Consider the following 56,579-nt stretch of genomic DNA (forward strand, 5'->3'; position numbering starts at 1 on the left):
GTCCGGCACCGCCGAAAACAAACCCTGCACTTCCAGCATCGATCACCTCCTGTCTATAAGGAGGCGTCAACGCATGGCCTTCAACGCGGATCGACGCGCCGAAAAGTCATATGCGATAGCCCTGCCCGCAGAGGGGGGAGGGACGGCGCTGGGCTCAGTCCCCGCGCGGCCGGATCACAGTGGCCCTGCCCCCGTCCACCAACAACTCGGCCGGCACCGGATGGCTCAGGAACCCCGTCGGGCTGGCGGTGAGCCCGTAGGCGCCCGATTGCAGCACGGCGACGAGATCGCCCTCGGCCAGCGCCGGCAGCGGGGCGGCGCGGGCCAGCACGTCGAGCGGCGTGCAGAGCGGGCCGGACACGGTGCAGGGCGACGCCCCCTCCCCTTGCCGGACCGCCACCACGGGAAAGTCCCGCTTGACGATCTGGCCGAGATTGCCGCTCGCGGCGAGGTGGTGGTGCATGCCGCCGTCGGTGATGACGAAGCGCTGCCCACGCGAGGGCTTCACCGCCAGCACGCGGGCGACGTAGACCCCCGCCGGCCCGGCGAGGTAGCGGCCGGGCTCAAGCACCACGCGGGCGCCCGCCAGCATCGGATTTTTTTTGACGGTTTCAATCAAAGGTGGCAGCCCGGCGCGGAGCGCATCGAGATCGAGCGTCGCGTCGCCGGAAAAATACGGGATGCCGAGCCCGCCGCCGAGATCGATCGTTTCCAGCGGCCGCCCGGTTCTTTTGGCTATTTGCGCCGCGAGATCGAGGCCGTAGGCCCATTGCCCGAGCAGCGTGTCGGCCTTGAGCCCCTGCGTGCCCGCGAACAGGTGGAGCCCGACGAGGTAGAGGCGTGGTTGGCCCTCCACCGCGGCGACAGCTTCGAAAAGCTCTTCCTCGTCGAAGCCGAACGGCGAGGGTTTTCCCCCCATCCGCATCGCCCCGCCCTGCGCCGTCGCGCCGGGATTGATCCGCAGCGCCACCCGCACGGTCGTGCCGTGCCGCTCGGCCGCGGCGGCCACGCGCAACAGCTCCTCGCGGTTTTCGAGATGGATTTCGCCGATGCCGCCGCCGACCACCCGGTCGAGATCGGCCGCCGACTTGCCCGGTCCCGCGAACAGGATTTTTTGGGGGGGAACGCCGGCCTTGAGGGCGGCGTCGAACTCCGCGCCCGAGGCGATCTCGGCGCCGGCTCCTTCCGCGTGGAAGACGCGGATCACCGCCGGGTTGGGGTTGGCTTTCACCGAGTAATCGACCTCGGCGAAGCCCGCGACCGCCGCGCGGAGCGCCCGGTAGGCCCGGCGCAGCAAGTCCGCGTCGTAGACGAAGAGCGGCGTGCCATGCCGCTCAGCGAGGTCGTTCAGCGGCAGGCCGCCGACGTGGAGCACGCCGCTCGCATCGCGGGAAAAGTTTTGGGCGATCAGGGTGGTGGCGAGGTCGGGCGCGGCTTGGGTCATCAGACGCAGCCTTCTCCTCGGAGCGTGAGGCGGCCGTGTTCACGCATCAACCCGTGGGCAGAACAGTGCGCCTCTCCTCCCCCTTGCGGGGAGGAGGTAGGAGGTGGGGGTGGTGCAGAATGAGGCGTTCCGGTGCCTCCTGCACGACCCCCACTCCTACCCCTCCCCGCAAGGGGGAGGGGAACGCGTTGGCGATGTCGCGCCAGAGGGAATGTCTCACCCATCGGCCCGGATCTCCGCCGCCGCGCGTTCGGCGGTGAGGCGCTTGTAATCGACCTTGCCGTTGGGCGTGGTCGGCAGGGCGCTCACCGCCTCGATCGAGCGCGGCACGAGGTGGGGTGCGAGCGCTTGGCGCAGGCGCTGCATCACCTCCGCGGTGGCGGGCGCCTCGTCGGTCGGCACGGTGACGGCGTGGATGCGCTGGCCGAGGCTCGGGTCGGGCAGGCCGATCACGGCGGCCGCGCGGAAGGCGCCGGTCTCCATCAGGGCCGCCTCGACTTCCGTTGGGCTGACGCGGAACCCCTGCGTCTTGATCATCGCGTCCTCGCGGCCGATGAAGCGGAAGAAGCCGTCCGCATCCTCCACGGCGAGGTCGCCGGAGCGGCAGACGAGGGCGGGTGCCTGTCCCGCCTGGGGGAACGGATCGGGCACCAGCACGCGGGCGGTGTCCTCGGGGCGCTTCCAGTAGCCCATCGAGACGGTGGGGCCGCGGTGATGCAGGATGCCGGGCTCGCCCGGCCGGGCCCGCCGCCCATCGGGCGTCACCAGGAAAATCTCGGTCTCGGGGATGGCGCAGCCGATCGAGTCGGGGCGCCGGTCGATCTCGTCCGGCGGTAGGTAGGTCGAGCGGAAGGCTTCCGTCAGGCCGTACATCAGCACCACGGCCGTGTGCGGCAGGCGCTGGCGCAGCCGCGCGATGGTCGGCACCGCGAGGCTGCCGCCGGAATTGGTCACGTAGCGGAGCGTCGAGAGGTCGGCCTTGGCGAGGTGCGGGGCGGCCCGCGTCAGCAGCGTCCACAGGGTCGGGACTCCGGCCAGCCCGGTGATGCGGTGGGTCTCGAGCGCGCGCACCACGTCGTCGCCGAGCCGCGGCGTCAGCAGCACGATCCGGGCGCCCTGCTCGACCGTGGTGAGGAGCTGATTGAGGCCGTAATCGAACGAGAACGGCAGCACCGAGAGAATGCGGTCGTCGGACTGAATCCCGAGATAGGTCCGCACGATGCGGGTGCCGGCGATCAGGTTGGCGTGGGAGAGCATCACCCCCTTGGGCAGGCCGGTCGAGCCCGAGGTGTAGAGGATCGCGGCCAATCCTTCGGGCGCCGGCGCGCCGGGGGTGAGCGGCTTTTCGCCGGGCTCGGCCGTCTCCTCGGTGAGGATGCAAAACCCAAAAAAATCGTCCAGCGCGCCTTCCAGGCTGTCGGCATGGCCCCGGTCGGTCAGGAGCGCGCGGGCGCCGCTGTCGGCGACGATGTGGCGGACCTGGCGCGGGCGAAGGCTCGGATGGATCGGCACGAACACGCCGCCGGCCGCGCTGATCGCGAAGAGGGCGACGCATTCGCGGATCGATTTCGGCAGCAGGATCGCGACCCGGTCGCCGGGCTTCAGGCCGAGCGCGGTCAGGCGTGCGCTCAAGGCGGCGACGCGGGCCCGGAAGGCGCCGTAGGTCAGCGTCTCGGCGCCGTCCACGACGGCGACCGCCGCGTCGGCGCCCGCGCGCGCGAGCAGGTGATGCAGCAGGCTCGGGGCCATGGATTCGGTCAGGCGGGGCGCCGGTCGTCGATGAAGTGGGCCAGCGTGTCGACGCTCTCGAAATTCGAGAGGTCGAAGCTGTCCTCGTCGATTTCGACGCCGAAGCGGTCGCCGAGATGCATCATCAGATCGAGGATGCCGATCGAGTCCAGCGCGTCGCTGGTCACGAGCGAGGTCGAGCCCGTGACCGAGCCGGGGGGCAGGCCCGGGTTGCGGGCCGCGATGAAGGCGAAGATCGCCTCCTTCACGTCAGCCATCGACTGGACCACGGCCGTCGCCTTCCCCCAAAGAACCTCGCGGCGGATGAGGCTCGCGGCTTACGCCCAAACGGGGGGGCAAGTCCATCGCGCGCGGCGCTCGCTTGACTCGGGGGCCGCCGACCGGTGCCGTGCTCCGCATGACGTCGAGCGACATGAACACCGCCCCGAGGCCGCGCCGCGTCCTCGTGCTGGGCGCCACCGGTACGATCGGGCGGGCCACCGTGCGGGCGCTGGCGGCGCGCGGGCACGCCGTGACCTGCCTCGTGCGGCCGGGTTCCGATCCGGGGCTGCCCGCGGGGGCCGCCGTGCGGTTCGCCGACGTGACCGATCCGGTGGCGCTCGCCCGCGACGGCGTTCGCGGCGAGGCGTTCGACGCTTTGGTCTCGTGCCTCGCCTCGCGCACAGGCGCGCCCCGCGACGCCTGGGCGATCGACCACGATGCCCACATGAACGCGCTGGCGGCGTGCCGGGAGGCGGGCGTCGGCCACGTCGTACTGCTCTCGGCGATCTGCGTGCAGAAGCCGCTCCTCGCCTTCCAGCACGCCAAGCTCGCCTTCGAGGTGGCGCTGATCGCGTCCGGGCTCGACTACAGCATCGTCCGGCCGACCGCCTTCTTCAAATCGCTGTCGGGGCAGGTCGAGCGGGTGCGGCGGGGAAAACCGTTCCTCGTGTTCGGGGACGGACGGCTGACCGCCTGCAAGCCGATCTCGGACGACGATCTCGCCGCCTATCTCGCGGATTGCCTCGACGATCCGGAGCGCCGCAACCGCGTGCTGCCGATCGGGGGCCCAAGCCCCGCGATCACGCCGCTTGCGCAAGGGGAAGCGCTGTTCGCCCTGCTCGGGCGCGAGCCGCGCTTCCGGCACGTGCCGGTGGGGTTCCTGGATGCGATCATCGCCGTCCTGAGCGGGCTCGGGCGCGTCGTGCCGAGGCTCGCGGCAAAAGCCGAACTCGCGCGGATCGGGCGCTACTACGCCACCGAATCGATGCTCGTCCTCGATCCGGCGACCGGGCGGTACGATGCCGACGCGACGCCCTCGACGGGCTCGCAGACATTGTTCGAGTATTACGCGCGGCTGGTGCGCGGCGAGGCCGTGGCCGAGCGGGGGGAGCACGCGGTGTTTTGATGCTGGTCGCGATGGGGCCGCGTTTGATCAGCCCATCCCACCCAATCCCCTCATCCTGAGGTGCCGCGAAGCGGCCTCGAAGGAGGGCTCCAGGGATCGCGCGGCTGGCTGGAGCCCTCCTTCGAGGCTCCGCCTTCGGCTGCGCACCTCAGGATGAGGGGGATGGGTTGGAGGGGCGGGGCGAGCGGGCCCTCAGACCCCCGCCTCATCCTCCGGGATCACGTCCACCTCGACCGTCAGCTTCTGCGCGCCGGCCGAGGAGACGATGCCGTCGATGGGGGCGACGTCACCGTAGTCGCGGCCGCGGGCCACGACGATGTGGTCGTTCTGGACGACGCAGTCGTTGGTGGGGTCGAGGCCGATCCAGCCGTAGTCCTGCCCGCACCACAGGGCGACCCAGGCGTGGCTGGCATCGGCCCCGCGCAGGCGGGGGCGGCCGGGCGGGGGGCGGGTGCGGAGGTAGCCGCTGACATAGGCCGCGGGCAGGCCGAGGCCGCGCAACCCCGCGATCATCACGTGGGCGAAGTCCTGGCAGACGCCGGCCCGGAGCGCGAAGGCCTCGGCCAGCGGCGTCGAGACGGTGGTGGCCTTGGCGTCGAACTTGAAGTCGTTGCGCATCCGCCGCATCAGCTCGACGGCAGCCCCGTAGGCGCTGCGGCCGGGGGAGAAGCTGCCGCGGGCGTAGTCGGTGACCGCGGGGACGAGGGGCACCCGCTGGCTGCGGAACTGGAAATGGGCCGGGCCGTCGGGGCCGAGGCTCGGGAGCGCCAGCGCCGCCTCGCGCACGGCCTCCCAGGCGGGGCCGGATTCCGGCGGCGGGGGGGCGGCGCGCTCGACTTCGACCCGCGAGAACGCCTCGACGGAAAACGTGGTGTGGGGCGCGTCGAGGACGAGGCTGACCGTGTCGAGGCCGAAGAAGTCGCGCCGCTCCAGGCGGCTCTTCGGGGCCGGCGTGATCGCGACCGTGCTCTCGATCACCCGCTGCCCGTCGCCGTCGCGCGGGCGCAGGCGCAGGGTGCAGCGAGCGGAGCGGACGGTGCGGGCGTAGCGGTAGGTGGTGAGGTGGCGCAGGCCGTAGATCACGCGAGACCCGTCAGCTTCTCGGGCCGCAGCGCCTCGGCGCCGCTGGGGAAGTAGCGGCCGGCGATGCCGTCGGCGAGGCGTTCCAGCTCCTCGGCCAGCACTTCCAGGCCCTCGCCGTCGATGTCGGCGGCGGGCGCGGTCTGGAAGGTGCCGGCGAGCGTCAGCGCGTGGCGGCGGTGCGGCTCGGGCAGGCCGTCGGCGGCGAGCGCGGGCAGCGCGTCGAGATGGGCGACGATTCTACCCATCTGGTAGGCGACCGAGCGCGGGTTGTAGGGGTCGAGCACGCCCATGTCGCAGACGGCGTCCCGGCTGACGCCCGCGAGATACCGGGCGCCGTAGGCGATCTGCGAATCGACCAGCGCCAGCATCACGCCCAGATCCTCGGCGCTGGCGTCCGCGCCGCAGAAGGCGGCGGCGAAGCCGCAGGTGTTGATCGCCCGCTCGATCCGCCGGCCCATATCGACGAAGCGCCAGCCCGCGCCGTGGTTCATGTTCTCGTGGGCGAGACCGTTGAGCGCCGAGAGATGGCCGAGCGCGCGCTCGGCCCTGCCGCGCAGCTGCGCCTCGGTCGGGGTGAAGACCTCGCTGAAGACGAGGGTGTCGCGCAGGTCCGCCAGCGAGCGCCACGCCTCCGCGGGGAGGCGTTCGCGGAGCGAAGCTGCGATGCGGCGGGCCTCCAGCGCGTGGTTGAGGGCCGAGCCGTAATGGTCGCGCCCGCTCAAGGCCTCCTGGGCCAGCACGGCGGTCGGCAGGTCGGCGGCCTCGACGCAGTGCCATTCCTTCAGGAGCGCGCGGATGCGGCGGGCGGTCGGCGCGTCCTCGGCGGCGCAGGGGTCGGCGGTGATCGCTTCGCCGAAGCCGCCGAGATGGGCCTGGACGAGGCGGATCACGGCCTCGGCCCGCTCCAGATAGCGCCCGAGCCAGAACAGGTTGTCGGCGGCGCGCGACGGCAGGTGGCCGGCGATGCGGCGGATGCGCGGCGGCGTGGTCAGCACGAGGCTCGGCGTATCGACGGGCGTGTCGGACAGCACCCACACGTCGGCGGAGCGGATGCCGGCGCGCATCTCGCTCGGGTCGGCGTCCTCGCGCTCGGCGACGCGGCAGAATGCGCTCGGCAGCACGCGCCAGCCCTCCGGGGTCCAGGCGGCGAAGACCCGCATGACGAAGGGCCGGGCCACCAGCGCCCCGTCCTGCCAGGACGGCATGGTCGAGAGCGCGGCGGATTCCTGCGCCACCCAGTCGAAGGCGCGCTCGCGGAGCGCGGCCAGCGCCCGCTCGCGGGCGGCGCCGAAGGCGATGGGGGCGAGCAGCGCGTCGCGCTCGGGGCCGCGCACGGCGGTTGCCGCGGGTCGCAACGTCAGGGCGTCGAGATGGTCGAGGGTATGGGCGAGGCCGTCGGGGTCGCCGCACCACCATGTCCGGGGGCCGGTGAGCCGCAGATCCTCGCCGGTGAGGGCTTGCGCGATCCGCGGCAGGTAGGGACTGAGCGCGGCCGATTCGACCACGCCGGAGCCCGGCATGTTGCCCATCACCACGCCGCCCCGGCGCAGCACGTCGAGGAGGCCCGGCACGCCGAGGCGCGAATCGGTGCGCAGTTCGAGCGGATCGAGATAGTCGGCATCGATCCGGCGCCACAGGGCGTCGGCGCGCTTGAGCCCCGCGATGGTGCGGACATGGACGAGGCCGTTGCTGACGACGAGGTCGTCGCCCTCGACCAAGAGGAATCCGAGATAGCGGGCGAGCGCGGCCTGCTCGACATAGGTGCTGCTGTAGGGGCCCGAGGTCAGCAGGCAGATGCGCGGGTCGCTGCGCTCGCAAGCCGCGGCGAGGCCGGAGCGGAACGCCTGGAAGAAGCCCGGCAGGCGCTCGACATGCAGGTCGGCGAACAGGTCCGGGAAGGCGCGGGCCAGCACCATCCGGTTCTCCAGCGCGTAGCCGAGGCCGGACGGCGCCTGGGTCCGGTCGGCGAGCACCTGCCAGCGCCCGTCGGGGCCCCGGCCGACATCGGCGGCGTAGATCGGCAGCCAGCGCCCGCCGGGCGGGGTCAGGCCGTGGGCCGGGCGGAGGTATTCGGGGCTGCCCGCGACGACGCCCGCGGGCAGCAGGCCGTCGGCCACGAGCCGGCCCGGCCCGTAGATGTCGGCGACGATGCGCTCCATCAGCCCGGCGCGCTGGACGATGCCCGCCGACAGCTCGGCCCAATCCGCGGCGCCGATGACGAGGGGCAGGGAGCCCAGCGGCCAGGGATGCTCCTGCTTGTCGCCGTAGACCCGGTACGAAATCCCCGCATCGCGGATATGCCGCTCGGCGGAGAGGAAGCGGGCGGCGATCTCGCGGTCGTCGAAGCGGCCGAGCCGGTCGAGGAAGCGCGGATAGGCGCCGCGCAGCGCGCCGTCCGGCCCCACCAACTCGTCGGCGCGGCCCAGGTGCAGCCTGTAGCCTTCCGTCCAGCGGCGGATGCGCGAAGCCGCCTCTTCGGTCGCCGAGACCTCTCGGGCCGCCGCGGCCGGATCGGGGCGCGCGGCCCCGTCCACAGCAAGGGCGGCCGCAGGACTCATCTGGGAGCAGGCGTGCGCAGGTCGAGGGTGAGCGGGAACTCGGTGGTGCGCTCCTCGGGCGGCATCGTCACGGTGCCGGGGGTGTGGCCCATGGCCTCGAAGCGGGCGAGACGGCGCCCCTCCGCCTCGTAGGCGTTGACCGGGAAGCTCTCGTAGTTGCGCCCGCCCGGATGGCTCACGTGGTAGCGGCAGCCGCCGAGCGACCGGCCGCTCCACGAATCGAGAATGTCGAAGGTCAGCGGCCCGTGCGGCGGGATCGTCGGGTGCAGCGAGGAGGCCGGCTGCCACGCCTTGAACCGCAGGCCCGCCACCGCCTCGCCCACGGCGCCGGTCGGCGTCATCGGCAGGCGCCGGCCGTTGCAGGCGATCACGTGGCGGCCGGGGACGAAGCCCTCGACCTTCACCTGAAGCCGCTCGACGGATGCATCCACGAAACGCACGGTGCCCCCGGCGGTCCCCTCTTCGCCCAGCACGTGCCAGGGCTCCAACGCCTGCCGCAGTTCGAGGCTCACGCCGCCCTGCTCGACCCGGCCGAAGACGGGGAAGCGGAACTCGCGCTGCGCCGCGAAGGCCTGGGCATCGAACTCGTACCCGCCGACGCGGAGGTCTTCCAGCAGGTCGAGGAAGTCGGCCCAGAGGAAATGCGGTAGCATGAAGCGATCGTGGAGCGCCGTGCCCCAGCGGACACAGCCGCCGGTCCGCGGCTCGCGCCAGAGCCACGCCACGATGGCGCGCAAGAGCACCTGCTGGGCGAGGCTCATGCGGGCGTCCGGCGGCATCTCGAACGAGCGGAATTCGAGCAGGCCGAGCCGCCCCGTGGGGCCGTCGGGCGAGAACAGCTTGTCGATGCAGATCTCGGCGCGGTGGGTGTTGCCGGTGATGTCGGCCAGGATGTTGCGGAACAGGCGGTCCACCAGCCAGTGCGGGATGTTGGCCTCGCCTGGCCCCGGCACCTGCGCCATGGCGATCTCCAGCTCGTAGAGACCGTCGTGGCGCGCCTCGTCCATGCGCGGCGCCTGGCTCGTTGGGCCGACATAGAGGCCGGCGAACAGGTAGGACAGCGACGGGTGGCGCTGCCATGTCAGCACGAGGCTCTTCAGGAGGTCGGGCCGGCGCAGGAACGGCGAATCGGCCGGGCTCGCGCCGCCGAGCACGACGTGGTTGCCGCCGCCCGTGCCGGTGTGGCGCCCGTCGATCATGAACTTTTCGGCGCCCAGCCGCGTCTGGCGCGCCTCCCCGTAGAGGCCGCGGGTGATGTCCACCGCCTCGCGCCAGGAGGCGGCGGGATGGACGTTGACTTCGATCACGCCGGGATCGGGCGTGACCTTGATGACGGACAGGCGCGGATCATAGGGCGGCTCGTAGCCCTCGATGTGGAGGGGTCGGCCGACCGCCTCGGCGGCCTTCTCCAGATGGCCGACGAGGTCGAGATAATCGTCGGCCCGCTCCAGCGGCGGCATGAACACGCACAGCACGCCCTCGCGCGGCTCGACCGCCAGCGCGGTGCGCACGGCCACGCCCGAGACGCCGCCGCCATTGGCGCGGTCGGCGCCCTTGGGCAGGGGCGCGCCGGGATCGGTCGGCAGGCTGCCACGCTCTTCGAGCGGGTCCTGCGGGTGATAGTAGGGGTAGGAATCGGACGGGACGTGCGGCAGCGAGCCGAGCGGCAGGCGGAAGCCCATCGGCGAGTCGCCGGGGCTGAGATAGGCGCCGCCGCGGCGGAACTCCCAGGCCTCCGAGATCCAGGCCCTGCCCTCGCCGGCGGCGAGGTTGGCGAGCGGCAGGACGTAGCCGACGGGCTGATCCAGGCCGCGTTCGAACACGCGCTTGAAGCGGGCATCGGCCTCGACGCTGCCGGTCTGCGGGGCGGAGGTGGTGACGTTGACCGGAAGCTCGCTCTCGCGGCTCTTCCAGTAGACCGCGTCCTCGTAGGCCGGGAAGACGAAGCGGGCGAGGCCGAGCCGCTCGGCGAGCGCCCCGAGCAGCGCCTTGGCGTCGGCCACGGTCGCGTCCTTCGGGCCGGTCTCGGCGGCGATCCGGTCGGCGTTCCGCCAGATCGGCTGGCCGTCCTTGCGCCAGTAGAGCGCGAAGGCCCAGCGCGGCAGGCTCTCGCCAGGATACCACTTGCCCTGGCCGTAATGCAGCATGCCGCCCGCGGCGAATCGGTCGCGCAGGCGGCGGATGAGCTGGTCGGCGAGCCCCCGCTTCGTCGGGCCGACCGCCGCGACGTTCCACTCGGGCGATTCGAAATCGTCGATCGACACGAAGGTCGGCTCGCCGCCCATGGTCAGGCGCACGTCCTGCGCCTTGAGGTCGGCGTCGATGCGCTCGCCGAGCGCGTCCATGTCGGCCCAGACATCCTCCGAGAACGGCTTGGTGATGCGCGGGGCCTCTGCCACGCGGGTGATCTTCATCTCGTAGGAGAATTCGACCTCCGCCGGCTCGGCGAGGCCGGAGATCGGGGCGGCGCCGTGGTAGTGGGGCGTGGCGGCGAGCGGTATGTGGCCCTCGCCGGTGAGCAGGCCGGAGGTGGCGTCGAACCCGATCCAGCCCGCGCCGGGCAGGTAGACCTCGGCCCAGGCGTGGAGATCGGTGAAGTCGTTCGACGTGCCCTTGGGGCCATCGACCGCGACCGTGTCCGGCACGAGCTGGATCAGGTAGCCCGAGACGAAGCGCGCCGCGAAGCCGAGGCGGCGCAGCACCTGCACCAAGAGCCACGCCGAATCGCGGCAGGAGCCGCTCTTCAAGGTCAGCGTCTCGGTCGGCGTCTGCACGCCGGGCTCCATCCGTACGCCGTAGGCGACCTCGCGGGCGACCAGCTCGTTGAGCGCCACGAGGAAGGTGACCGTGTGGGTCTCCTCCGGCACGCGCTTCAGGAAGGCGTCGATCTCGGGCCCGCCCGCGTCGTCGAGGACGAGGTAGGGCGCGAGCGCGAGCTTCAGGTCGTCGTGATACGCGAAGGGGCGGCGCTCGGCGTACGATTCCACGAAGAAGTCGAACGGATTGATCACCGCGAGGTCGGCGGTGAGATCGACCTCGACCCGGAACTCCTCGGTCTTCTCCGGGAAGACGAGGCGGGCGAGCCAGTTGCCGCTCGGGTCCTGCTGCCAGTTGATGAAGTGGTTCTCCGGCACGACCTTCAGCGCGTAGGCCGGCACCCGGCTGCGGGTGTGGGGCGCGGGGCGCAGGCGGATCGTCTGCGGCCCGAGCGCGATCGGCCGGTCGTAGCGGTAATGCGTGACGTGGTGCAGGGCGGCTTGGATCGACACGGAATCTCCGGACGTCTCGTCTGGTCTCGAACGGCCTCGCGCGGCCTTGAGGGGCTTTCCCGCGCTTATACGACCGCGGCGGGGCGAGGCACGCCGGAAAAAGCAAGAAGCGTGCTTTGGGGATGAGCATGCTTTGGGCATGCGGCGTGCTTTGGGCATGCGGCGTGCTTTGGGCATGCGGCGTGCTTTGGGGATGAGAGCGCGGTTTGGTGGAACCGTACTAGTAGCCGCCGCTTAGGTCCCTTGGGGACCGGCGCGGCCGGACGATCCTCCCCGCTGCGCGAGCCGCATCCATGAAAATCTTCCAGTGCCAGGCCTGCGACCAGCCGGTCACTTTCGAGAGCACGGTCTGCCAGAGCTGCGAGCGGCGGCTCGGCTATGTCTGCGACCGGCACGCGGTCTCGGCGGTGGAACCCTGCGGCGAGGACGCGCGCGGCCCGTTGTTCCGCGCCTACGCGCATCCGGGGCGCAAGTACCGCTTCTGCGCCAACGCCGCGCACGACGCCTGCAACTGGCTGGTGCCCGAGGACCTCGACGAGCCCTACTGCGTCACCTGTCGCCACAACCGCGTGGTGCCCGACCTCGCGGTGCCGGCCAACGTCGCGCGCTGGCGCCAGATCGAGGCGGCCAAGCGGCGGCTGTTCTACTCGCTGCTGCGGCTCGAACTGCCGCTGGTGACGCGGGCGCAGTATTCCGACGGGCTCGCCTTCGACTTCCTGGTCGATCCGGCCGAGACGCAGTCGCCCGGACCCCCCGTCATGACCGGCCATCTCGACGGGCTGATCACGCTCTCCATCGCCGAGGCCGACGACGTCGAGCGCGAACGGCGGCGCAAGCTGTTCGGCGAGTATTACCGCACGCTGCTCGGGCATTTCCGCCACGAGATCGGCCATTACTTCTGGAACCTGCTGGTGCGCTTCGACGCGAGCCTGCCGCTGTTCCGGGCCCTGTTCGGCGACGAGAGCGTCGATTACGGCCTCAGCCTGCAGCGCTACCACGCCCATGGCCCGGCGCCGCACTGGGAGGAATCGTTCGTCTCGGCCTATGCCACCGCTCATCCGTGGGAGGATTTCGCCGAGACCTTCGCCCACTACCTGCACATCGTCGACACGTTGGAGACGGCGAACGCCTTCGAGATCCGGGTGAAGCCCAAGCACCGGGCGGGCGCCGACACGACGGGTGCGGTCACGGTCGATTTCGACCCCTACGAGACGCCGGACTTCCAGCGGATCGTGGAGGCGTGGATTCCGCTGACCTACGCGGTCAACTCGCTCAACCGCTCCATGGGCCAGCCGCCGCTCTACCCGTTCACGCTGACGCCCGCGGTGATCGCCAAGCTCGCCTTCGTCCACGAGCGCATCTACGCCGCCCGCCTGCCCGGCGGGATGGAGGTGGAGAGCGCCGAGATGCTCAAGGCGGTGATCGCGGGGCTCCGTCAGCGCGTGGCCGCGCCGACGGTTTAGACACCCAGGCCGTCATTCCGGGGCGCGAAGCGAACCCGGAATCCACGACTGGCCGCGACGGTTCGACTTCGACCGGGCTTCCCGCATCACGGGTGGATTCCGGGTTCTCGCCTTCGGCGAGCCCCGGAATGACGGGGTGAGGGTCTCACTCCGCCGGCTGGGCGGCCTTCGGCGCGGCGGGCTTCGGGGCGGGCTTGCCGGCCGGCGCCGGGCCGGCGGTGCCGGTGGCGGTGGGGCCGTTGGCGGCGGCGGCCGTCGCGGGCTTCGGCGCCCACTCGGCGTCGGCGCGCGGGCCGGTCGGGCTGTTGGTCGGGCCGGCGAGCTGGCCGGGGGCGAGGTCGTTGACGCGCTTCCACGTCTGCGACTGGCACAGGAAGGCGATGAGACAGCCCTTGACGGTCAGCTCCTCCGGCTCCTCCGACCACACCGTCACGTCGTAGAACTTGCCGTCCTCGGCGTTGTAGATCTTGCCCTCGTAGCGGGCATCCTCGTTGAGCTTAAGCCCGAGGATGAGCTGGTGGCCGAGCGAGGCGCGGGCGCGCTTCTTCGGGTCGGGATTGCGGAAGTCGATCCGCGGCTTGCCCTCGTCGTTGTTGGGCACCTTCAGCCACACCGCGTAGCCGCACAGGTTCTTCTCCTGCGGGCCGCACTTCTCGACGCGGATGCGCGCCTTGCCGTCCTGGGTCAGCCACGTGCCCGACGGGTCCCGGTGCGGGGCCGCCAGGGCCGGGGCCGCGACCAGGGTCGCGAGGGCGGCGAACGCGCCGGCGCGGAGCAGCGCGCGAGCGGAGGCGAAGGCGGCGATCGGTTCAAAGGTCATGCAATCATCCCCGTTCCGGGACGGCGGGCCGCGCCGCGCGTCACCGACATGGCTCCGGCCTCAGGGCCGGACGGCGGCAGGCCGATTTTCACGGCCCGTTGCCTTCTGGCCGCAGCCATCGAACGGGAAGGTGACCGGATCATGACCGCTTCACGGCCTTCCCGGAGCAAATCTTTCGGGGCACTCGCCCCGATTCCTAGGTTGGCCTCAGTCACCGGCGCCCGCCTCCGCGGGCTTAGGCTTTCGCTCCGCTCGACGCCTCGGCTGAAAGCCGAGGCCCGCCAAGTGGGATGTTCTGGGCGGCGCTCTTCGCGCCGTGAAGCCGCTGACGCGGCTTCGAGCGACGGCATACGCTCCGCACCACGCGAAAGGGGCCGGCGCGCTGGCGCCGACCCCTTTCCGACGATTCCGTCGGGGAGAAGAAATTACTCCGCCGGGGTGACGTCGGCGGTGAAGTGGCCGCACCAGTCCTTGGAGGCGACCACCGGCCACAGGCCGTGGCCCTGCGGCTCCGGCTGGCTCACCGGCGGGTTGAAGCGGCACAGGCCCTCGTCGCCCGAGGCCTGGCCGGCATTGGTCTTGTGCTCGTCGAAGAAGCGGCAGCTCTGGCAGGCGGCGTTGTTGCTCGACATGGCTCTCTCCGATGTTCGCGGCGCCCGGCTCGGAACCGATCCGCCTTCGAGTTTTTAATTAGAGCGGTTCCAGAGAAGCGTCAAGCAGTTTAGAACGATTCCGGTTTGTGAGCCGGGGAAGCAGCGGGCGCCGCTCGGCTTTCCTTGTTTCGGGGGCTCGGCCGCCGTCCGCGCCAACCCCGTCATCGCGAGGCGAAACTGACCCGATCCAGGGCGCGTCGTTTTCAGGGAAGGCGAGCCTGTGCCGACGAAACGGCACGGGGGAGGCTCATCCGGACCATGCGGAGCGCTGGATTGCTTCGGCTTCGCCTAGCAATGACGGCGGAGGGTTCGCGGCCACCGCTGAGAGGCGGAGACGCTGAGAGGCCGAGACGGGGAGAGGTGGTGGGCACGGTGCCCCGGTTCTCCCCCGGTGCGGGGCTCGCGGGCGAGTGCGCAGGAACCGGTTTCGGCCGCGCCGTCCCGCGACAACCCCTTAAGATCCGGTTAACGTCGGCCCCGCTCTTGCACGAAAATCCCGTGCGGGGGCCGGAAGAGGCGACGATGGATCGTTCCGGGACGCGAGACGGTGCCGAATCGGACAACGGCCGCACGGAGGCCGGCCGCGCGCTCGTCGCCGGGGTGCCGGCCGGCCCGGCGCCGCGGGTCCGCGGCGGGCGCCCGCTCGCGGAATTCCTGACCCAGCTCATCGTCAGCGCCGATCCCGGCCTGCGTCCGGCGCGCCTGGAACGCACGAAGGCCGCGGTCGCGCTCTACGCGCGGGCCGCGGCCTTCGAACGGGGCTGACGCCCCGCTTCGTCTACCGAATGGATCGGCGCCGAAGCGCCGGGTCGATCAGGCTTCCGCCGACTTCACCTTCATGACCTGACGGCCGCGGTACATGCCGGTCTTCAGGTCGATGTGGTGCGGACGGCGCAGCTCGCCCGAGTCCTTGTCCTCGACATAGGTCGGGGCCTTGAGGGCGTCGGCGGAGCGGCGCATGCCGCGGCGGGAGGGGGAAGTCTTTCGCTTCGGAACGGCCATGGGAGCACCTCAGGCTAATAGGGCGCCCGAGGGATCCTCATCCGAGGATCGCCGACGGCACCACGTGCGTGACGGAGATTCGAGGCGGGCTGTATAGCGACACCGATGCCGACTGGCTAGTCGTTCCGGATGCCTGTCCTACGCAAGCCGCATCAAGGTGTTGCGGCGATGGCGGTGGCTTCCATCACCGGGGCGGCGGGGGCTTTGCGGGCGACGGTGACGGGGCGCGCGACGGAGGCCAGCACGGTCTCGGACGGGCGGCGCGGTGGCAGCGGCACCTCGACGGCGTCGGTCAGCTGGACGGCGGGGGCGGCGGCCTGCGCCGGGGCGGGGGCGGCGGTGTAGGCGACGGGCGCGGCGGCGGCCTGGACGGCGGCGACCTGTACCGGGGTCGGCGCCGGCTCGGCGGCGCCGGAGAGGGCGGCGGGACGGCGCGGCGGCAGCGGCACCTCGACGGCGTCGGCCGGGGCGGTGGTGGGGGCGGCGTAGGCCAGCGCCTGCGTTCCGGTCGTCGGCGCGCTGCCGCGGAGCGCGAACAGGCCATCGAAGCCGTTGGCGGACTTGGCGGAAGAGGCGGCGACCGTCGTGGTCTGGGCCGCCTCTTGCGGCACGTCCGATTCGATGCCGAGGCGCTTGGCGACGTAGTAATAGCCGCGGTTGTAGTAGCGATAGGCCTGTTCGAGATCGCCCTGGGCGGCGCGGTAGGCGCCCGCGAGGTAGGCGATGCCGTATTTGAGGTTGGTGTTCGGGTCGTAGAGCCCGGCGGCGTCGCCGCTGTAGCCGAGGCCGCGGGCGGTGGCGTGCTTGATCTGCATCAGCCCCAGGGCCGAGCCGCCCTTGGCGCGGGCGTTGTAGTTGCTCTCGCGCTTGACCACCCGATGCACGAAGGCCGCCGGCACCTTGTAGGCGCGGGCGTGCTCGGCGATCAGCGCATCGATGTTGTCGCGGCCCGACACCGAATCGGTCGCCGCCTGGGCGAGGACCGGCGCCGGGACGGCGGCGGCAAGCAGGGCGGCGAGGATGAGGCGCATGGGAGACCCGTGGTTTTTTCTACGGCTCAGTTTGTGCCCCCACGGGTCGGGTCGAAATGAGGCGGGAACGTGGATTTGCGGGGTTCAGGGCCCCCGCCCCGGCCCCTATCCCCGCCCCTGTCGCCGGAATGGCACAGCTTCGGTCGTGCTCATGCGGTGCCGCGCAACCTGTGCGGATTCACACCGCGGCCAGAACGAATCGCTCGATGGCCTCGGCGAAGCCGTCCGAATCGTTGTCGGCGGTGACGTGGGTCGCCGCCGCCCGCACCGCCGGATCGGCGTTGCCCATGGCGATGGAGAGACCGCTCGCGCGGAACATCGCCACGTCGTTGCCGGCGTCGCCCAAGGTTGCGATTCGCTCGGGCGGGAGGCCGAGGCGGCGCCCGAGGTCGCGCACGAAGCCGCCCTTGTCGGTGCCCGGCGGGGTCACGTCGAGGTAATAGGCCTGCGAGCGATGCACCGCCGCCTGGGCCCCGAGGTCGGCGGCGAGGGCGGCCTCGATCCCGGCGAGGCGGGCGTGGTCGCGGCTGACGCCGACGATCTTGGCGGCCTCGTCCAGCAAGGGCGCGAGGTCGGCGACCACCGTCGGCTCGGCCTGGAGCGTGCGCCGCTCCAGATCGGTGTAGGGCGCGGACGGATCGCGCAGGTGCCACGCGCCGCGGGCGAACACCCAGGCATCGATCCCCTCCGCCTCGAACCGGGCCACCGCCTCGCGCGCCGCCGCTTCCGGGATCAGGGCCTCGGACAGGATCGCGAGGTCCGGCCCGCAGACCGTGCTGCCGTTGAAGGCACCGAGCGGCAGGCGCAGGTTCAGGGCGGAGACGAATTGTTTCAGCCCGACCGTCGGGCGGCTGGAGGCCAGGGTGAAGCCGATCCCCGCCGCATCGAGCCGGCGCACCGCCGCGACGGCTTTGGGGGTCAGGCTCTTGTCGGTGGTCACCAGGGTGCCGTCGACGTCCGAGACGACGAGGGCGATGCCCGAAGGGTTGTCCATGCCGGTTCCTATCCGCAGAGATCGCCGGGGGAGCGCCCGAGCCGGGCGGCGACCGCCGCCACGATGGCGTCGGGTCCGTCCTCGATGCCGACGACGATCGCCTCGTCGGGCCCCGGCGGCTCCAGGGCGGCGAACTGGCTGTCGAGCAGGGCGGACGGCATGAAGTGGCCGCGGCGCGCCGCGATCCGGCGGCCGATCAGCTCGCGGCTGCCTTCCAGGAAGACGATGCGCACGTCCGGCCGCCCGCCGGTCAGCGTCCGGCGGTAGCCGCGCTTGAGCGCCGAGCAGGCCACCACCCCGCCCTCCCCGGTCGCGAGCTGCCGGTCGATCCAGGCGCGGGTTCGTTCGAGCCACGGCCCGCGGGCGGCGTCGTCGAGGGGATGGCCCGCCCGCATCCGGGCGATGCTCTGGGCGTCGTGAAAGTCGTCGCCGTCGGCGAAGGGCAGGCCGAGGCGCTCGGCCAGCAGCGAGGCCACGGTGCTCTTGCCCGAGCCCGACACGCCCGTGACCACGAGCACGATCGCGCCGTCCTCGGCATCAGCCATGCGGGGCTTCCGCGCGCCCGCGCGCGCGGTCTTGCCGGTCCGCGTCGAGCACGCGGTCGAGCAGGCGGCGGGGCCCCAGCGTCATGTCGAAGAAGTCGTACTCGCCCGGGAGGTCGTTCGCCATCAGGAACTGGAAGTGCATCCGGAACGGCCGGAACCGGACCCGCTTGTAGGTCTCGGGCGAGATGATCTCGCGGAAGCGCGCCGAGCGGATTATCGGGTTGGCCACGACCGCGCCGGGGGGCAGGCCGAGATCGAGTTCGGCCGAGGGGTTGAAGCCCGGAAAGTTCATCCAGTCCTGCGGCGCGCCGTAATCGACCCAGACGAGGTTCCGGCTCGTGACGAGGCCGGCGATCTCCGCCCGCAGCCGCCGCGCCCGCGGCTGCAGCGCCACCAGCGGCAGGCCGGAGCCGAGGGTGACGAGCCCGAGATTCGGACCCTCCGGCCCGCCGAGGCCGGGCGCGCGGGCGAGCATGCGGGCGGCGGTCTCGACGGCGGTGAGCGCGCCGGAGGAATGGCCGACGATCAGGATCTCGTCGGGCGGCGTCTCTTCTTGAGTAAGCGCCGCCAGGCGGGCCAGCGCGTGGTCGGCGAAGGCGTCGAGGCGGCGCTCGTAATCCGGGCGCCAGCCCTGGCCGTGCTGCCAGTTGAACACCCAATCGTTCAGCAGCTGCCAGAAGAAGATGCGGTTGAGCGCGGCCTCCATCGCGGCGAGCAGCGCCAGCCCGACGACGAGGCCCGCCGGTACCGTGACGAGGGCGGGAAGGCCGAGACCCAACGCACCGCCCTCCCCCAGGGCGGCATGGACCGCATACGCCACCGCGCCCGCCACGGCCGCCAGCATCAGCAGCATCACGAAGGGGTAGAGGATGACGTTGCCGTACTTCCAGTGCAGCCGGTAGAACGCCACGAACAGGCCCCGGACCAGCGTGTCCGCGGTGCCGGCGAGCAGCAGGCCCGAACTCGCGATCTTTGAGCGGGCGAAGTCGCGGCCGACGATGTCGTCCCACAGGAGCACTTCGTAGGTGGTGTCGGCGCCGTCCGTCTGGGGATGGGCCGCGACGCGCCAAGCCTGCACCAGCGGCTCGCCCCCCGGATCGCCCGACAGCGGCACGAGTTCGGCCCGGCCGATCTCGCGCTTGGCCTGCCCGAACACCTTGGCGTAGCGGGTCAGTTCGCGCACGAACAGCAGCCGGTAACGGCTGCGCGCCTCCGGATCGTAGCCCGGGACATAGAAGACGTGCCGCCGCGCGACCCGTCCGGGGCGCGGCTCCGGCACGCCGGGCGGTGTGTGGCTGAAGGACGTCGACATCCCTGCCCTGTGCGACGGCCGCTCGGAGCGGCCGGAAGGAACTGTGTGGCGATCCGCCTAACCCAATCGCGTCGCGCCCGGCAAATCGCGCGGGGCCTGAAATTTGCCCGGGAGGGATGTGAGCAGCGGGGATAGGCGTGCGGCGGGTGCGGTCGCGGGGTCGGTGTGGCGGCATCGCCACGGACAGCTTGGCCGCTTTCGGAGTAGGCACGTCGTGAGACAAACCGTCAGGCGAACCTGAATGCGCGTCACTGCAACTCTCCTCCTCACCGCGCTCGCGGTGTCGGGGTGCTCGGTGCTCCCGACTTCGGGGCCGACCGCGCGGGCGATCGACGGCGGAGCCGACATCGCCACCGCCGAGGGCCTGCTCGCCCGCTACGAGATCATCGACGTCGATCCGGCCATCGTCGAGGCCCTGCGCACGCGGCCCCTCGACAGCCTGCTCGTCACCTTCGGCGACAACCGCCCGGCCGCCGAGCCGCTGATCGGCGTCGGCGACGCGGTCGCCGTGCAGGTGTGGGAGGCCGGTTCCGGCGGCCTTTTCTCCGGGCCGCTGGTGGCCGACCGCTTCTCCGCGGGCTCCAAGTCGGCCATGATCCCCGAGCAGATCGTCGGGCCCGACGGCGCGATCTCGGTGCCGTATGCCGGCCGGATCAAGGTCGCGGGCCGCCGTCCGCAGGACGTGCAGACGCTGATCGAGAGCGAACTCGCCGGCAAGGCGATCCAGCCGCAGGTGCTCGTCACCGTCACCAAGCCGGTGTCGCAATCCGTCACCGTCACCGGCGAGGGCGCGGTGGGCACGCGCGTGCCGCTCGTGGGCCGCGGCGACCGCCTGCTCGACGTTATCGCGCTGGCCGGCGGCATTCGCACGAACGTGTCCGAGACCTTCATCCGGCTGTCGCGGGGCGGTCGCACCGTCACCGTGCCGATGAGCACGATCGTCTCGAACCCGCGCGAGAACATCTTCGTGCGCGCCAACGACACGCTGACGCTGGTGCGCGACCCGCAGACCTTCCTGTCGGTGGGCGCGGTCGGCTCCACCACCGAGATTCCGTTCGGCGCCGAAGGGCTGTCCATGGCGCAGGCGCTCGCCCGCGCCTCCGGCCTCAACGACGGCCGGGCCAACCCGGAGGGCGTCTACATCTTCCGCTACGAGCCCGCGGGCGTGGTGCGGCGGCTTCGGCCGAACTCGCCGCTGCTGGCCTCGCCGCAGGTGCCGGTGGTCTACCGCGTCAACATGCGCGATCCGCAGAGCCTGTTCCTCACCCAGTCCTTCCGCATGCGCAACCGCGACCTGCTCTACGTGTCGAGCGCGCCGTTCTCCGAGGTCGCGAAGGTGCTCAGCGTGGTCTCGACCGTCGCCTCGCCGGTCGGCTCCGCCGCGGGCATCTACCGGATCACGCAGTAAACCCCGCCGTGGCGGCCATCCTCGCGGTCGCGGGACTCGCCCGCGAGGCCCGCATCGCCGCCGGACCGGGCGTCGAACCGGTCCAGGCCGGCGGCCGGCCCGACCGGCTGCGGGCCATGCTGGCCGAGCGACCGACGGACGACGTGCGGGCGGTGGTGAGCTTCGGCATCGCCGGCGGGCTCGATCCGGCGCTGGCGCCCGGCGACGTGGTGGTCGCCGAGGCGGTCTGGGCCGATACGGGCGCGGGTTTTTCGCGACGCCCGACCTCGGCGATCTTGCTCGCCGGTTTTCGCCGACGCCTGTCGGCGCTCGGGTCCCGGATGGTGGTGGCCGATCTCGCGGGCGTCGAGGCCGCGGTGATGTCGCCCGAGGGCAAGGCGGCGCTCAGGGCGCGCACCGGGGCGGCGGCGGTCGATATGGAGAGCCAGGTGGCGGCGGCCTTTGCCGCGGCCCACGGCCTGCCCTTCGCGGCGATCCGCGTCGTGTGCGATCCGGCCGAGCGGGCGCTGCCGGCCTTCGCGGCCAACGCCCTCAAGCCGAACGGCGACCCGGATGTCTTGGCGGTGTTGTCCGCCCTCGCCCGACGCGAGGCGAAGGTCGGCGAGTTGGTGCGCCTCGCCCGCGATTCGGGCGAGGCGTTCCGGTCTTTAGGCCGCGCTCGCGCGCTTCTGGGTCTCGCGCTTGGTGTCGACGCCTGAAGCTTTGATCTCGGACAGCTTCTGGGCGACGTTGCGGGAGAACACGAACTCGGCCGGGCGCTGGTTCTCGAGGCTGACCTCCGGCGCCATGTCGCCTTCCGTCTTGATGCCGCGGATGGCGTGCAGCACCGGCTTCCAGGGCTTCCTCACGGAATCGACTACCGAGGACGCCTCGTAGCCCGAATGGACCATGCAGTCGGCGCACTTCTCGTAGTTGCCGGTGCCGTAGGCGTCCCAGTCGGTCTCTTCCATCAGTTCCTTGAAGGTCGCGGCGTAGCCCTCGCCCAGCAGGTAGCAGGGCTTCTGCCAGCCGAACACCGTGCGGGTCGGGTTGCCCCAGGGCGTGCAGTGGTAGGTCTGGTTGCCGGCCAGGAAGTCGAGGAACAGCCCGGACTGCTGGAAGGTCCACTTCTCGCGGCCCTTCTCCTTGCCGTGGCGGAACACGCCGCGGAACAGCTCCTTCGTCGCCTTGCGGTTGAGGAAGTGCTGCTGGTCCGGCGCCCGCTCGTAGGCGTAGCCCGGCGAGACGGTGATGCCGTCGATGCCCATGCGGGTCACCGAATCGAAGAAGTCGGCGATCTTGTCCGGCGAGGAGTTGTTGAAGAAGGTGCAGTTGATGGTGACGCGGAAGCCCATCTCCTTGGCCTTGGCGATCGCCGCCACGGCCTTGTCGTAGACGCCGCGCTGGCACACCGAGCCGTCGTGCATCTCCTTGTCGCCGTCGAGATGGATCGACCACGTGAAGTAGGGGCTGGGCTTGTAGTCCTTGATCTTCTTTTCCAGCAGCAGCGCGTTGGTGCAGACGATCGCGAACTTCTTCTGCGCGATGATGCCCTGGACGATCTGCGGCAGATCCTTGTGGAGAAGCGGCTCGCCGCCCGCGATCACGACCACGGGGGCGCCGCACTCGCGCACGGATTCGAGCGCCTCGTCCACGGGCAGGCGCTTGTTCAGGATCTCGTCGGGATAGTCGATCTTCCCGCAGCCGGCGCAGGCGAGGTTACAGCGGAACAGCGGCTCCATCATCATGACGAGCGGGTAGCGCTTGCGCCCGGTGAGGTGCTGCTTGAGGATGTAGCCGCCGATCTTCGCGACGTACCGAATGGGGATTCCCAAGGTGCGGCTCCTTTGTTGTGGCCCCAGGCTTTGCCGGGTTGATTAGCGAAAGAAGGACTGGAATTCCAGTGATCTAGGCTGGAACCGTTCGGATTGGGCACCCTGAGGCGCGTAAAAAGCCTGACTGTGGCAAGCCGGTTTCCCTGATCCCCCCGCGGGGAGCGGGAAGACGCCCGCGCTCGAAGCGGCGGGACGGGAATGTCCTGCCCTTTTCGCGGCTCTGCGGCGGATGTTTGTCGGCTTGGCCGTAGGATCGAACGCTGACGGGCTTGTTTCATCCCCCGATCTGGGTGCGGTGCGGTATCGCACCGCACGGATTGGGGAATGCCGAGCCGGGTCACGATTCCGCGCTTCCGTTGCATTCCGGGACCGGGGCCGGTACGAAGCGCCCCAAAGGCACGAATGCCCGGTGCCGCGCGCCGGGCCTGATTCGCGTCGTCCGGGTCCGCCCGGCACTTTCCGTTCCGAGGGCTCGTCCGGGCTCACGATCCGAATTCGATCCGGCAATGGCCGCCTGCCGGGATGCGGGACGCTTCCCGAACCCGTCGCGGGTGGGGGCCGGATCGTCAGGGCAGGCAGGGTTCTACGTGATCGAACGTCTCGTCGCGTTTTCCGTCAGGCGCCGCTGGTTGGTTCTGGTCACGGCGGCGATCCTCACGGTCGCGGGCGTGGCGGCGGCCGCCCACCTCTTCCGCATCAACACCGACGTCGAGCGGCTGATCGACCCGAGCGTGCCGTGGCGCCAGGACGAGATCGCCTTCGAGAAGGCGTTCCCCCAGCGCACCAACCTCGTGGCCGCGGTGATCGACGGGCAGACGCCCGAGATCGCCGAGGAGGCCGCCGCGCGCTTCGCCGACGCCCTCAAGACGCATCGCTCCGAGATCGAGACGGTCTACCGCCCCGACGGTGGCCCGTTCTTCGACCGCAACGGCTTGCTTCTGATGTCCCAGCAGGAGCTGGAGCAGACGACGCAGCGCCTGATCGAGCAGCAGGGCCTGCTCGGGCCGCTCGCCGCCGACCCGTCGTTGCGCGGCGTGATGCGGGTGCTCTCGCTCGGCGTGAAGGGCGTGAAGAGCGGCGACGCCAAGATCGACGACCTCACCCAGCCGATGACGCAGATCGACGACACCCTGCGCAAGGTGCTCGCGGGCGAACGCGCCCGGATGTCGTGGCAGACGTTGCTCGCCGGCGGCAAGACCCAGGTCACCGACACCCGCAAGTTCGTGATGATCCAGCCGGTGCTCGACTACAACGCGCTGGAGCCCGGCCGCGAGGCGACCCAGCTGATCCGCCGGATCGCCGCCGAGCAGAACATCGACGCGGCCCACGGCCTGCGCATCCGCCTCACCGGCCCGGTCGCGGTCGCCGACGACGAGTTCGCGACGCTCGCCGACGACGCCTTCCTCAACTACTCGCTGACCACCGCCGCCATCGTCCTGTTTCTGGCACTCGCCCTCCACTCGGCGCCGCTCGTGGTCGCCGTGCTGATCACCACGTTTGCCGGCCTCATCGTCACCGCGGCGCTGGGGCTCGCCATGGTCGGCGAGCTGAACCCGATCTCGGTCGCTTTTGCTGCCCTGTTCGTGGGGCTCGGCATCGATTTCGGCATCCAGTTCGCCGTGCGCTACCGCGCCGACCGCTACGAGACGGGGGATTGCGACACCGCGATCCGCGCCGCCGCCCGCGGCGTCGGCTGGTCACTGACGCTGGCCGCCGTGTCGCTGCTCGCCGGCTTCTTCGCCTTCCTGCCCACCAAGTTCCGCGGCGTGTCCGAACTCGGCCTGATCGCGGGCGTCGGCATGATCGTCGCCTACCTGTTCTCGCTGACCCTGCTGCCGGCGCTGATCGCGGTGTTCAACCCGCGCGGCGAGAAGCGGGCGGTCGAGACCACGTGGATGGCCGGCGTCGATCACTGGATCATCGAGCACCGCAAGTATGTGCTGATCTTCGTCGGGCTCATCACGGTCGCGGGCATCCCGCTGCTGCTGAAGCTGCCGTTCGATTCCAACCCGATGCACCTGCGCAGCCCGAAGGTGGAATCGATCGCCACCTATCTCGACCTGATCAAGGACCCGGCGACGAGCCCCAACACCATCGACGTGCTGGCCCCCGATGTCGCCGCCGTGCCGGCGCTGAGCCAGCGCCTGCTGAAGCTCGACACGGTGGCGGAGGTCCACTCGATCGACACCTTCGTGCCGCGCGACCAAGACCAGAAGCTCGCCACCATCCAGGAGACGGCGCAGCTCTTGGCGCCCGCGCTCAACCCGAGCCGCAAGCCCCCGCCGCCGACCGACGCCGACAACGTCAAGGCGATCCGCGAGACCGCCGCCGCGTTGAAGACCATCGCGGGCGGCAACGATCCCGGCAACAAGGCCGCGGATCGGCTCTCGGCCACCCTGGAGACGCTGGCCTCGGCCCCGGCCGAGAAGCGCGAGGCGGCGAGCGTGGCGCTCACCACCGACCTCAAGACGCTGATGAGCCGCCTCTCCGGCCTGCTCGACCCGAAGAAGATCACGCTCGACAACCTGCCCAAGCAGCTCAAGGCCGAGTGGGTGACCGCCGACGGGCGCGCCCGCATCGAGGTGCATCCCAAGGGTGATTCGAACAACGACGAGGTGCTGCGCCGCTTCGCCAAGGAGGTGCAGACGGTCGATCCGCACGCCACCGGCGCGCCGATCGCCACCACGGAATCGAGCTACACCATCCTCGGCGCCTTCGTGCAGGCGGGCATCACGGCGCTGGTGCTGATCTTCATCATCCTCTCGGTGGCGCTCCGCAAACCCTGGGACGTGGCGATGACGCTCGGGCCGCTGGTGCTGGCGACCCTGTGGACGCTGATGGCGCTCAAGGTCATCGGCATGCCGCTGAACTTCGCCAACATCATCGCCCTGCCGCTGATGCTGGCGGTGGGCGTCGCCTTCCACATCTACTACGTGATCGCGTGGCGGGCGGGCGTCGTCGACATGCTGGCCTCCAGCCTGACGCGGGCGATCTTCTTCTCCGCGCTCACCACCGGCACGGCCTTCGGCTCGCTGATGCTGTCGAGCCATCCGGGTACGGCCAGCATGGGCGAGCTGCTCGCGCTGTCGCTATTCTTCACCCTGCTCGCGGCCTTCTTCGTGGTGCCGGCCTTCCTCGGCCCCCCACCCAAGCACCCCGACGCCAACCGCCCCGAGGGCGAGGCGGCGGCCGTCCCGCCGGGCACGGTCGCCCGCGAGACCGCGGCGGTGAAGTAGGTTCCTTTCGACCCTCCGAAACGGAGGAAGCCCGAAGGCCGGGGAGGCCTTCGGGCTTTTTTGTTCGTGTGCGTCGAGGCTTACGACGGAGCCTTGCCGGTGTTCTGGGCCGGCTGGGGCGAAGGGGCGTTGGTCGTGTCCGGCGTCGCGTTCGAGCCGGTGACGGCCGGGCCCGTGGTGGACGGGTTCACCTTGGCCTGGGCCTTCTGGTCGTGCTGCGCCGTGTCCGGCTTCGGCGCCGCCTTCTGCGGGTTCGCCGCGACCTTGTCCGGCACCATGGCGATGTCGGCGACATCGAAGCGCATCCGGCCCTCGGCCTGCTTCAGGACGGCGTTGGCCTCGTAATACTTGCCCTGTCCGATCAGCGACGCGGCCTGATGCACGTCCTCGGTGGTCTTGGCCAGCGGCAGGACGGCGACCGTGGTGTTCACGTCGATGCCGGCGAGCCGCAGCTTCTCGGCGGCGCCCTTCTGGTCGCCGGCCTTCAGGCTGTGGTTGGCATCCGCGATGGCCGCGTTCTTCTCCGGCGTCGGCACGAAGTCCTCGCCCAGCGTGATCTGGCTATCGACCGGCAGCCATGCCACGGCCCCCTTGTCGGCGGTCTGGGGCGCCTTCGTGCCCGCGGGCGGCTTCAGCGCGGCCTCGGCCTTGGTGAACACGGCGTCGTCGGTCTTGGCCCGGTCCAGGGCGGTCTGCGCCCGCTCGATCATCGTCTTGGCCTGCGCCGGCTCCGCCTCGAACAGGGCGAGCCGCGTGCCGCCGATGTCGCGCAGGGCCGCCGCGCCGTCGGCGGAGAGCTTGAGCACGTCCCGATCCGCGGCCTTCCGGGCCGGACTTTCCTTCATCGGGCTCTGGATCGCGGCCGGCGGCGCCGTGTGCTCGGCGGCATAGGCCGCGCCGCCCAGGGCGGTGGTGGCGACGAGGATGCTGGCGAGGAGCGTGTGATGTTTCATGACCGGATCTCCTGATGAGAGCCTGTCCGGCTTCGGCGGTCGTTGTTTCGTGATCGTCGGCCTCGGCTCTGTCGGGAAAACGCGGTCCCTCGGCGGGTGTTGCGTGAATTTTGCGTAATGATCCGGACAGCGTTCGGATATGATTGAATTAATAAGAATAAGGGATCGCGGTGCCGGGTGTTGCGTCGACGAGGACTTGTCGTGTCCCCGGTGGCCGGACTCGACCGCTGCCGTGCGGGCGCGACTGGAAACGCGGCGAATCGGCGCCTATCCTGGCTTGCATGACCAGCGTTTCCCTGGACGACGCCTCGAGCGACCTCGCCGACCTCACCCGCCGCGTCGAGGCGGGCGAGACCATCGTGCTGACCCGCGCAGGCCGGCCCGTGGCCGACCTCGTGCCGCACCGTCCACGGGGTGGGATCGATCTGGAGGCGGGCTACCGCTATTTGCGGGAACAGGGCCTGCCGGACCCATTCCCCTACGTCGCCGACGATTTCGACGCGCCGCTCCCGGAAGATTTTCTGCTCAAGCCGCTGCCCTGACGTGCGGTTGCTCGTCGATACCCATGTCCTGATCGGCCTCTCGACCGGGCAACTGCAGAGTCGCCACCCTGCCATCGCTGCGGGCGTTGCCGGCGGCGCTCATGATATCGCCGCAAGCGTCGTCAGCCTCTGGGAGATCGCGATCAAAACGCGGCTCGGGAAGCTGAATCCCGGTATGCCGCTGTCCAATCTTGCGGTGTTCTTCGAGACGGCCGGATTCTCGATCCTGCCGATCAATCGCGATCACGCGGTCGCCGAGGTGTGGCCCGAACCGTCTACCCGTGATCCGTTCGACCGCCTGCTCCTTGCACAATGCAAGGTCGAGGTGCGGCTGTTGGTGAGCGCGGACGGCGCCCTCGTCGGGCATCCGTTGGTCGCCGACAAGCTATAGACCCGCCATCTCGCTGTCTTCGCTTGATGCGGAAGCTTCAGCAGAGCCCTTGCCCGACAACGGAGAGTCACACCGCGGCGGCGGCGAGTCTCGGCGCCTCGTCCACAACAGCAGCGCCGCTCGGCGGCCAGATGCAGTCGCGGCCGGCGCGTTTGGCGGCGTAGAGGGCGGTGTCGGCGGCCTCGATCAGGGCGGAGAGCGGGGCGTCCGGGGCGACCACGCCCGCGACGCCGAAGCTCGCGGTCACGATCCGCTCAGGTCCGAGGGCCGGATGCGGGATCGCCGCCGCGCGAAGAGCGCGGCGGATGTCCTCGGCGAGCGCGCGGGCCTCATGCGGGTCCCAGCCTGGCAGCAACACCAGCATCTCCTCGCCGCCGTAGCGGAAGGCGAGGCCGGAGCGCCCTTGCGCCGCCTCGGCGACGATGGTGCTGATGCGGCGCAGGCAGGCATCGCCCTCGGTGTGGCCGTAGGCGTCGTTGAACGCCTTGAAGCGATCGACGTCGAGCAGGATCGCCGTGACGACCTGCGGTGCGGCCGCGGCCCGGTGCCAGAGGGCGTCCGCGCTCTCTTCGAGGTGGCGGCGGTTGTAGAGGCCGGTCAGCGCGTCGATGCGGGCGATCTGCATCAGCTGGTCGTGCAGGAGGCGGCTGCGCAGATTGAACAGGAACGAGCGGCGCTCCGACCGTTCGAGGAAGTAGGCGGCCAACAGGAGCAGGATGCCGCCGATGACGAAGAAGACCGCATTGGTGACGAAGGTTTCCGGCGTGAAGATGCCGGCCAAAGCCGTCGTGACCAACTGGATCGTGATCATGACGGTCAGAGACAGTGCGGCGTAGGCGAAGCGCAGGCGCTGGATGATCGACGAGAACATGATCACCAACAGGCTGCCGTATTGGTAGATCAACCGGTCGGAGCTTTGGCTGAAGATCTGGATCGTCATCGGCAAGCTGACGGCCAGGATGCCACCCGATGCCGCCAGGGATTCGCGCACGTGAACGTGCCGAAACCGGCTGGCCGCGACCATCATCAGAATCAACGCGGGCGTGAAGATTCCGAGGCGGGCCACGACCATCTCGGTGAAGCGGTCGCTGAGCACGAGATAGTCGGTGATGAGCGTGATGTCGTACAGGATGATCGCGAGGGAGCCGCAGATCACGAACATGCGGGTGCGCTCATCGGCCGTCTCGCGCTCGAACGCGCGTTCGAGGGCCGGCGGAAAGGCGAGCCGGAACGAGCCCGAGGCGAGCTGCCTGTCGATGTCTCCGCTGCAAATCCCTGGGGCGCAGGAAGTCATGCCGCATCCCGAGCCGCACGGATCAACGACAGGTATGGTAGTGTGCTCGGCTTAAGGACGGGTAAACGGTGCCGCAATCGACTGTGAATCGAGACCAGTCTCAATAGAGCATCGGCCGCCATATTGTATTAAGCGTCATTCGACTCGTGTTCGGTGATCGGCTGGCGGCCGTTGTGGTCAGGCGAAATCGGAGAAGCCGCCTCGGGCGATGTCGGGCTGCGCCGCCAGGGCCACGGATTCGGCGGCGATGAGGGCGTCGCGCTCGGCGGCGTAGGCGTAGCCCGGCGCTTCGCCGGGGAAGCCGCCCGCGGTGGCGGGGTGGGTGTAGAGTTCGGTCAGTCCCTCGGGCAGGTGGCGCAGGAGGCCGGCGACGCGGGGCGGCGTCATCGCGCCGGACCATGCGAGGCCCAGCGTGCGGTCGGGGATGAGCAGACCGGCTTGGCGGGCGCGCACGGCGAGCAAAGCCGACCAGGGGGCGATGTCGAGGGCCGGCTTGGGGCGGACACCGGGTTCGGCCCGGCGCAGTAGGTCGCGGGGCTCGCGGGGGACGCGCAGCGCCCGCATGCCGTAGCGGGCGCCGACGGCGAGCACCGCGCCCGCGATCAGCGGATGGACGTGGAAGTGCTTGTGGGCGTTGACGTGATCGAGCGGCAGGCCGGTGGCGCGGTACGCTTCGAACTGCGCGGCGATCTCGGCGGCGAGCTGGCGGCGGGCGGATCCCTTGGCGGCGAGGTCGAAGCCGAGGCGGCCCATGTCGGCGCGCATCAGGCCGCGCGCGTCGGTGAGGTCGGGCAGCTGTGCGGCGGGCAAGGTGGGCCACGCCTCGACCAGCACGAGATGGAGGCCGACGCGCAGCGACGGCATCCGCCGCGCCCGTGCGACGGCGTCGGCAGCGGCGGGGGCGGAGACCATCAGGCTCGCGGCGGTGAGGACGCCGTCGCGGTGGGCCTGCTCGACGGCCTCGTTGACCTCGCGGCTCAGGCCGAAATCGTCGGCGGTGACGACCAGTCGCTTCAAGCGGTGTCCCTCGTCATGGGTGTCGCGGGTCCAGGGTGGAGCCCTGGAAACGGAAATGGCCGGGCCTCACGGCCCGGCCATTCCTGTTCTCGACGTTCGCGCGGACTTACGCGGCGGCCTTGCGGTCGCGCAGGAAGTGCCAGAACTCGACGCCCTCGCGCAGGCGGCGCTTCATCATGTCGGGCGAGCGGACCATCTCGCTGACGATGGAGGCGATCTTCGGGGCGCGGAAGTAGAACTTCTTGTAGAACTCTTCGACGGCCGAGAAGATCTCGTTGTGCGACAGGTGCGGGTAGTGGAGCGGCGCGATCTGGACACCGTTCTCATCGACGAGCTCGGCGTTCTCGACGTCGAGCCAGCCGTTCTCGACCGCCTGCTTGTAGAGGAAGGTGCCCGGATAGGGCGCGGCCAGCGACACCTGGATGGTGTGGGGGTTGATGCGCTTGGCGAAGGCGATCGTCTCCTGGATCGTCTCCTTGGTCTCGCCGGGCAGGCCGACGATGAAGGTGCCGTGGATGGCGATGCCGAGGTCGTGGCAGTCCTTGGTGAACTTCTCCGCCACCTCGACGCGCATGCCCTTCTTGATGTTGTTGAGGATCTTCTGGTTGCCCGACTCGTAGCCGACCAGAAGCAGGCGCAGGCCGTTCTCCTTGAGGACCTTCAAGGTCTCGCGGGGAACGTTGGCCTTGGCGTTGCACGACCACGTCACGCCGAGCTTGCCCAGCTCACGGGCGATCTCTTCGGCGCGCGGCAGGTTGTCGGTGAAGGTGTCGTCGTCGAAGAAGAATTCCTTGGTCTGGGGGAATTCCTTGAGGCAGTACTTGATCTCCTCGATCACGTGCGCGACCGAGCGGGTGCGGTACGTATGCCCGCCGACGGTCTGCGGCCAGAGGCAGAAGGTGCAGCGGCTCTTGCAGCCGCGGCCGGAGTAGAACGAGATGTAGGGGTGCTTGAGGTACCCGATGAAGTACTTCTCCATCTCGAGGTCGCGCTTGTACACGCTCGTGACGAAGGGCAGCTGGTCCATGTCCGACATGATCTCGCGGTCCTCGTTGTGGACCACGACACCGTTGGCGTCGCGATAGGACAGGCCCTTGATCTCGGCCATCGGCACGCCGTCGGCGACTTCCTTGACGGTGAAGTCGAACTCGTTGCGGGCGACGAAGTCGACCACCGGGGCCTGGGCCATCGAGCCGGCGGCATCGACCGCGACCTTGGCGCCGATCAGGCCGGCGATCAGCTTCGGGTTCGCCGCCTTCAGCGCCTCGATGCACTTCACGTCCGACTTGAAGGACGGGACCGAGGTGTGGAGCACCACGAGGTCGAAGTCGTTGGCCTGGGCCACGACTTCGTCGATCTTGATGTTGTGCGGCGGCGCGTCGATCAGCTTGGAGTTCGGCACCAGGGCGGCGGGCTGGGCCAGCCAGGTCGGGTACCAGAACGACTTGATCTCGCGCTTGGCCTGGTAACGGGAGCCTGCGCCGCCGTCGAAGCCGTCGAAGGTGGGGGCCTGCAGGAAGAGCGTGCGCATGGGGTTCAAGGCCTCAAGGCTCGGGCGTTGAGCAATAACGGTGAGTTTGAGCGAAGCTCAGACGGAGGTGGCGCCGGTCTCGTGACCGAGGCCGTGTTCCGGGATCAGCGTACCGTCCGCAACCACACGGTAATCGTGACCTTTCCATGTCACCGCACCCGAGACGAAGCTCCAGGTGAAGTTGATGAAGGACAGCATGTCACGTATCGGCAACAGCCAGTAGGCGTGCGGCGCCAGCCCGAAGGCGCGCTCGATGCGCAGGCAGAGCAGGACGCGGCACGCGAGCGCGAGCGCGGCCACCGCGAGCGCGGCGTTGCCGGCGCCCGGCATCAGCGCGGCGATGAGCGCCAGCGGGAAGGCGTGGGTGACGAAGGAGCCGGCATAGCCCGCCGGATCGACGTTGCGGATCGTGCGGTTCCAGCGCAGCTCGTGCCGCCACAGGCCGGACAGCTCGGTGTCGACGCAGGCATGCCCGATGGTGAAGGTCGGGATCGCGACGAGGCCGCCGTCGCGGCGCAGGGCCTCGCCGATCATGTAGTCGTCGGCCAGATCGTCCTTGAAGGCGCGAAATCCCCCGATCTTGTCGAGCGATTCGCGGGTCATCGCGATGGTCGAGCCGAAGCAGGGCTTGGCGAGGCCCAAGCTCGTGCCGACGAGGACGTTGGGCACGAAGCCCACGTCGATGGCGAGCGCCGAGAGCTGGGCGCACAGGCCCCGCTCGGCCGGCTCGCCGTGATAGAGGCAGGTGACGCCGGTGATTCCGGGGCGCGACAGCTCGGCGACGATGCGCTCCAGATAGTCGGGGCGCACCGACATATCGCTGTCGGCCAGCACCACGGTCTCGTGGGCGATTCGGGCTGACATATTGATGAGGTTCGAGACCTTGCGGTTCGAGCCGTGTTGGCTCGCATCCACCACGAGATCGAGGCGCAGCGCCGGATAGGCCGCGCGCAGGCGCTCGACCACGGCGATGGCCGGGTCGGCGGCGTTCTGGACGCCGAACACGATCTGGACCGGGCCGGCATAGCTCTGGCGGCAGAAGGTCTCGAGGTTCTCGAACAGGTCCGGCTCGATGCCGCAGAGCGGCTTGAGGATGCTGACGCCGGGGCGCGGGGCATCGGAAGCGAGCGTCGGCGCCGTGCGGGCGGCGAAGCGGCCGGCGAGTACGGCGGCGAGCAGCGCGTAGAGGCAGCCGGCGAGCGCCGGCACGAGGAAGAGCGACGAGATCCAGGCCGTCATCTCGGTCAGGTCCATGGCGCGCCGTCGCTCTTGTCTTTGTTGTCGGGCCGCCGAAGCGGAGCTTTTTTGGGGTTGAGCCGGGAGGCTCGACGTCCGGCGGACGCCTACTTGCTGCCTTTGGCCAGCATGCCGTCCGTGCGCTCGCGCATGAACTTCAGGAGGCCGTCGGCGCCGCCGGTCTTGAGCGGCTCGGCGAAGCCCGCCCGCATGGAAGCGACTTCGCTGACATTGCCGTTGAGCAGCACGTCCTGCACGCGGTTATCCGCGTTGACGACGTAGTCGACGTCCGAATCGTCGCCGTCCTTGTTGGACACACGGGTCGAGACGATGCGGTTCGGCCCCCTGACCTCGCTCTGCGGCTTGATCTCGAATTTTCCGCCCGCGGCCTGGGAGAGGCGGTTGGCGTAGAGGGTGACGAAGTACTTGCCGAACGCTTCGGTGAGGGCCGCCTGGTGCTCCGGCTTGAAGGTCTTCCACTTCGGGCCGACCGCGGTCGAGACCATGGCGTTGGTGTCGAAGGTCGCGGCGAGCGTGTCGCCGACGGTGGCCAGTCGCGTCTTGAGATCGCCCGCGCCGTTCTTCAGCGCTTCCTCGAACTTGGCGTAGAGCTTGGTGACCGGCGCGACGGCGGGGTCCTCGGCGGCCCGCAACTCGCGCGGGGCCCCACTGAGGGCGAGCACCGCGAAGGCGGCGAGGAGGGTGCGGCGGTTCAGGCGCACTTCTGGAGGGCTCCGGGCTCGTTGTCGGGGGCAAGGGCGGCCTGGCGGCCGGCGGGGAAGCCGTAGGCGGTCGCCCGCGGCGTCGCAAGCGGCGGCGTGACCGGGGCCGCGGGCTCCGGGCGGCGGCCGAGGCGGGCGCGGATCGCGGCGAGCCCGGAACTGACGGCGTCCGACGGGGCGGCCTCGGTGCCGCGTTCCATGCCGTGCCAGAGGGCGAGGCTCGGCAGGCCCACCGCGAGGTCGGCGACGCGCTTGACCAGCGAGAGGGCGAGCGCGGCCTCGGCCGGAATGCCGAACAGGGCGCAGAGCGCGATCAGACCGCCCTCCTGCGCGCCGATGGCGCCGGGGACGACGAAGGCGGCGCCGCGCACGGCCTGGGCGAGGCTCTCGATCACCAGCGCCTCGACGAAGGTGACCGGGTGACCCATGGCGTTGAGGGCGATGTAGACTTCCAGCGTGCCGATGATCCAGCCGACGAGGTGGATCAGGATCGCGCCGCCGACGCGGGCGTGGTTGGCGTAGAGCCGGCGCAGGTTGTCGTAGAGCACGTCGATGGCGCCGAGCGCGCGCCATTCGCGGGCGGCGGCGAAGCGCGAGAGCGCGCCCTCGATCAGCCGATGCCCGCTACGCCGCTGGATCACGTAGAAGGCGGCGAGCGCAGGGATGGCGATGACGACGCCGCCGGCCACCGTGCGCACCACCGGCCCGTCGCCGGTGAAGTGGACGAGGAGCGCGAGGCCGGCCACCGTGAACAGGAGCTGGGTCAGCGCCTGGGTCATCAGATCGACGAACATGCTGGCGCCGGCCATGCCGCCGGGGGTGCCGCGGCGCGTCAGCAGGCGCGCGCCGATCAGGTCGCCGCCAACCTGGGCCACGGGGAGCAGGGTGTTGATGCCCTCGCGCACGAAGCGGAGCTGGATGCAGTCGCGCAGGCTCGGCCCGGCGCCGCGCGGGAACACGACGTGCCAGCCGAAGCCCGCCCAGGCGACCGCGACGAAGCGCGCGACCACGACCGCGAGCGCGCCCCAGCCCGCGCCGACGAGGGCGGCGCCGACATCCGTCACGCCCGAGGACAGGAACAGCGCGAGCGCCGTGACCAGTCCTGCGATCGACGCCAGTGTGGTGAGACGCTTCATCAGCCTCTTTCGACCTTCGCGGATCTTCGTCGAGGGGCTTGTGTTGTCGAAATCCCACCGCCCCGGACTTCGAAAGCGTGGCGGCAGCGGGAAGGGTCTCGGCAGGTTGCAGCTTTACCCTGCCCTGTCTATCACCCGATTGACACACCGGGGAGCAAAGCGGCGCCCGCGGTGGAACTGGAGCGACGAATGTCGCCGGACGCCGCTTCTATGGAGCCGAGAATGGATCGCGAGCCGCAGATCACGGCGGAATCCGCCCTGATCGACGACCCGTCGACGCGGGGCTACGCCGATCACGGTGCGCAGGGCGGCGTGCCCGCCCCCCGCAGCCCGGTGATGGCCTGGAACGAGTGGGACCCGCTGGAGGAAGTGATCGTCGGCTCGCTCGACGGCGCCACGATCCCGACCCACCACCTCACCGTGATCTTCAACCTGCCGCGGGCGGCCCAGCCGTTCTACCGCTTCGCCTCCGGCTGGAAGTATCCGAAGTTCATGAAGAAGCTCGCCCAGCAGGAGCTGGACAACTTCATCAACATCCTGGCGGGCGAGGGCGTGAAGGTGCGCCGCCCCGACACGGTGGACTTCTCGAAGAAGTTCAAGGCGCCGCGCTGGACCTCGCGGGGCTTCTGCGTCGCCTGCCCGCGCGACCCGTACCTCGTCATCGGCGACGAGATCATCGAGAGCCCGATGTGCTGGCGCTCGCGCTACTTCGAGGGCGACGCCTACCGCTCGCTGTTCAAGGAGTACTTCCGGGCCGGCGCGCGCTGGACCTCGGCGCCGCGTCCGCAGCTGACCGACGACCTCTACAACTACGACTACCGGGTGCCGAACCTGAAGGCCGGCGAGCCGATGCAGTTCACGGTCAACGAGTTCGAGCCGGTGTTCGACGCCGCCGACTTCGTGCGCTGCGGCCGCGACCTGTTCGTGACCCGCTCCAACGTCACCAACCTGATGGGCATCGAGTGGCTGCGCCGCCACCTCGGCCCCGGCTTCCGCATCCACGAGATCGAGAGCCGCTGCCCGCAGCCGATGCACATCGATTCGTCGTTCATGCCGCTGGCCCCGGGCAAGGTGCTGGTCAACCCGGACTACATCGACGTCGAGAAGCTGCCCGCCGTGCTGAAGAAGTGGGACGTGCTGATCGCCCCGCGCCCCGACCCGGTCTCGGGCTTCATGAGCAAGATCTCGATGTGCTCGCCCTGGACCTCGATCAACGTGCTCGCCATCGACGAGAAGAAGATCGTCGTCGATCAGAGCCAGCCGACGCTGATCAAGGCCCTCAAGGATTGGGGCTTCGACCCGATCCCGGCGCCGTTCCTCAGCTACGGCCCGTTCGGCGGCTCGTTCCACTGCGCCACGCTCGACGTGCGCCGCCGCGGCGTGCTGAAGTCCTACTTCTAGGCGCTCGCCCTTGCGGGCTCGGAGGCGTGTCCCGGCAACGGGGCACGCCTTTCTTCGTGCGACCGCAGGCCTCACAAGATGATCCACGCGGTGTTCCACCGAACCATCAAAGGTGACGGCGGAGTATCATCCCGTTCTGTACGATAGCCGACAATCGCAGGAACGAGGCTCGGCACGCCTGTGAGTGAGAGCGCGCGGCGCTCCCGCCTCACACGTACCCCAAGGCTTCTGCGCGCGATGCCGCGATATCATTTTCACATCCACGACGGCCGCACGATCATCGATACGGATGGGCTGGAACTCGCCGACGCCGCGCAGGCGCGGCGCATGGCGATCCGGATCTCCGGCCAATACTTCGAGGACGAGGCCGACCTCATCGCGCTCGGCGAGGAGTGGCGCATGGAAGTCACCGACGCCCGCGGCCTGATCCTGTTCCGCCTCGACTTCGTCGTGACGAGCGCCGCCGCGGTCGGCGATTCCGTTCAGGCGTGAGAGGGCGTCAGGACAGCCATATCCCGAGGCGGCGCTGCTCCATGCGTCGGCGCAAGGGCAGCTTGGCCCGGAAGGCGTCTGGGGAATGCGGGATGCCCTGCCGGTCCGCGATCCGGATATCCGAGCATCCGTCCTCGGCCCAGTCGTCAGCGAGGCACATGGCACTCGCCGGGTTGCAGCGGGTCGCCCTCCGCGGTTGGCCGTGCAGGTCGGCGGAGATCGTGAAGGGTATGGTCTGAGGCGACATTGCGGAACCTCACAGGTTCGTGAATGTCCTAGGCCAACGTCCCGGATGCCGGCGGGTGCCGGGAAAAACGTAGACAAACGTACATTTCTCGTCCGCGCCGAGGGCCAAGCGCGCCGGTCATTCCCCGGCGAGACGGTCGCGCGACCGCAGGGCCCGGCGGTAGGCGGTGCCGGCCACGACCAGCGCGCCGCCGTACTGCACGAACCCGCCCTCCATCAGCCCATCCGGTGCGAGATGGGCCTGGATGGCGAGCCGCGTCAGGGCGTTGAGCGCCAGCAGCGCGAGGCAGAACAGAGCCGAGGCGAACAGGGCGGCGACAAAATCCGGCATGGCGAGGCCTCCGACGGGAGCCGGCAAAGCTTAGCAAGGCCCGAGCCAGATTCGCCGTTGCGCCGGTGCATCACCCGGCGGGCGGACGCGTCGCGACCATCGAGGGCCGCTCGCCGACCTTCGCGAACCACGCCGCCAGTTCCGGGGCGTCGTCGCGCCACGCGATGTCGGAGAAGCGCAGGTCGAGGTAGCCGAGCGCGCAGGCGAGCGCGATGGTGCCGATGTCGATGCGATCCCCCAGGTCGCCGGCCCGCTCCTCGAACCACGCCAGCGTGGTCTCGATCTTGGCGCTCTGGCCCTTGATCCAGGCAGCCGAGCGCTCGGCTTCCGGCCGGGCGGTCAGCTCGTAGCGGATCAGCAGGGCGGCATCGAGCACGCCGTCGGCGGCCGATTGCTCGTTCAATGCCCGCCAGCGCGCCGCGCCCTCGCTAGGGAACAGGCCGCCGCCGGCCAGGGCGTCGAGGTATTCGCAGATCACCCGGCTGTCGGCCAGCGCATGGCCCGCGTCGTCGATCAGCGTCGGCACCTGGGCGAGCGGGTGCTGGGCCAGCACCGCGCGGTCGCGCTCGACCGGGTGGACCTTGCTCGGCAGCCATTCGATGCGCTCGGCGAGGCCGAGCTCGTGGGCGACCACCATCACCTTCCGGACGAAGGGCGAAGAGTGCGAGTGGAACAGCTTCATCGGCGACCGGGGACTCGTTTGCGATAGGGAGAAGGATCAGCGCCGCGCGGCGGCGTCGGGGCTCGTCGGCGCGTGAGCTTTCGGCACCTCGACGCCGAGGCGCTTGACCGGCCAGCCGTCGCTCCAGCGCTGCATGTCGCTGAAGGCCGGGTTGGCCTTGAGGCTGGCGGCGTCCTTGCCCGTGAAGGCGGCGGCCGCCGCCATGTCGAAGCTGCGCCAGAAGGCCAGGAAGTCGAGGCTGTCGGCCCGCGCGTTGTTGATCTGGGCGACGAGCTGAGTCTGCTCGCCCGAGAGCGCCATGTCGGCCGACCAGCGGAACGGCGGCGGCTTCTCGCCCGGCGGGTCCGGCGGCAGCTTGATCGCGCCCGAATCGTAGGCCGCGTCGAGCCCGGCGGGCGAGGCCAGCGTCGCGGTGAGCGCCGGGAAGCCGTGATCGTCCGACAGCGCCCGCACGAACAGCTTGCGCTCCGAGGGCACCGCGGTCGCATCGCGCAGGATCTTTCGCGCGGCCGCGTCGGCCGCTCTGGCATCCTTGTCGCCGATCATCGTGACCAGCATCGTGCCGGGATCGATGGTGTTGAGTTCGCCCAGCGGGATGCCGCGGGACTTGGCGTCGCGGGCGATGCCGCCGGGCATCACCGCGAAGACGAGCTTCGGGGCGGGCAGGCCGTTCTGCGCGGCCTCCGCCGCGATGTGGGCGGCGAGCGGCGCGCCGGCCAAGTGGCCGATCAGGGCGATGCGGCCGGTATCGGGCTTGGCATCCGCATCGTTTCCGAGGTCGGCGAGCGCGGATTTCACGAGGCGCGCCGCGATTGCCGGCGCATCGGAGGGCTTGGTGCGGTTCACCTCCTGGAAGCGGGGGAACAGCACCAGCCAGTCGTTGCGGGCGAGATGGTCGATCCAGGCGCCGTAGGCCTGCGGGTTCGGCGCGCCCCAGGCGTGCAGGAACACCGCCACCGGCCGCCCGCCGGACGGCGCGGGCCCGGCCTTGTGGAACACGAACGAGGCGGCGCTGGCCCGGCCGACCGCGCGCTTGGTGATCGTTGCGGCCTTGTCGCCGACGCCGCCCGGCCCTTCGGCCGGCTGCACCGGCGGCGTAGCCCCCTGCGCCGGCGCGGCGGCGAGGGCGGCCAGCAAGCCCAGGATAGCGGGCATGGCAGCGAGGCCGGAACCGGACTTCGGGCGCATCTCACTCTCGAACGGCACGATCGGATCGGCCCCACGGGACCGTGAGCGCCTGAATAGCAGATTCTTCGGGAGAGGCGACCGATACGCCGACCGCTCGCAGAAGGGACGGCCGCATGGCCGGGCGCGAAGAGCGCCCCGCGCAGCGGCCTCGGCTATGCCGAGGCGTCTAGCGGAGCGAGCAGCCTAAGCCCGCGGATGCGGGCGCCGGCGCTTGAGGCCGACAGCGTGATCATCGCTGCAAGCGATGATCACGCGAAGCTTACTGCGCGTCCTTCACCCGGCGGCATTCCGTCTTGAGGTAGCTCGTCTTGCCGACCTCGTCGCGCAGGTCCGTGCGGGCGATGATCTCCTGCCAGCCGCTGGTGCAGCCGAGTTCGTTGGCGACGCGCACCTTGCGCACCTCGCTCGCCCGGTCGTCGGTGCAGGCCTCCTGCGGCACGGCATTGGCGCAAACGAGGACGACGGCGATGAAGGCGCTCACGGGACGAATCTCCGGATTCTTGTCGTTTGAGACGCTTACGCGCGGAACCCCCTCTAAGTTTCAGCCGGCCTCGGCGACGATGTCGGCCCGAAACGTCGTCCCCTCGACCGGGTTGGCGATCCAGCGCGTGCGGCCGACGCTCATATCGTGCCCGGCGTGGAAATGGCCCGAGAACCAAAGATCGGGCCGCTCGGAATCCGCGAGGTCGTCCAGCACGGTGGTGGCGTAGAAGGCCGGCACCCACCACGGCACGCCCGGCGTATCGCGAAACGCGTCCGCGGCGAGCGGGCTCGGGGGATGGTGCGTCACCGCCACCGTCGGGCCGGCATGGGGTTGGCTGAGCGCTTCGAGGAAGGCCGCCTTCTCGGCCCGGTGCGCCGCCATGGCGTCCGCGGGCGACCACGCCGTCCGGTCGGCCTTTCGGATCGAGCCGCGGTACTCGCGCGAGCCGGTGACCGGGTCGGTCATCCGCGCGGCGGCATAGGCGACCGGGTCGGCGGGGCGGTCGGGCGTGTCGGCGGTGAGCCAGCGGCCGGCGAGCGACCAGTCGCTCCACAGCGTGGTGCCGACGAAGCGCACGCCCGCGATCACGGTCGCCTGCCCGCCCTGCAGCAGGTGGATGCCCGCGCCCTCGTCGTTGCGGCGGGCCACGGCGCGTTCCAGCGCGGCGAGCAGGTCCGGCGCGGTGCGCGCGTCGCCGGTCGGGGCGTAATGCTCGTGGTTGCCCGGCACCAGCACGATCGGCCGGCCCTCGGCGAGCGCGACGAGGAAGTCGATCCCCTTCTCAGGATGGCCCTCGTGCAGGTCTCCGGCGCAGACGAGCACGTCGAAGGGCAGGGTCGGCCGCGGGATCGCCTCGGGCCGGCGGCGTTCGAGATGGAGGTCGGAGAGGGGGAAGAGGCGCAGCACGAGAGGTCAGGCCCGCGCTTGCGCCGCGGCGGCCTGCCGCTCGCGGCGGGCGGCCTTGAGGATGTCGAAGGCCGAATCGGCGTTGATGATCGCGATGCCGAGCGCCGCGACGAGGTCGGGCCAGGGTGAGAGCGTCGCGGCGGTGACGAGCCCGGCGACGATGATCGCGACGTTGGCGGCCACATCGTTGCGGGCCGAGAGGTAGGCGGCCCGCGTCAGGCTGCCGTGGCCGTCGCGGTGGCGGGCGAGCATCAGGGCGCAGGCGAGGTTGACGAGCAGCGCGCCGACACCGGTGATCGTCAGCGGCACCGGATCGGGCGCGACGAAATCGGCGAACTTCTCGTAGGCCGCGTAGGCCGTGGCAAGGCCCGGCACGAGGATGATGAAGGCGAGCGCCGTGCCGAGCCGCGCCCGGTTGCGCAGGCTCCAGCCGAGGCCGGCGAAGATCAGCAGGTTGATCGCCGCGTCTTCCATGAAGTCGAGGCTGTCGGCGATGAGGGCTACCGAGCCGATGGCCAGCGCCACCGTGATCTCGATGCCGAAATAGCCGAGATTGAGCGCCGCCACGCGGGCGACGACCGGGCGCAAGGCGGGCGTGGGAATCGGACGGGGCACCGGAGGTCGTCTCCGTGGGCGGGAAGCCGCTGATTGCCCCGCCGCCCGGCCGCTGTCGAGAGCTTGATCCGGCGCGGGCACCCTCCGTCCAAACGCCATCTGGATTTGCGCCCGCGCCTGTGCGAGGCGAAAGCTTTGCCGCGTCGCGCGGCGCCCCGGCCTCGGCCGGAACCCTGGGGAGGCCTCCGGATGTTGCCCGAACTGCGCGTGCTCTATTTCGAGGATCTCGAAGTCGGGCTGACCGAGATCCTGCACAAGGAAATCTCCTCCTCCGACGTGGTGGGCTTTGCCGAGATCACCGGCGACCGCAACCCGATCCACCTCTCCGAGCACTTCGCCGCCCGCACGCCGTTCGGCACCCGCATCGCCCACGGCCTCTACACCGCGGGCCTGATCTCGGCGGTGCTCGGCACCCGCCTGCCGGGGCCGGGCGCCGTCTACATCTCGCAGACCCTGAACTTCCGCGCGCCCGTGCGCATCGGCGACACCGTCGAGGTGAAGGTCGAGGTGGCCGAGCTGATCCCCGAGCGCCGCCGCGCCCGCCTGAAATGCACCTGCTCCGTCGGCGCCGAGGTCGTGCTCGACGGCGAGGCCCTGGTGAAGGTGCCCAAGAAAGAGGAGGCGGACCCGCTCGCCATGCGCATGGGCGGTGGCCGCCCGGCCTGAACTTGCCCGCGCCGATTCCCCTCGACGATTCCGAAGACCCGCGCCTCGCGCCCTACCGGGCGATGCGCGAGCGCGACCTCGTCGGGCGCCAGGGCCGCTTCATCGTCGAGGGCGAGGTGACCCTGCGGCTGCTGTTTTCCGAAGCCGCGCGTTTCCGGGCCGAATCGGTGCTGCTGGCGCCCGAGCGCTGGCCCGGCCTGGCGCCGTTCCTCGAGAACGGCCCGCCGGTCTACCTCGCTGGCCGGGACGTGATGAGCGCGGTGACGGGTTTCCCGATCCACCGCGGCGTGCTGGCGGTGGGCCTGCGCGGGGCCGAGCCCGAGCCGGATGCCCTGATCCCGCCGGCCCCTGCCCCGGCGCTGGTGCTCGGCCTCGTCGGCCTGACCAACCACGACAATGTCGGCGGCCTCTTTCGCAACGCCGCCGCCTTCGGCGCCGACGCGGTGCTGCTCGACGCCGCCACCTGCGACCCGCTCTACCGCAAGGCGATCCGCGTCTCGGCCGGCGCGGCGCTCACCGTGCCCTTCGCCCGCGCGGCGAGCGGCCCCGCCCTCCTCGACCTCGCCGAACGCCACGGCCTGACGCCCCTGGCGCTGACGCCGGGCGGGGGCGAGGCGTTGGAGACTCTGGAGCCCCCTGCCCGCGCGCTGCTGCTGCTCGGCACCGAGGGGCCGGGCCTGCCCCAGGCCGTGATGGACCGTGCGCGCTGCGTCCGCATCGCCATGGCGCCGGGCTTCGATTCGCTGAATGTCGCGACGGCCGGGGCGATCGCGCTGCATCGGCTGGCGGGGAAGCGGCTGCTGGGCGGGGACGAGTTCATCCACGTGTTCCGCGCCATGCGGGGAACGGTGGACCCGGACATCGACCTCGAATTCTAAAAACCCCACCGCCCGCCTGTGGACGGCACCTCCGGTTCGGCGACCGATCGTTGGGCCGGCGTGTTAAGGGAGCGGGGCGCCGCCAGCGGGGAAGCGAATGGGCTACGAGATCGACCTGGGGCGGGCCGGCGAACGGCCGGCGGTGATGGACCTCACCGAACTGCTGGCGACCCGCCTGCTCGTCCAGGGCAATTCCGGCTCCGGCAAGTCGCACCTGCTGCGCCGCCTCTTGGAGCAGAGCGCCGGCCTCGTGCAGCAGGCGATCATCGACCCCGAGGGCGATTTCGTCACGCTCGCCGAGCGCTACGGCCATGTCGTGGTCGAGGCCGACGGCAACGAGAGCGAGCTTTTACGGATCGCCGCTCGCGTGCGCGAGCACCGGGTCTCGGTGGTGCTGTCGCTCGAAGGGCTCGATGCCGAGGACCAGATGCGGGCCGCCGCCGCCTTCCTCGGCGGGCTGTTCGATGCCGACCGCTCGCTCTGGTACCCGATGCTCGTCGTCGTGGACGAGGCGCAGCTCTTCGCGCCGGCCGCCGCGGGCGAGGTGTCGGACGAGGCCCGCCGCCTCTCGCTCGGCGCCATGACCAACCTGATGTGCCGCGGCCGGAAACGAGGCTTGGCCGGCATCATCGCCACGCAGCGGCTCGCCAAGCTCGCCAAGAACGTCGCGGCGGAAGCCTCGAACTTCCTGATGGGCCGCACCTTCCTCGACATCGACATGGCGCGTGCCGCCGACCTCTTGGGCCTTGACCGCCGCCAAGCGGAGATGTTCCGCGACCTCGCCCGCGGTCACTTCGTGGGCTTAGGCCCGGCGATCTCGAAGCGCCCGCTGCCGATCGCGGTCGGCGCGACCGAGACCGAGAGCCGCAATTCCGCCCCCGCCCTGCTGCCGCTGCCCGAGATGGGCGAGGCCGCCCGCGCCCTGATCCTCACCGCAGCCCCCGGCGAGGACGCCAGACCCTTCCCCGCGCCGCGGCCCAAGCCCGCCCGGCCCGCGAGCCCCGACGTGCTGGTCCAGCTCGCGAGCTACCGCCCGCCGGTCCGCGAGGACTTTTCCGAACCCGAGCCGCTCGATCCGGCCGAGCGCGAGGCGGCGATGGCCGAGGTTCTGGCCTCGGTGCTGGCCGATTCGGACGCCGTCGCCTGCACCCCGGCGACGCTCTATCAGGACTTCACCGTCCGCTGCCGCATCCGCCGGATCGGCGGCGAGGCGATGAGCCTGTCCGAGTTCAAGCGCCGCCTCGCGGTGGCCCGCGCCGGCGTCGGCGGCGCGACCGCCGAGGGGCCGGAATGGGAGCGGGCGCAAGCCATCGCCGCGGGGCTGCCCGACGACCTCGCCGGCCTGTTCCTGCTCATCGCCCGCACCGCCATCGAGGGGGCGCCCTGCCCCTCCGACGCCTCGCTCGCCCAGGCCTACGGCACGTCGTCGGCGGGCCGGGCGCGGCGGATGCTGGCCTATCTGGAGGAGCGCGGCGCCATCGTGATGCGGCGCGACCTGCGCGGCTCGCCGATCATCGCCGTGCCCGATCTCGACGCCGAGACCGGCCCGCAGATCGGCGCCGCCGCGGTGGTGCCGCTGCGCCGCCGTTAAGGTTGCGCCGGACTTCACCTGCGGGGAGACTGCGCGCGACAATCCGCACCCCTTGCCGGGCGCGCGGATAAGGCCAAGATTGGCCCGACACGGACGGGAATGGGAGCCTCGGGGCGTTGCTTCAGTCGCGGGAAGGGTTGCGGGCGCTCACCGGGCGCCGCGTCGTCGTCGTCGGGGCCGGCCCCGGCGGGCTGGCTTCCGCGCTGCTGCTGGCCAAGGCCGGCCTGCACGTCACGGTGATCGAGCGCGATGCGGTCGTGGGCGGGCGCACCAAGACCGTCGAGGCGCCGGGCGGCTACCGCTTCGACATCGGCCCGACCTTCTTCCTCTACCCGCAGATCCTGGCCGACATCTTCGAGTCCTGCGGCGAGCGACTGGAAGACCACGTCAAGCTCGAACGGCTCGATCCTCAGTACAATCTCGTGTTCGAGGGCGAGGACGGCATCTCGGGCCAGATCCGCGCCACCGGCGACGTGCCTCGGCTGAAGGCCGAGATCGCCCGCCTCGCGCCGGACGACGCCGAGAACGTCGAAAAATTCTTCGCCGAGAACCGGACCAAGCTCGACTACTTCAAGCCGGTACTGGAGCAGCCGTTCGACAACTTCCTGTCGATGGCGAGCCCGGCGATGCTGGCGGCGCTGCCCCACCTCCATCCCGGCCGCAGCGTCGACAAGGATCTGCGCCGCTATTTCGCCGACCCGCGGGTGCGCCTCGCCTTCTCGTTCCAGACCAAATATCTCGGGATGAGCCCGTTCCGCTGCCCGAGCCTGTTCACGATCCTCTCGTTCCTCGAATACGAGCACGGGGTCTACCACCCGGTCGGCGGCTGCGGCGCGGTCTCCGAGGCGATGGCGGGCTTGGCGCGCCGCATGGGCGTCGACATCCGCCTCGACACGAGCGTCGAGCGGGTGCTGTTCGAGGGCAAGCGCGCCTGCGGCGTGGTCGTCGGCGGCGAGACGCTCAAGGCCGACGCGGTGATGATCAACGGCGACTTCGCCAAGACCATCCGCGACCTCGTGCCGGAGGAGCGGCGCCCGCGCTGGCGCGACGCCAAGATCGACAAGGCGCGCCTCTCCTGCTCGACCTTCATGCTCTATCTCGGCATCGAGGGGAAAATGCCCGACAGCCTCGGGCATCACACGATCCTGTTGTCCAAGGAATACGAGCGCAACATCAACGAGATCACCGGCGGCATCCTGCCGATGCAGCCCTCGATCTACGTGCAGCACGCGGGCTTCACCGACGGCGGCATGGCGCCCCCCGGCCACACCGCCCTCTACGTGCTGGTGCCGGTGCCGAACCTGAAGGCGGACGTCGATTGGGCGGCGGTCGGCCCGGCCTATCGCAAGCTGGTGCTGGAGCGGCTGAAGCTTCTGGGGCTGCACGACATCGAGGATCGCATCCGCTACGAGCGCGTCATCGACCCGCGCGGCTGGCAGGACGAGTTCGCGGTGCACGAGGGCGCGACCTTCAACCTCGCCCACGATCTGCTGCAGATGCTGTGGTTCCGCCCCCACAACCGCTTCGGGCCGGGGCTTTACCTCGTGGGCGGCGGCACCCATCCGGGCTCCGGCCTGCCGGTGATCTACGAGGGCGCGCGCATCTCCGCCCGCCTGCTGATCGAGGATCTGGCCCGCGAGAAGGCGCCCGCCATCCTGGCCGAACTGCCCGCGACCTCGCCGCTCGCCACCGGCGAGCCGCATTGATGCGCGCGATCGCCGTCCTGATCGCCGGGCTGGCGCTGGCCGGCCCGGCCCGCGCCGCGAGCCTGGAGGTGATCGTCGAGGGCGCCGAGCCGGGTGCCGGCGCGGTCTACGTCACCCTCTGCCAGGGCAGCCTGACGGAAGCCGGCTGCCGCCAGGGCCAGGACGCCCCGGCGCAGGGCGGCGCCCAGCGCTTCCTGTTCCGCGATGTGCCGGCCGGCCCCTGGGCGGTGGCGGCTTATCAGGACCTCGATGGCGATGGACGGCTCGGGCGGACCCAGCTCGGCCTGCCGCTGGAGCCCTACGGCTTCTCCGGCGCCGCCGGACGCCGCGCCCGGCCGGATTTCGCGCAGGCCGCCTTCACCCTCGCCGAGCCCGGCGGCGCCTTGCGGGTGCGCCTCGCCCGCGCCCTGCCCCGTCGCTGATTCCCTTCCCGTGAGCGTCCCGTCGCCCCTCGTGCGCGTCGAGGGCGCCGCCCTCGCCTTCCGCGGCCGGCCGGCCCTGCGCGGCCTCGACCTCACCGTGGAGGCCGGCACCACCCTGGCCCTGCTCGGGCCGAACGGGGCCGGCAAGTCCACCCTGATCCGCCTGCTCGCCGGGCGGCTCGCTCCGGATTCCGGGAGCATTCGGGTGCGCGGCGGCGACCCGCACGGTGATCGCGCGGTGCGCGGGCGCATCGGCTACGTGCCGCAGGAGATCGCGCTCTATCCGCGCCTGAGCGTGGCGGAAAACCTCGACGTGTTCGCCCGCCTCGCCGGGCTGGGGCGCGGCGCCCGCCGTGAGGCGGTTCGATCGGTGCTCGCCCGCTGCGCCCTCGAAGCGGTCGCCGGCCGCCCCGTCGCCACGCTGTCGGGCGGCTACCAGCGCCGGGCCAACATCGCCGCGAGCCTGCTCGCCGCCCCCGACCTGATCCTGCTCGACGAGCCGACGCAGGGCGTCGATCTCGACGCCCGCGCCGCGATCCACGCGGTGCTGGCGGGCCTGCGCGCGGCCGGTGCGGGCGTCATCGTCAGCACCCACGATTTCACGGAAGCCGAGCGTCTCGCCGACCGCGTCGCCATCCTCGGCGAGGGCCGCCTGCGGCTGGCCGGCGATCTCGCCGCGCTGATGCGCCCGCTCGCCGCCGCGCCCCCGGAGCATGAGGCGGTGATGGAGGCGGCCCCCGATCCGGCGGCGCAGGCGGCGCTCCGCGAGGCCGGCTTCGCCCCGGAAGCGGGCGACGCCCGGCTCTGGCGCGCCGACCACGGCGCCGCGGGCGGGCTCGACGGCGCGGCCCTGCTGGCGAGCCTGCGCGGGCGCGGCGTGCCCGCGGCCGAAATCCGCGTCCGCCGCCCCGGCCTCGAAACCCTCTACCGCGACGCCCTCGGCGCATCGGAGGCGGCGGCGTGATCGCGGCGGCGTTCCGGGTGATGTGGCTCTCGCTGCTGCGCGACCGCGCCGCGCTGACGATGGCCTTCGTCCTTCCCACCGTCATCTTCACGATCTTCGCCGCGATCTTCTCCGGCGCGCTGGGCGACCGCGTCCGCATCCATCTCGGCCTCATCGACCTCGCCCAGACCGCCACGACGCAGCGCCTCGCCACCGCCTTGGAGGCCGAGCCGAGCTTGCGGGTCGAGCGCCTGCGCGCCGCGGATGTCGAGGGCGCGGTCGCCGCGGTCCGCCGCGGCGAGGTCGATGTCGCGCTCGTCCTGCGGGGTGAACTCGCGGCGCAGAGCGGGACGGCGCCCGCCGACCAGCCGGTGGTGCTGGTCGAGAGCCCGGCCCGCGCGCTCGCGAGCCCGATCGCGCTCGGCCAGCTCCAGCGCGCGCTCAACGGCGCGCTGCCCGACGTGGTGCTCTCGCGCATCGTCGCCGACGTGGAGCGTTCGGGAAAGATCGGCGCCGACGAGCGCGCCTTCCTCGACGAGGCGTTCGCCGAGCAGCGGGCCAAGAAGGAGCCGTTCTCCTTCGCCAACCTCGTCGAGACCCGCTCCGCGGCTACCGGCCGCGGCAACGAGCGCATCAGCTACTATGCCGGCGCCATCACCGCCGTGTTCCTGCTGTTCGCCGCGATGCAGGGCGCGCTCTCGCTGGTGGACGAGCGCGAAGGCGGGCTGGCCGACCGCCTCGCCGCCGGCCCCGGCGGGTTGCGGGTAATCGTGCTCGGCAAATTCCTGTTCCTGCTGCTGCAGGGCATCGTCCAGGCCGGGCTGATCTTCACGGCGGCCGCCCTGCTCCACGGCGTCGATGTCTCCGGCCACTGGCTCGGCTGGCTCGTCACCTCGGCGCTGGTCTCCGCCATGGCGGCCGGGCTGGCGCTCGCGGCCTGCGCCCTCTCCTCCACCCGCCAGCAGGCCCATCTCGCCGCGACCTTCGGCGTGCTGCTGCTCTCGGCGGTGGGCGGCAGCATGGTGCCGCGCTTCCTCATGCCCCCCTGGCTGCAACAGGCCGGCTGGCTCACCCCCAACGCCTGGGCGATCGAAGCCTACCAGACCGCGCTCGGCGAAGGCGCCGCCGCGGCGTGGCCGGCTTGGGTCGTGCTGGCCGGGCTGGCGGGAGCGGGGCTCGCGGCAGCGTTGGGGTTGGTGGGGCGGCGGACACGCTGAGGCGGATCGCCCCGCGGCCTCCCGCCCCCGCGACCGGAACAGGCAAATCTGGCACAGCCCCGGTCCGGGCTTCGCCGCGCTCGGGTTCACCGCACCGAGGACGCGATGCCGCGCCTGCTGATTGCCGACGGGAACGACCGCGACGGCCGCGCCACGCGCCGCGACGTGCTCGGCCGGACCACCGCCGAATCCTTCGCCGAGGTCGTGACCGACCTTGCCCCGCACGCCGAGTGCGTGCTGATCGCGCCCGCCGACGCCGACGCTGCCCTGCCCGTGGGCCTCGGCCTGCACGAGGCCGATGGGTTGATCGTCACCGGCTCGACCCTGCGCCTCACCGAGGGCGGTCCCGCCGTCGAACGCCAGCTCGACCTGATGCGCGCGGCGTTCGCCGCCGGTCTGCCGATCTTCGGCTCGTGCTGGGGCATCCAGGTCGCCGCCGCGGTGGCGGGCGGCACGGTCGGCCCGAACCCGCGCGGGCCCGAATACGGCTTCGCCCGCCGCCTCGCGCCGACAGCGGAGGGGGCCGGCCATCCCCTGCTTGTGGGCCGCGGTTCGGCCTGGGACGCGCCCGCGATCCATTCCGATTCGGTGCTGGCGCCGCCGCCCGGCGCCCGCGTGCTCGCCGCCAACGCGGTGCTCGACGTGCAGGCCATCGAGATCCGCTTCGCGCGCGGCCTGTTCTGGGGCACGCAGTACCACCCGGAGGTCGATCCCGACGAACTCGCCGCGATGCTGACGCTCAGCGCCGAATCCGTGGTCGAGGCGGGGCTCGCCGCGGATGAAGCCGCGGTTGCGGCCTACGCCGACGAGGTGCGGGCGTTGGGCGAGGGGGATGCGCAGGCCCGTAGCCGCCTCGCGTGGCGCCACGGCCTCGGGCCCGATCTGCTCGATTCGGGGCAGCGCCGCCGGGAGATCGGTAATTTCCTGGCGCGGCTGTCCACACGTTGAGGTGTTTTCCGGGGGCAGCGCGACCGGGTGGCACGTTGACCCGCCGCATCCCGCATCTAGCTTTGCCGTGTAAGCCGGCGCCTCAGCCCCGGCGGGGATGAGTTTCGATGAGCCAGGGTTCCTCGGTCGCGGTGGTGGGCAGCGGGCTCGGCGGTCTGGCCGCCGCCTGCGTGACGGCGGCCCGCGGGCACCGCGTCACCGTCTACGACAAGAATTCCTGGATGGGCGGCAAGGCCGCGGTGCTGCACGAGGGCGGCTTCCGCTTCGACATGGGCCCGACCATCCTCACCGTGCCGCGCGTGCTGGAGCGCGTGTTCGCGGAGGCCGGCAAGTCGGTCCACGACTACATGGACCTGCGCCGCCTCGACCCGCAATGGCGCTGCTTCTTCGACGACAATTCCCGCATCGACCTGATCGAGGACGTGGACGCCATGGCGGCCTCCATGGACCGCTTCGCGCCGGGCCAGGGCATCGGCTACAAGAAATTCATCGCGGTCTCCGAGCACCTGCACGGCGTCTCGGAACGGTTCTTCTTCTGGAAGGCGGTGCAGGACCTGTTCGACACGATCGACATCCGCGCCAACATGAACCCCGGCACGCTTCGCGACGTGCTGTCCTTGCGCATGCACGCAACCGTCGCGAGCACGATCCGCGGCAAGGTGAAGGACGCGCGCCTCGCGCAGATGCTCGACCACTTCGTGCAATATGTCGGCTCCTCGCCCTACGGCGCGCCCGCCGTGCTCTGCGCCATCGCCCACATGCAGACGGCCGAGGGCGTCTGGTATCCGATGGGCGGCACCCGCGCGGTGGCCGAAGGCCTGATGAAGCTCGCGACCGAACTCGGCGCGACGCTGAAATCCTCCGACGAGGTGACCGGCCTCGACATCCAGGGTGGTGCCATCCGCGGCGTGAAGACCGCGAGCGGCACGGCGCCGTTCGATGCCGTGATCTCCAACATGGATTCGGTGCGCACCTACCGCGAACTCGTCGGCGGCGAGGTCGGCAAGACCTACGAGAAGAAGAGTTTCGAGCCGGCCTGCTCCGGCGTGGTGCTCTATCTCGGCCTCAACAAGCGCTACGATCACCTCGCCCACCACGATTTCGTCTTCTCCCGCGACCCGGAAGAGGAGTTCGACTTCATCTACCGCAAGGGCGAGCCCGCCCCGGACCCGACCGCCTATCTCGCGGCCCCCTCCTCCACCGATCCGAGCGTGGCGCCGGAAGGCGGCGAGGCGCTCTACGTGCTGGTCCACACCCCGTATCTGCGCCCGCACCACGACTGGTCCAAGATGTTCCCGGCCTACCGGCGGACCATCCTGGAGAAGCTGAAGCGCACCGGCGGCATGCCGGACATTGAGGAGCGCATCGTCGTCGAGCGCCACCTCACCCCGCAGGACATCCACGACCGCTACAAGGTGCTGAACGGCGCGATCTACGGGCTGGCCTCGCACGGCCGCATGCTGGGCGCGTTCAAGCCGGGCAACCGCTCGCGCGAGGTGCGCGGCCTCTACCTCGCGGGCGGCGCTGCCCATCCCGGCCCCGGCATGCCGATGGTGATGATGTCGGGCTGGATCGCCGCCGACGCGCTCGATCAGGACATCCGCGGCCGGGCCGAGCCGGAGCTGCGCGCCAGCGCGTGACGGGGGCTGAGTCCTCTCGGCACCAGCGGTCGGATATGCCGTTTCCCGTTTGATGCTTCGCCTCACGGATAGGGCGCGGGTTACCTCCCCCTTGCGGGGAGGGATTGAGGGTGGGGGTGGTTCAGGATGAGGCGTTGCGGTGACTTCTGCACCACCCCCACCTCCAACTCCTCCCCGCAAGGGGGAAGAGAGCGCGCACCGCGACCGGACCAAACGACGGGGCTCCGCCGGACGAACCTGAGAGCCGTGACGTATCCGAGCACCGCCCCGTGACCGCACCACCCGATCTGCCCGAACGCTCCCCGTTCGTCTGGCGCTTCATGACCGGCTATCTCGACCGGTTCGCGCGCCGCCACATGAACGCCCTGCGGCTCGCCCGCTGGGGCGTTCCCGCCTCCGTCGAGGCCGGCACGCCGCTCGTGGTCTATTGCAACCATCCGGCGTGGTGGGATGCGGCGATCCTGATCCTCATCGGCGACCGGCTGTTTCCGAAGCGGGCCTGCTACGCCCCGTTCGACGAGGCGATGCTCAAGCGCTACGGCATCTTCCGCCGCATCGGCGCCTTCCCGGTCGATCTGGAGAGCCGTCGCGGCGCGGCGCAGTTCCTCACCGCCGCCCGCGCCGTGCTGGCGGGGCCGGGCCGCGCGCTATGGATCACCGCGCAGGGGCGGTTCAGCGACACCCGCGCCCGCCCGCTCGGCCTCAAGGGCGGCATCGTCCGGGTGCCCGAGATCGCGCCGGATGCGCTGGTCCTGCCGCTCGCCCTCGAATACGCCTTCTGGGAGGAGCGGGGCGCGGAGGCGTTCTGCGCCTTCGGGGCGCCGATCCGGGCGGGCGACCTCCTCGCCCTGCCCCGGCCCGAGCGCCTCGCCCGGATGGAGGCCGCCCTGACCGACACCCTCGACCGGCTCTCCGCCGACGTCATTGCCCGCGATCCCTCCCGGTTCGAGACGCTGGTCTCGGGGAAGCGCGGCGTCGGCGGCATCTACGACGGCTGGCGGCGGCTCGGGGCGATGCTCACCGGGCGCCGCTTCGAATCCGGGCATCGCGCCGCGGGACGGGAAACGGACCCATGATCCTGACGCTCGCCCTGCTGACCCTCGCGCTCGCGGCACTCCCGGCCTGTCTCGCGGCGATCAACCTCTCGATCCTGCGCACGCCCGAACCGGAGCCGGAGGCGCCGGGGCTGGTCTCGATCCTGATCCCGGCCCGCAACGAGGCGGGGGTGATCGAGGGCACGGTGCGCGCCGCGCTCGCCAGCGCCGGCATCGCGGTCGAGGTGCTGGTCGGCGACGACCACTCCACCGACGACACCGCCGCCATCGTCACAGCAATCGCCGAGACCGACCCGCGCCTGCGCCTCGTTGCCGTGCCCGCCCTGCCCGAGGGCTGGACCGGCAAGAACCACGCCTGCGCCGTGCTCGCCCGCGAGGCGCGCGGCGACCATCTCCTGTTCCTCGACGCCGACGTGACCCTGGCGCCGAACGGCGCGGCGGGGCTCGCGGCCCATGCCCGGCGGACGGGGGCCGACCTCGTCAGCGGCGTGCCGCGGCAGGTGATGGAAAGCGTCGGCGAGCGCCTGACCGTGCCGATGATCAACTTCCTGCTGATCGGCTACCTGCCGATGGCGATGATGCGGCTCTCGCCCGATCCGTCGCTGGGAGCGGCCTGCGGCCAGATGATCCTGATGCGGGCGGAGGCCTACCGCGCCAGCGGCGGCCACGAGGCGATCCGCACCTCGCTCCACGACGGCGTGCGCCTGCCGCGCCTGTTCCGGGGCCAGCACCTGCGCACCGACCTCGTCGCCGGCCACGCGCTCGCGACCTGCCGGATGTACCGCGACTGGCCCCAGAGCTGGGCCGGCTTCTCGAAGAACGCCCGCGAGGGCATGGCCACGCCCCGCGCCCTGCCGGTGTGGACGGTGCTCCTGTTCGGCGGCCACGTCCTGCCCTGGCCCGTGCTGCTCCTGGCGCTGCTGGCGGGCAACGCGTCCGCCGCCTGGGTCGCGGCGGGGGCCGCGCTCCTGTCGCTGGCGACCCGGATGGCGATCACCCCGGTGGTGCGCGAGCCCGCTGCCACCGTGCCGCTGCACCCGGCGACCGTCTGCACGGCGCTGGCGATCCAGTGGAACGCGCTGCTGCGCCCGGACCGCGCCGGCGTCGCGGTGTGGAAGGGCCGGCGCTATCCGATCACCGCCCCGCCCGGATCGTCCTGACGACGGCATCCTGACGATCGGCCGGCAAAATCGGCCCGTCGCGCGATCGAGCCTTTGCAGTTGCCGGGCAACGCCTGTAGCTTCGAGGCCACGATGGTGCGGCGTGCTGCCGTGTCCGCGTGCGTTCAGGAATCTCGGCCGCGTCCATGAGGGATGAGAGCGCCGCCGCCGTGTCGGCTCGCCCCGCCGCCGACCCGCAAGACCCGCGGGACGGCGCCCGCACGGTCGTGGGCGGCCGGCCGATCGAGCCCTATCCGACCCGCTACGGCCGCCGCGACGCCTACGCCGCCCTCGATCTCGGCACCAACAATTGCCGCCTGCTCGTCGCCGAGCCGACGCCCAACGGCTTCCGCGTCATCGACGCGTTCTCGCGCATCGTCCGCCTCGGCGAGGGGCTGGGGAATTCCAACCGCCTGACCGAGGCCGCCATCGAGCGCACGGTCGAGGCCCTGCGCATCTGCAAGGCCAAGATGAAGGCCCGCGGCGTCGCCCGCTCCAAGGTGATCGCTACGGAAGCCTGTCGGCTCGCCATCAACGGCGCCGAGTTCGTGGACCGCGTGCGGGCCGAAGTCGGGCTCGATCTCGAGATCGTGGATCGCCAGACCGAGGCCTACCTCGCCGTCACCGGCTGCGCCGCGCTCGCCGACCCGCGCGCCGAATCGGTGGTAATCTTCGACATCGGCGGCGGCTCGACCGAGATCGCGTGGCTCGACGGCGCGGCGGCCAACCCCTCGACCGACCCGACCTTGCGCATCCGCGCCTGGGATTCGCTGCCCGTCGGCGTGGTGACGCTGGCCGAGCGCCACGGCGGCACCGAGGTGACGCGGCTGACCTTCGAGGGCATGGTCGAGGAGGTCGGCGACCTGCTCTCGCCCTTCGCCATCCGCGCGGCGGCGGCGGCGACCGCGCCCTACTTCCACCTGCTCGGCACGTCGGGCACCGTAACGACGCTCGCGGCCATGCACCTGCGGCTCGCCCGCTACGAGCGGCGCCGGGTCGACGGCCTGTGGATGAGCGATTTCGAGGTCAGCGACGCCATCGAGGACCTGCTCGACACCCGCCTGGAGCAGCGCGCCGACAACCCCTGCATCGGCCGCGACCGCGCCGACCTCGTGCTCGCGGGCTGCGCCATCCTAGAGGCGATCCGCCGGGTGTTCCCCTCCGAGCGCCTGCGCATCGCCGACCGGGGCCTGCGCGAGGGCCTGCTGATGAACATGATGCGCGAGGACGGCGTGTGGCGCCGGGGGCGGTATCGCTGAGGCATCCTTCCCGCGCCGTTCCGGTTCCGATAGGGACGGCGGGGTGAAGAGGACGGGATCATGAGCGACCGGCGAGGCGGATCGGGCGGTCTGCGCGGCGACCTGAAGCAGCGGGTGAAGACCGGGCGCGGGCGCACGCTGTCGCAGAAGCGCTGGCTGGAGCGCCAGCTCAACGACCCCTACGTGGCCCGGGCCAAGCGCGAGGGCTATCGCTCGCGCGCGGCGTTCAAGCTGGTGGAGATCGACGAGCGCTTCAAGCTGTTGAAGCCGGGGCAGAAGGTGCTCGATCTCGGCGCCGCGCCGGGGGGCTGGGCCCAGGTCGCGGTCAAGACGGTGGGCGAGACCGGCCGGGTCGTCGGCATCGATCTGCTCGACATCGAGCCGATGGCGGGAGCGACCTTCATCACCGGCGACTTCCTCGACCCGACCGCGCCGGAGCGCCTGACCGAGCTGCTCGGCGGCCGGGCCGACCTCGTGCTGTCCGACATGGCGGCCAACACCACCGGCCACAAGAAGACCGACCACCTGCGCATCATCGGCTTGGCCGAGACCGCGGCGGCCTTCGCCCGCGAGATCCTGGCGCCGGGGGGCGCCTACCTCGCCAAGGTGTTCCAGGGCGGCACCGAGGGCAGCCTGCTCGCCGACCTCAAGCGCGACTTCGCCGTGGTCCGCCACGTGAAGCCGGCGGCGAGCCGCGCCGATTCGAGCGAACTCTACGTGCTCGCCACGGGCTTCCGTGGCGTTGCCGAAAACGAGGACGCCGCGGACGAAGAGTAGTCGCCTCGGCCGGTCCCAGGTTTCGAAAGGACTAGTCCTTTCGCGGGTCCAGGGCAGAGCCCTGGTTGGAAGGGATGCCGGGGCTCTGCCCCGGTACCCCGCCAAAGGACTCGTCCTTTGGGATCCCGATATTGGGCTTACGTCGGCAGAGCCTGCACCAGGGTGCGGAAGCGTTCGCCGCGGACTTCGAAGTTCGGGAACTGGTCGTAGGAGGCGCAGGCCGGCGACAGCAGCACCACGGGCTCGGGGGCGTCCGAGGCGGCCGCCGCCTTCGCGGCGGTTTCGGTCGCGACTTCGAGGGTTTCGCAGCGGGTGTAGGGCACCCTGCCCTCCAGCGTGGCCGCGAAGGCGTCGCTCGATGCGCCGATGAGGTAGGCGTGGGCGATGCGGTCGAACAGCGGGCTCAGCGGCTCGATGCCACCCTCCTTGGCCTTGCCGCCGACGATCCAGTGGATGTCGCGGAAGGCGAGCAGCGCCTTCTCGGTCGAGTCGGCGTTGGTGGCCTTGGAATCGTTGACGAACAGCACCCGGCCGCGGCGCCCCAGGCCCTCCATGCGGTGGGCGAGGCCGGGGAAGTTTTTCAGGGCGGCGGCCAGCGCCGCGCCCTCGATCCCCAACGCGCGGGCGACCGCGACCGCCACGGCCGCGTTCTGGCCGTTATGGGCGCCGCGCAGCGAGCCGATCCCGGTGAGGTCGGCCAGATCGGTGCCGTCCGCATCGAGGATGCGGGGGCCCTGCACGATCAGGTCGCCGGCCTCACCGCCGTGACCCTCGACGTGGATGCGTACGCGGGGCTCGCCGCGCCGGGCCGCGATGGCCGCACACCACGCGTCGTCCACGCCGACCACGGCGAGGCCGGCATTCGCGACCACCCGCTCCTTGATCGCGGCGTAGTTCTCCATGGTGCCGTGGCGGTCGAGATGGTCCGGCGTCAGGTTGAGCAGCACGCCGACGCTCGGCGCCAGCGAGGGCGTGAGGTCGATCTGGAAGGTCGAGAGTTCGATGACGTGAACACGGCCCGCGGCCGGCGGCTCCAGCGAGAGGATGGCGGTGCCGATGTTGCCGCCCATCTGCACGTCGCGGCCGGCCTCACGCAGGACGTGGGCGGTGAGCGCGGTGGTGGTCGATTTGCCGTTGGTGCCGGTGATGGCGACGAAGGGCGCGTCAGGGGCCAGAGCGGCGCGCTCTCTGCAAAAAATCTCGATGTCGCCGATGATGGCGACGCCGGCGGCCTTCGCCAGCGGCACGGTCCAGTGCGGCTCCGGGTGGGTCAGCGGCACGCCCGGCGCCAGGACGAGGGCCTGGAAGCCCGACCAGTCGGCCTCGCGCAGGTCGGAGACGGTGATGCCCTGATCGCGGGCGCGGTCGCGGCTTCCCGCGTT

At 71.0% G+C, this 56,579-nt stretch carries 51 protein-coding genes (1 of these 51 running past the window's edge); 23 read left to right on the forward strand and 28 right to left on the reverse strand.

Features of this window, described 5'->3' with window-relative positions:
- Positions 1–154: 154 nt before the first annotated feature.
- The 3 genes from AAHG03_RS23325 to AAHG03_RS23335 all read right to left on the reverse strand — a co-directional run bounded on the left by AAHG03_RS23325 (position 155) and on the right by AAHG03_RS23335 (position 3,450).
- Entirely contained in the window at positions 155–1,444 is a 1,290-nt protein-coding gene (locus tag AAHG03_RS23325; protein ID WP_342153598.1) for a type III PLP-dependent enzyme, read from the reverse strand.
- A 216-nt stretch (positions 1,445–1,660) separates the two neighbouring features.
- Positions 1,661–3,193, reverse strand: a complete 1,533-nt coding sequence (locus AAHG03_RS23330; RefSeq protein WP_342153599.1) for an AMP-binding protein — start codon at positions 3,191–3,193, stop codon at positions 1,661–1,663.
- An 8-nt stretch (positions 3,194–3,201) separates the two neighbouring features.
- Positions 3,202–3,450, reverse strand: a complete 249-nt coding sequence (locus AAHG03_RS23335; RefSeq protein WP_342153600.1) for an acyl carrier protein — start codon at positions 3,448–3,450, stop codon at positions 3,202–3,204.
- 188 nt (positions 3,451–3,638) lie between these two features.
- Here AAHG03_RS23335 and AAHG03_RS23340 point away from each other — a divergent pair, with 188 nt between their 5' ends.
- Positions 3,639–4,580, forward strand: a complete 942-nt coding sequence (locus tag AAHG03_RS23340) for an NAD(P)H-binding protein (protein ID WP_342153661.1) — start codon at positions 3,639–3,641, stop codon at positions 4,578–4,580.
- A 192-nt stretch (positions 4,581–4,772) separates the two neighbouring features.
- Here the strand turns inward: AAHG03_RS23340 and AAHG03_RS23345 are convergent, their stop codons facing one another.
- The 3 genes from AAHG03_RS23345 to AAHG03_RS23355 are packed head-to-tail and all read right to left on the reverse strand — an operon-like array spanning position 4,773 to position 11,490.
- Positions 4,773–5,663 (reverse strand): transglutaminase family protein, encoded by an 891-nt coding sequence (locus AAHG03_RS23345; protein ID WP_342153601.1) that lies wholly within the window; start codon positions 5,661–5,663, stop codon positions 4,773–4,775.
- Entirely contained in the window at positions 5,660–8,221 is a 2,562-nt protein-coding gene (locus AAHG03_RS23350; RefSeq protein ID WP_342153602.1) for a circularly permuted type 2 ATP-grasp protein, read from the reverse strand. The genes AAHG03_RS23345 and AAHG03_RS23350 overlap by 4 nt, the downstream gene beginning before the upstream one ends.
- A complete protein-coding gene (locus AAHG03_RS23355) occupies positions 8,218–11,490 on the reverse strand; it encodes a transglutaminase family protein (protein WP_342153603.1) in 3,273 nt (1,090 codons plus the stop codon). Before AAHG03_RS23355 ends, AAHG03_RS23350 begins: the two co-directional genes overlap by 4 nt.
- Before the next feature lie 293 nt (positions 11,491–11,783).
- Here AAHG03_RS23355 and AAHG03_RS23360 point away from each other — a divergent pair, with 293 nt between their 5' ends.
- A complete protein-coding gene (locus AAHG03_RS23360) occupies positions 11,784–12,953 on the forward strand; it encodes a zinc-binding metallopeptidase family protein (RefSeq protein ID WP_342153604.1) in 1,170 nt (389 codons plus the stop codon).
- A gap of 145 nt (positions 12,954–13,098) precedes the next feature.
- Here AAHG03_RS23360 and AAHG03_RS23365 read toward each other — a convergent pair whose 3' ends face one another.
- Together AAHG03_RS23365 and AAHG03_RS23370 are read right to left on the reverse strand one after the other, a co-directional pair.
- Positions 13,099–13,773 (reverse strand): DUF2147 domain-containing protein, encoded by a 675-nt coding sequence (locus AAHG03_RS23365; RefSeq protein WP_342153605.1) that lies wholly within the window; start codon positions 13,771–13,773, stop codon positions 13,099–13,101.
- 425 nt (positions 13,774–14,198) lie between these two features.
- Positions 14,199–14,405 carry a hypothetical protein gene (locus AAHG03_RS23370; RefSeq protein WP_342153606.1) on the reverse strand — a complete coding sequence of 69 codons (207 nt, stop codon included), beginning with the start codon at positions 14,403–14,405 and terminating at the stop codon, positions 14,199–14,201.
- Between the two features lie 543 nt (positions 14,406–14,948).
- On the opposite strand from AAHG03_RS23370, the gene AAHG03_RS23375 reads away from it, so the two are divergent.
- A complete protein-coding gene (locus AAHG03_RS23375; RefSeq protein ID WP_342153607.1) occupies positions 14,949–15,191 on the forward strand; it encodes a hypothetical protein in 243 nt (80 codons plus the stop codon).
- A 48-nt stretch (positions 15,192–15,239) separates the two neighbouring features.
- Here the strand turns inward: AAHG03_RS23375 and rpmF are convergent, their stop codons facing one another.
- The 5 genes from rpmF to AAHG03_RS23400 form a co-directional block, all read right to left on the reverse strand.
- Positions 15,240–15,428 (reverse strand): 50S ribosomal protein L32, encoded by a 189-nt coding sequence (rpmF, locus tag AAHG03_RS23380; RefSeq protein WP_056245039.1) that lies wholly within the window; start codon positions 15,426–15,428, stop codon positions 15,240–15,242.
- 152 nt (positions 15,429–15,580) lie between these two features.
- Entirely contained in the window at positions 15,581–16,459 is an 879-nt protein-coding gene (locus AAHG03_RS23385; RefSeq protein WP_342153608.1) for a transglycosylase SLT domain-containing protein, read from the reverse strand.
- A gap of 178 nt (positions 16,460–16,637) precedes the next feature.
- Complete coding sequence (locus tag AAHG03_RS23390) at positions 16,638–17,453, reverse strand: Cof-type HAD-IIB family hydrolase (protein ID WP_342153609.1); 816 nt, start codon at positions 17,451–17,453, stop codon at positions 16,638–16,640.
- A gap of 8 nt (positions 17,454–17,461) precedes the next feature.
- Positions 17,462–17,998 (reverse strand): gluconokinase, encoded by a 537-nt coding sequence (locus tag AAHG03_RS23395; RefSeq protein ID WP_342153610.1) that lies wholly within the window; start codon positions 17,996–17,998, stop codon positions 17,462–17,464.
- Positions 17,991–19,310, reverse strand: a complete 1,320-nt coding sequence (locus AAHG03_RS23400; RefSeq protein WP_342153611.1) for an alpha/beta hydrolase — start codon at positions 19,308–19,310, stop codon at positions 17,991–17,993. The genes AAHG03_RS23395 and AAHG03_RS23400 overlap by 8 nt, the downstream gene beginning before the upstream one ends.
- Before the next feature lie 241 nt (positions 19,311–19,551).
- Here AAHG03_RS23400 and AAHG03_RS23405 point away from each other — a divergent pair, with 241 nt between their 5' ends.
- Together AAHG03_RS23405 and AAHG03_RS23410 are read left to right on the forward strand one after the other, a co-directional pair.
- On the forward strand, positions 19,552–20,718 hold the full coding sequence (locus AAHG03_RS23405; protein ID WP_342153612.1) for a polysaccharide biosynthesis/export family protein: 1,167 nt from the start codon (positions 19,552–19,554) through the stop codon (positions 20,716–20,718).
- Positions 20,719–20,726: 8 nt separating this feature from the next.
- Positions 20,727–21,416: a phosphorylase gene (locus AAHG03_RS23410; RefSeq protein ID WP_342153613.1), complete on the forward strand. Its 690-nt coding sequence runs from the start codon at positions 20,727–20,729 to the stop codon at positions 21,414–21,416.
- Here the strand turns inward: AAHG03_RS23410 and hpnH are convergent.
- Positions 21,366–22,532 carry an adenosyl-hopene transferase HpnH gene (gene hpnH / locus AAHG03_RS23415; RefSeq protein ID WP_342153614.1) on the reverse strand — a complete coding sequence of 389 codons (1,167 nt, stop codon included), beginning with the start codon at positions 22,530–22,532 and terminating at the stop codon, positions 21,366–21,368. The genes AAHG03_RS23410 and hpnH overlap by 51 nt on opposite strands.
- Before the next feature lie 587 nt (positions 22,533–23,119).
- On the opposite strand from hpnH, the gene AAHG03_RS23420 reads away from it, so the two are divergent.
- The gene (locus tag AAHG03_RS23420; protein ID WP_342153615.1) at positions 23,120–25,768 is read left to right on the forward strand and encodes an MMPL family transporter; all 2,649 of its coding nucleotides are present in this window, start codon (positions 23,120–23,122) and stop codon (positions 25,766–25,768) included.
- Positions 25,769–25,848: 80 nt separating this feature from the next.
- On the opposite strand, the gene AAHG03_RS23425 is transcribed toward AAHG03_RS23420, so the two are convergent.
- Positions 25,849–26,721 carry a YfdX family protein gene (locus tag AAHG03_RS23425; RefSeq protein ID WP_342153616.1) on the reverse strand — a complete coding sequence of 291 codons (873 nt, stop codon included), beginning with the start codon at positions 26,719–26,721 and terminating at the stop codon, positions 25,849–25,851.
- 281 nt (positions 26,722–27,002) lie between these two features.
- On the opposite strand from AAHG03_RS23425, the gene AAHG03_RS23430 reads away from it, so the two are divergent.
- Complete coding sequence (locus AAHG03_RS23430; RefSeq protein ID WP_342153617.1) at positions 27,003–27,263, forward strand: type II toxin-antitoxin system Phd/YefM family antitoxin; 261 nt, start codon at positions 27,003–27,005, stop codon at positions 27,261–27,263.
- Position 27,264: 1 nt separating this feature from the next.
- Entirely contained in the window at positions 27,265–27,654 is a 390-nt protein-coding gene (locus tag AAHG03_RS23435) for a type II toxin-antitoxin system VapC family toxin (protein ID WP_342153618.1), read from the forward strand.
- Positions 27,655–27,721: 67 nt separating this feature from the next.
- Here AAHG03_RS23435 and AAHG03_RS23440 read toward each other — a convergent pair whose 3' ends face one another.
- The 6 genes from AAHG03_RS23440 to AAHG03_RS23465 form a co-directional block, all read right to left on the reverse strand.
- Positions 27,722–28,948: a GGDEF domain-containing protein gene (locus AAHG03_RS23440; protein ID WP_342153619.1), complete on the reverse strand. Its 1,227-nt coding sequence runs from the start codon at positions 28,946–28,948 to the stop codon at positions 27,722–27,724.
- 177 nt (positions 28,949–29,125) lie between these two features.
- Positions 29,126–29,965, reverse strand: coding sequence for a hopanoid biosynthesis-associated protein HpnK (gene hpnK, locus AAHG03_RS23445; RefSeq protein WP_342153620.1), 840 nt, complete (start codon positions 29,963–29,965; stop codon positions 29,126–29,128).
- 106 nt (positions 29,966–30,071) lie between these two features.
- Positions 30,072–31,496, reverse strand: a complete 1,425-nt coding sequence (gene hpnJ, locus AAHG03_RS23450; protein WP_342153621.1) for a hopanoid biosynthesis associated radical SAM protein HpnJ — start codon at positions 31,494–31,496, stop codon at positions 30,072–30,074.
- Between the two features lie 57 nt (positions 31,497–31,553).
- Entirely contained in the window at positions 31,554–32,750 is a 1,197-nt protein-coding gene (gene hpnI, locus AAHG03_RS23455; RefSeq protein WP_342153622.1) for a bacteriohopanetetrol glucosamine biosynthesis glycosyltransferase HpnI, read from the reverse strand.
- Positions 32,751–32,839: 89 nt separating this feature from the next.
- Positions 32,840–33,454: an MlaC/ttg2D family ABC transporter substrate-binding protein gene (locus tag AAHG03_RS23460; protein WP_342153623.1), complete on the reverse strand. Its 615-nt coding sequence runs from the start codon at positions 33,452–33,454 to the stop codon at positions 32,840–32,842.
- Positions 33,445–34,590: an HpnL family protein gene (locus AAHG03_RS23465; protein ID WP_342153624.1), complete on the reverse strand. Its 1,146-nt coding sequence runs from the start codon at positions 34,588–34,590 to the stop codon at positions 33,445–33,447. The genes AAHG03_RS23460 and AAHG03_RS23465 overlap by 10 nt, the downstream gene beginning before the upstream one ends.
- Positions 34,591–34,812: 222 nt before the next feature.
- Between AAHG03_RS23465 and AAHG03_RS23470 the strand changes: the two genes are divergently transcribed.
- Positions 34,813–35,991: an amidinotransferase gene (locus AAHG03_RS23470; protein WP_342153625.1), complete on the forward strand. Its 1,179-nt coding sequence runs from the start codon at positions 34,813–34,815 to the stop codon at positions 35,989–35,991.
- A gap of 237 nt (positions 35,992–36,228) precedes the next feature.
- Positions 36,229–36,483 carry a DUF6894 family protein gene (locus AAHG03_RS23475; RefSeq protein WP_342153626.1) on the forward strand — a complete coding sequence of 85 codons (255 nt, stop codon included), beginning with the start codon at positions 36,229–36,231 and terminating at the stop codon, positions 36,481–36,483.
- Positions 36,484–36,847: 364 nt separating this feature from the next.
- Here AAHG03_RS23475 and AAHG03_RS23480 read toward each other — a convergent pair whose 3' ends face one another.
- The 6 genes from AAHG03_RS23480 to AAHG03_RS23505 all read right to left on the reverse strand — a co-directional run bounded on the left by AAHG03_RS23480 (position 36,848) and on the right by AAHG03_RS23505 (position 40,935).
- Positions 36,848–37,060, reverse strand: coding sequence for a hypothetical protein (locus tag AAHG03_RS23480; protein WP_342153627.1), 213 nt, complete (start codon positions 37,058–37,060; stop codon positions 36,848–36,850).
- Positions 37,061–37,130: 70 nt separating this feature from the next.
- Positions 37,131–37,742: a glutathione S-transferase gene (locus AAHG03_RS23485; protein ID WP_342153628.1), complete on the reverse strand. Its 612-nt coding sequence runs from the start codon at positions 37,740–37,742 to the stop codon at positions 37,131–37,133.
- A gap of 36 nt (positions 37,743–37,778) precedes the next feature.
- A complete protein-coding gene (locus AAHG03_RS23490) occupies positions 37,779–38,930 on the reverse strand; it encodes an alpha/beta hydrolase (protein ID WP_342153663.1) in 1,152 nt (383 codons plus the stop codon).
- A 259-nt stretch (positions 38,931–39,189) separates the two neighbouring features.
- Positions 39,190–39,411 carry a hypothetical protein gene (locus AAHG03_RS23495; protein ID WP_342153629.1) on the reverse strand — a complete coding sequence of 74 codons (222 nt, stop codon included), beginning with the start codon at positions 39,409–39,411 and terminating at the stop codon, positions 39,190–39,192.
- A gap of 60 nt (positions 39,412–39,471) precedes the next feature.
- A complete protein-coding gene (locus AAHG03_RS23500) occupies positions 39,472–40,320 on the reverse strand; it encodes a metallophosphoesterase (protein ID WP_342153630.1) in 849 nt (282 codons plus the stop codon).
- Positions 40,321–40,326: 6 nt separating this feature from the next.
- Positions 40,327–40,935 carry a cation transporter gene (locus tag AAHG03_RS23505; RefSeq protein ID WP_342153631.1) on the reverse strand — a complete coding sequence of 203 codons (609 nt, stop codon included), beginning with the start codon at positions 40,933–40,935 and terminating at the stop codon, positions 40,327–40,329.
- 189 nt (positions 40,936–41,124) lie between these two features.
- On the opposite strand from AAHG03_RS23505, the gene croR reads away from it, so the two are divergent.
- The 13 genes from croR to AAHG03_RS23570 all read left to right on the forward strand — a co-directional run bounded on the left by croR (position 41,125) and on the right by AAHG03_RS23570 (position 55,197).
- Positions 41,125–41,601 carry a 3-hydroxybutyryl-CoA dehydratase gene (croR, locus tag AAHG03_RS23510; RefSeq protein WP_342153632.1) on the forward strand — a complete coding sequence of 159 codons (477 nt, stop codon included), beginning with the start codon at positions 41,125–41,127 and terminating at the stop codon, positions 41,599–41,601.
- A 2-nt stretch (positions 41,602–41,603) separates the two neighbouring features.
- Complete coding sequence (locus AAHG03_RS23515; protein ID WP_342153633.1) at positions 41,604–42,479, forward strand: TrmH family RNA methyltransferase; 876 nt, start codon at positions 41,604–41,606, stop codon at positions 42,477–42,479.
- 97 nt (positions 42,480–42,576) lie between these two features.
- On the forward strand, positions 42,577–44,070 hold the full coding sequence (locus AAHG03_RS23520) for an ATP-binding protein (RefSeq protein WP_342153634.1): 1,494 nt from the start codon (positions 42,577–42,579) through the stop codon (positions 44,068–44,070).
- 116 nt (positions 44,071–44,186) lie between these two features.
- Positions 44,187–45,776 (forward strand): phytoene desaturase family protein, encoded by a 1,590-nt coding sequence (gene crtI / locus AAHG03_RS23525; RefSeq protein WP_342153635.1) that lies wholly within the window; start codon positions 44,187–44,189, stop codon positions 45,774–45,776.
- Positions 45,776–46,198: a DUF2141 domain-containing protein gene (locus AAHG03_RS23530; protein WP_342153636.1), complete on the forward strand. Its 423-nt coding sequence runs from the start codon at positions 45,776–45,778 to the stop codon at positions 46,196–46,198. The genes crtI and AAHG03_RS23530 overlap by 1 nt, the downstream gene beginning before the upstream one ends.
- Positions 46,199–46,208: 10 nt before the next feature.
- Positions 46,209–47,162 carry an ABC transporter ATP-binding protein gene (locus AAHG03_RS23535; RefSeq protein ID WP_342153637.1) on the forward strand — a complete coding sequence of 318 codons (954 nt, stop codon included), beginning with the start codon at positions 46,209–46,211 and terminating at the stop codon, positions 47,160–47,162.
- On the forward strand, positions 47,159–48,358 hold the full coding sequence (locus AAHG03_RS23540) for an ABC transporter permease (protein ID WP_342153638.1): 1,200 nt from the start codon (positions 47,159–47,161) through the stop codon (positions 48,356–48,358). Before AAHG03_RS23535 ends, AAHG03_RS23540 begins: the two co-directional genes overlap by 4 nt.
- 105 nt (positions 48,359–48,463) lie before the next feature.
- Entirely contained in the window at positions 48,464–49,306 is an 843-nt protein-coding gene (locus tag AAHG03_RS23545; RefSeq protein ID WP_342153639.1) for a type 1 glutamine amidotransferase, read from the forward strand.
- A gap of 107 nt (positions 49,307–49,413) precedes the next feature.
- Entirely contained in the window at positions 49,414–50,946 is a 1,533-nt protein-coding gene (locus AAHG03_RS23550; RefSeq protein ID WP_342153640.1) for a phytoene desaturase family protein, read from the forward strand.
- 320 nt (positions 50,947–51,266) lie between these two features.
- Positions 51,267–52,022, forward strand: a complete 756-nt coding sequence (locus AAHG03_RS23555; RefSeq protein ID WP_342153665.1) for a lysophospholipid acyltransferase family protein — start codon at positions 51,267–51,269, stop codon at positions 52,020–52,022.
- Positions 52,019–53,161, forward strand: coding sequence for a glycosyltransferase family 2 protein (locus tag AAHG03_RS23560; RefSeq protein WP_342153641.1), 1,143 nt, complete (start codon positions 52,019–52,021; stop codon positions 53,159–53,161). The genes AAHG03_RS23555 and AAHG03_RS23560 overlap by 4 nt, the downstream gene beginning before the upstream one ends.
- 146 nt (positions 53,162–53,307) lie before the next feature.
- Complete coding sequence (locus tag AAHG03_RS23565; RefSeq protein ID WP_342153642.1) at positions 53,308–54,420, forward strand: Ppx/GppA phosphatase family protein; 1,113 nt, start codon at positions 53,308–53,310, stop codon at positions 54,418–54,420.
- A 60-nt stretch (positions 54,421–54,480) separates the two neighbouring features.
- Positions 54,481–55,197 (forward strand): RlmE family RNA methyltransferase, encoded by a 717-nt coding sequence (locus tag AAHG03_RS23570; protein ID WP_342153643.1) that lies wholly within the window; start codon positions 54,481–54,483, stop codon positions 55,195–55,197.
- A 137-nt stretch (positions 55,198–55,334) separates the two neighbouring features.
- Here AAHG03_RS23570 and murD read toward each other — a convergent pair whose 3' ends face one another.
- On the reverse strand, positions 55,335–56,579 hold the 3' portion of the coding sequence (gene murD, locus AAHG03_RS23575) for a UDP-N-acetylmuramoyl-L-alanine--D-glutamate ligase (protein ID WP_342153644.1). The gene runs 120 nt beyond the window's last position; only the last 1,245 of its 1,365 coding nucleotides appear in the window; its start codon lies off the right edge, out of view; it ends in the stop codon at positions 55,335–55,337.

The organism is Methylorubrum subtropicum (assembly GCF_038442325.1).
Classification (GTDB): domain Bacteria; phylum Pseudomonadota; class Alphaproteobacteria; order Rhizobiales; family Beijerinckiaceae; genus Methylobacterium; species Methylobacterium subtropicum.

Bases quoted from the DNA above. Each gene is read 5' to 3' on its own strand.
- AAHG03_RS23520 (WP_342153634.1), top strand. From the start codon at position 42,577: ATGGGCTACGAGATCGACCTGGGGCGGGCCGGCGAACGGCCGGCGGTG.
- AAHG03_RS23395 (WP_342153610.1), bottom strand. From the start codon at position 17,998: ATGGCTGATGCCGAGGACGGCGCGATCGTGCTCGTGGTCACGGGCGTG.
- croR (WP_342153632.1), top strand. From the start codon at position 41,125: ATGTTGCCCGAACTGCGCGTGCTCTATTTCGAGGATCTCGAAGTCGGG.
- AAHG03_RS23440 (WP_342153619.1), bottom strand. From the start codon at position 28,948: ATGACTTCCTGCGCCCCAGGGATTTGCAGCGGAGACATCGACAGGCAG.
- AAHG03_RS23390 (WP_342153609.1), bottom strand. From the start codon at position 17,453: ATGGACAACCCTTCGGGCATCGCCCTCGTCGTCTCGGACGTCGACGGC.
- AAHG03_RS23370 (WP_342153606.1), bottom strand. From the start codon at position 14,405: ATGTCGAGCAACAACGCCGCCTGCCAGAGCTGCCGCTTCTTCGACGAG.
- AAHG03_RS23335 (WP_342153600.1), bottom strand. From the start codon at position 3,450: ATGGCTGACGTGAAGGAGGCGATCTTCGCCTTCATCGCGGCCCGCAAC.
- AAHG03_RS23425 (WP_342153616.1), bottom strand. From the start codon at position 26,721: ATGAAACATCACACGCTCCTCGCCAGCATCCTCGTCGCCACCACCGCC.
- AAHG03_RS23530 (WP_342153636.1), top strand. From the start codon at position 45,776: ATGCGCGCGATCGCCGTCCTGATCGCCGGGCTGGCGCTGGCCGGCCCG.
- AAHG03_RS23475 (WP_342153626.1), top strand. From the start codon at position 36,229: ATGCCGCGATATCATTTTCACATCCACGACGGCCGCACGATCATCGAT.
- AAHG03_RS23485 (WP_342153628.1), bottom strand. From the start codon at position 37,742: ATGAAGCTGTTCCACTCGCACTCTTCGCCCTTCGTCCGGAAGGTGATG.
- rpmF (WP_056245039.1), bottom strand. From the start codon at position 15,428: ATGGCCGTTCCGAAGCGAAAGACTTCCCCCTCCCGCCGCGGCATGCGC.
- AAHG03_RS23490 (WP_342153663.1), bottom strand. From the start codon at position 38,930: ATGCGCCCGAAGTCCGGTTCCGGCCTCGCTGCCATGCCCGCTATCCTG.
- AAHG03_RS23565 (WP_342153642.1), top strand. From the start codon at position 53,308: ATGAGGGATGAGAGCGCCGCCGCCGTGTCGGCTCGCCCCGCCGCCGAC.
- AAHG03_RS23375 (WP_342153607.1), top strand. From the start codon at position 14,949: ATGGATCGTTCCGGGACGCGAGACGGTGCCGAATCGGACAACGGCCGC.
- hpnJ (WP_342153621.1), bottom strand. From the start codon at position 31,496: ATGCGCACGCTCTTCCTGCAGGCCCCCACCTTCGACGGCTTCGACGGC.
- AAHG03_RS23330 (WP_342153599.1), bottom strand. From the start codon at position 3,193: ATGGCCCCGAGCCTGCTGCATCACCTGCTCGCGCGCGCGGGCGCCGAC.
- hpnI (WP_342153622.1), bottom strand. From the start codon at position 32,750: ATGGACCTGACCGAGATGACGGCCTGGATCTCGTCGCTCTTCCTCGTG.
- AAHG03_RS23430 (WP_342153617.1), top strand. From the start codon at position 27,003: ATGACCAGCGTTTCCCTGGACGACGCCTCGAGCGACCTCGCCGACCTC.
- AAHG03_RS23325 (WP_342153598.1), bottom strand. From the start codon at position 1,444: ATGACCCAAGCCGCGCCCGACCTCGCCACCACCCTGATCGCCCAAAAC.
- AAHG03_RS23365 (WP_342153605.1), bottom strand. From the start codon at position 13,773: ATGACCTTTGAACCGATCGCCGCCTTCGCCTCCGCTCGCGCGCTGCTC.
- AAHG03_RS23465 (WP_342153624.1), bottom strand. From the start codon at position 34,590: ATGAAGCGTCTCACCACACTGGCGTCGATCGCAGGACTGGTCACGGCG.
- AAHG03_RS23400 (WP_342153611.1), bottom strand. From the start codon at position 19,310: ATGTCGACGTCCTTCAGCCACACACCGCCCGGCGTGCCGGAGCCGCGC.
- AAHG03_RS23570 (WP_342153643.1), top strand. From the start codon at position 54,481: ATGAGCGACCGGCGAGGCGGATCGGGCGGTCTGCGCGGCGACCTGAAG.
- AAHG03_RS23560 (WP_342153641.1), top strand. From the start codon at position 52,019: ATGATCCTGACGCTCGCCCTGCTGACCCTCGCGCTCGCGGCACTCCCG.
- AAHG03_RS23480 (WP_342153627.1), bottom strand. From the start codon at position 37,060: ATGCCGGATTTTGTCGCCGCCCTGTTCGCCTCGGCTCTGTTCTGCCTC.
- AAHG03_RS23350 (WP_342153602.1), bottom strand. From the start codon at position 8,221: ATGAGTCCTGCGGCCGCCCTTGCTGTGGACGGGGCCGCGCGCCCCGAT.
- AAHG03_RS23545 (WP_342153639.1), top strand. From the start codon at position 48,464: ATGCCGCGCCTGCTGATTGCCGACGGGAACGACCGCGACGGCCGCGCC.
- AAHG03_RS23360 (WP_342153604.1), top strand. From the start codon at position 11,784: ATGAAAATCTTCCAGTGCCAGGCCTGCGACCAGCCGGTCACTTTCGAG.
- AAHG03_RS23470 (WP_342153625.1), top strand. From the start codon at position 34,813: ATGGATCGCGAGCCGCAGATCACGGCGGAATCCGCCCTGATCGACGAC.
- AAHG03_RS23550 (WP_342153640.1), top strand. From the start codon at position 49,414: ATGAGCCAGGGTTCCTCGGTCGCGGTGGTGGGCAGCGGGCTCGGCGGT.
- AAHG03_RS23405 (WP_342153612.1), top strand. From the start codon at position 19,552: ATGCGCGTCACTGCAACTCTCCTCCTCACCGCGCTCGCGGTGTCGGGG.
- AAHG03_RS23555 (WP_342153665.1), top strand. From the start codon at position 51,267: ATGACCGGCTATCTCGACCGGTTCGCGCGCCGCCACATGAACGCCCTG.
- AAHG03_RS23385 (WP_342153608.1), bottom strand. From the start codon at position 16,459: ATGCGCCTCATCCTCGCCGCCCTGCTTGCCGCCGCCGTCCCGGCGCCG.